Below are 57,671 nucleotides of genomic sequence, written 5' to 3'. Positions count from 1 at the left end.
CGTAGTGTCGAAGATGGCGTTGACGATAACTGCCGGAAATCGATGTGATGAACCTTCGGCTCACGCCTGTCTAGGGTGGAATACAGAAAGGGTTGAAACACATGGGAATTGCTGACGACGCAAAGAACACGGCGGATGACCTCAAGGGCCGTGCCAAGGAAGCTGTTGGAGCGGCGACCGGTGACGAAGATCTGAAGGCCGAAGGCCAGGTCGATCAGGGGATCGCCGCGGTCAAGCAGAAGGTGACCGATGCGGCGGACAAGCTCAAAGAAGGCGTGGACGCCCTCAAGGACAAGTTGACCGGGAACGCCTAGCGCTTCCGGCTGCTTGCCCGGGTGTCATCGCATCGAGATGAGTTGATCGATGTGATCCTCGGGTAATTCACCGTCAACCACGGCGGTAACGAACGTTTCGTTCAACACGATTTGTCCGCCGTGGTTGTCGAGGAATGCCGTGTCGGCGGCGTCCCGTCCGGTGGTAATCCGAACCATTGTTTCTCGGGGTGCCAGGCAGGTGGCGTCCACTACTCGCCATCGGTTGTCGACGACGGCCTCGGCGACTGCGTGAAAGTCCATGGGATCACAGCCCGGCGCGTACACCGCAACAAGCCGGGCCGGCACTTTGACGGCTCGCAACAGCGCCACCACCAGGTGTGCATAGTCGCGGCAGACTCCCGCCGCCGCCAAGAGGGTATCGACGGCACCGTCGATGGGGTCACTCGATCCTGGTGAATACGTCAAACGTGCACCGACCCAGGACGAGACCTTCTCCAAGAGAACTCGGGGTTCGGTGTGCTCACCGAATTCTGTTGCCGCGAAACCATAGAACTTGTCGGCCTCGGCGTAACGACTCGGGCGCAAGTACGTCGACAGGTCCGCGGCCTCGACAGGTACTTCGTCGGCCTGTCCGAGAATGGTTGCCGCATAAGAGACTTTGAGATTGCCCCCACCGACGTAGAGTCGGTGGATGCGGTTGCCGTGTTCGCCCGCGACCTCCTGGGCCTCCACCTGCTGTCCGTTCAGCTCCAGCGACAAGCTCTCCGTTACCTGGGCGCCAGGTAACGGCGCCACAGCGATCTGGAACTCCAGTGTCGATGCCGCCAGGACGTCCACGTTGAGCTGGGCTCGAACATCGCGCTTCATACCGTTCCTCCCCATAAAGTCAGTGGGCCCGCTTGTCGTGTCGAGCTACAAATGTGCTGGTTGGGACGACCGTACCGGCTGAGTGCCCTATTGGCACAAGTGGCGGCGACGGGCCCACTAGGACCGGTCGACCACGCAGCGGAAACCGATATGGGTGGTCGCGCTGTCTTGCGACTGTGGTGAGCGTGCTGCGGGCCGGTAGCGGTGGCAGTACTCGGGCGCGCACAGATGCGAACCGCCCTTGAGCGTCTGGTTCACCGAGGGATCCGGGTCGTTGGATGGGCTGCAGCACGATTTCGGCGCGGCCACCCCCGGCTCGAAACGGGTCGACGTCCATTCCCACACGTTGCCGATCATGTCGACAAGGCCAAACCGATTGGGTGGGAAGGTGCCTATAGGAGAGGTACCGCGCCAGCCCAGTGCCCCGTCGTTGCGATACGGGAACTTGCCTTGCCAGGTGTTGGCCATCAATTGCCCGTCCGGGGCCACCTCATCGCCCCAGGCATAGATCGTGGCACTGCCGCCGCGTGCGGCGTACTCCCATTCGGTTTCGGCAGGCAGCCGCCGGCCCGCCCAGCGGGCGTAGGCCACCGCGTCGGTGTAGGCCACCTGCACCACTGGATGATCTGTGGCGCAGTCGATATCGCTGTCCGGACCGAATGGGCGCCGCCAGCAGGCGCCCGGAACCCAGTCCCACCATTGCTGCCAGTCGCGGAGATTGACGGGGCCGCCCGTCGCGCGGAATGTCATGGCCCCGGGTACGAGATCGTCGGGCGCGGCACCGGGGTAGAGGGCTGGGTCCGGGGCCCTTTCGGCGACGGTCACGTACCCGGTCTGCGCGACGAACTCGCCGAACTGAGCGTTGGTGACGGGGTGGCGTTCGATCGCGAAGGCATCGACCGAAGCGATGCGCTCGGGCATCTCCTCGGGGTAGAAGGTGTTGCAGCCCATGGGAAATGACCCACCCGGTAATTCGATCAGTTCGGTCAGTGGCACTGCCGCCATGTATTGGTTCTATCAGATCACCGGTTGTAGGGCGCTTCCTGCACCCAATTGAAGCCGCGTTCCACGAGTGGGAACGAGTTTGGGTCCATCCTGGTGACGCGCAGATGGATCGTGTGCCCCGCGTAGTCGTCGCCGTCGACGATCATTTGGTTCGGTTGCCCCGGCCACCAGTACGTCAGCCTGATCCGCACCGGGTTCTCCTGGTAGGTGCCCAGCTCGATTTGGTGGGTGAGATCGATGAAGTGTTTCCGTGTGTCGATGGTGCCGCCGAAGACCTCGAACGAATCGTCCATACGCTGCACCGTCACCATCACCGGGGCGGACACATGGAATGGCTTATCGAATATCACTCTGCGCCAACGGATCTTGTCGGTTAGTAGCGGATCGCGGGAATAGCCCTCGGCGGAGAAGGTCTCCACCTGCCAGATGCCGTAAAGGTTGGGTGTGGGTCTGGTGAACTGTTGCCATCCCTGCCCGCCGAACGCGGCAAGCAGCGCCAGGCCCACGCACATCTGTGCGGCGAGCGCGATCCGGTTGGCCCGAGGGTGCGTGAACAGCTGCATTGTCGTGGCCGCTGGAACCGCGCGATCGGTGAAGAAGGCCGTCAACAGCCGCCGTGCGTAGGGAGCCAGTAGGAAAAGACTCAACAGCAGCAGCTGTGAGGACACCGTTTTGAGGCGGATGTCGTAGGTCATGTTGAGGATGAAGACCTGTGTCAGGTCGACGACACACACGAGGGCCCCGGCAGCGGCGGTTCGGGGCAGCAGCAGGAGCAGACCGCCGAGTACCTCGGCGAGACCGAGCAAGATTTGGTACGGCTGGGACACTCCTACCTGCGCCCACAGCACTCCGGCGGGGCTGAAGTTGCCGTACGGCTCGACGAGCCGGTTGAGCACGAAGGGCATCTGCGTCGGGATTACCTTCGCCATCCCGAAATAGAACATCGCGGTGGCGAGCACAAGCCGCAGGACCGTCCAGACCCATGCCTGTAGGCGGTCGTAGTGTTGCCGGTTTCGGTCGAGCACCGTCCAGATCGCCGTCGCGATGGCAGCCAAAGCGGCGATGCAGATCAGCGCCGTCCATTGGAATGCGCTGTCGCTGCCTACCTGGGTGCTCTGGACGCTCAGGCCGAGCAGATGTTCTCCGATCCACGCGATGGGCGCGCGGACCGCGTGGAACAGTCCGCGGATAGCCGACCATGGCCCGTCGATTCCAATGCCCGCCAGGATGATCGGGACGAGCCCCACCACCACCGCCAGGCCGAACGCGCCGAAGTAACAGGTCCCGAACCGGAAAGCGACCAGCGTCGCGGTGCCCCACCCCGGCCGCACGTGGCCCTCGCCCTCATCGCCGACTAGCGCGGCGCCCCCCTCGTTGCTCATCACCCCATAGTCCGGACGGAGAGGGAATTGCTCAAGTATTCGCCGGACAAGTGCTCTCGATCACGGCCTCAGCTGGCGCCCAGAAATCGCTGTAACCTGCCTAACGATCTGTAACCCGAACTGACATCACGAGGTGTTCCATGACCGTCCGTCAACTACTCGCCGCGTCCGCCGTGGCCTCAGCCTGGGCGCTCAGCTTCCCGGCATCGGCACACGCGGACGACAAGACGGTGACCTACGAGATCGTCTCGTCGACGGCGACCACCGCCAATGTCCAGTACTACGATGGCACCGAATTGCAGGCGACCGACAATGTCACTCTGCCGTGGAAGGTGGACGCGACCGTCGGCGATCTGTCCCGTGGCGCCAAGAAGCCCAACCACGCGGAGGTCAAGGCCGACTGGCGTTCCGGCCCGACACCGGATGCGGCCGTCACGGTCCGCATCTATCTGAACGACAAGGTGGTCTGCCAGAGCACGACCGGTACCGGTGAAGCCAGCTGCAATTACGCGACCTTCTCGTCCTACCTGGACACGGCCCCGCTGGCACCGCCTAAGTAGTCACCCGGTCGATGTGTTCGAAGAAGTGCGTCAGCACCGCCTCGGGCGCCTCGATCTGCGGCCAATGGCCGATGTTGTCGTCAAGTAGCACCACGTCGGGGTCGTGAATGACCTCGAGATAGCGCTCGGCCATATGCCGTCCGGAGTTCGGGTCGATGGGCCCGTCGATCAGCCGCATCGGTACGCCGGTTTCGCGCATGGCACGCACCCATCGGCTCCGGTTGGTGTACCGGTCGGTGATGAACCGGCCCACCTGATGCGTGACGCGCGCGCCGTCGTTGTACTCCAGCACCTGCTGAAAGAGAGATAGCAGCCGTGACGACGGTTTGGTGTCGGGGCCGAACATCTCGCTGACGGCGGCATCCAGAATGCGGCGCGACAGCGGCGTGCCCTGGAATCTGCTTGTCAAGTCGCCCAACGGTGTTCGTGACATCAACGTCTGTACGATCCGGGGGCGATAGGCCTCGATGAAAAGGCCGCCGTTGAGCCATGTCACCGAATCAATAGGCACCCGACCCCGCGACTGTTCCTCGAATTCGAAGCGCGCCAACAATTCCTGGCCCACCGAGTTCCCCAGGTCATGGGTGAGCAGGTGCACCCTTTCGATGCCCAGATAGGACAGCAGCGCCTCATGCATATCGGCGTGATCGAGAACCGAGTATCCGTACTGAACGGGCTTGTCGGAGAAGCCCATTCCGATCATGTCTGGGGCGATGACGGTGAACCGCTCCACCAGCTTCGGCCAGATGAGGGCCCAATCCCATGAGTTGAAGGGATAGCCGTGAACGAGTAGCAGGGGAGGTCCGCTGCCCTCGACGCGATAGAAGATGTCGAAACCCAAATAGTCGAAGTAATGCCCGGCGGCTTTCCATTCTTCGAGCTCAGCGTCCATCGCCGAAGTATACCGATCGGTCTGTGGCGTAACCGTGTCCCAACCTTGACGGGCTGGAGAACAACATCGGCCAGGATGGAGTCGTGTTCCGTCTTCTGACGCTGCCATGCGCCGCCCTCCTTGCTCTGGCCACCGTGCTTGTCGCACCCCCCGCCTCCGCGGAACCCTTCGTGCCCTGGTTCGCCCAGTCCGTCGGCAACGCGACGCAGGTGGTCGCGGTCAACGGCGCCGGCGGCTCCAAGGCCAAGATCGACGTGTTCCAGCGCAGCGGCAACGAATGGAAGGCCGTGTCCACGGGAATCCCTGCGCATGTGGGCTCGGCCGGATTCATCGACAAGGCACGCGAAGGGGCATCGGCGACCCCCAACGGCGTCTACTCGCTGGACTGGGCCTTTGGTACTGCACCGCCGCCCCCGAGCGGGCTGCGCTACGTCCAGGTCGGACCGAACGACTGGTGGGACGGGGATAGCAACAGCCCCACCTACAACACGCATCAGCAGTGCGCCAAGGCCGAGTGCCCGTTCAACACCTCGCAGAGCGAGAACCTCCCGATCCCGCAGTACAAGCACGCCATCGTCATGGGTGTGAACAAGGACAGAGTCCCCGGCGGCGGCTCGGCCTTCTTCGTCCACACCACCGACGGCGGCGCGACCGCGGGCTGCGTATCTCTCGACGACGCCACCCTGGTCCAGTTGATCGGCTGGCTGCGGCCGGGAGCGGTTATTGCCGTTAAAGGTTAGTTACTAACAGGCGTTTTCCAGGTTGAGCCATCACCATGGTTGGGTGTCCGCAATCCGCCTGCTGCCGTTGAGCGTTGTGCTGCTGGCCGCGGCATGCGGGACCGGCCCAGGGGTACAGCCAGCCGCGGTGGTTCCGGCCGCTGCGGCGCAGGCCACGCCACCGCCGTGGTTCGCACAGTCCGTCGGTACCGCAGCGCAAGTGGTGTCGGTCCAAGGGACAGGTGGCACCAAGGCGGTTATCGGCATCTGGCAGCGTGCGGGTGACACCTGGGAACCCGTCGAGCAGGAGATCCCCTCCGATATCGGGGCGGCCGGGTTCGCGGATACCGCGAGCGATGACAGCCCGGCGACCCCCACGGGTGTGTTCAGCCTTGACTACGCCTTTGGCACCGAACCGTCGGTGGCCCGCAGCCTGGACTACCTGCACGTCGACGCCGACGATTGGTGGGATGGCGATCCGGCCAGTGCCGGCTACAACACCCACCAGCGGTGTGCGGAATCCACCTGCACATTCGACACATCGCTGAGCGAGGAGCTCGACGGCTACTCGCGCGCGATCGTCATGGGCGTCAACAAGTCGCACAAACCCGGCGGCGGATCGGCGTTCTTTGTGCATGCATCTGACGGCGGACCTTCCGGCGGTTGCGTGACGCTCGATGACGCCGCACTTGTCCGACTGATCGGCTGGCTACGACCGGGCGCAGTCATCGCCATCAAGGGATAGTCGCGGCGGGCATCGGTCCCGCTCGACGCCACCCGGCCCGAGCCGCTTCGCACAAGCGGCTCATCGGTACGCTCGCCGGGTGCTGCTATCCGATCGCGATATCCGTGCCGAGCTTGACGCCGGACGCCTCGGCATCGACCCGTTCGACGCCACCCTCATCCAGCCGTCGAGCATCGACGTGCGACTCGACAGCCTGTTCCGGGTGTTCAACAACACCCGTTACACGCATATCGACCCCAAAGAACGCCAGGACGAGCTGACCAGTCTGGTCGAGCCGGGCGAGGGGGAGTCGTTCGTGCTGCATCCCGGCGAATTCGTGCTCGGATCCACGCTGGAGATCTGCTCGCTACCCGATGACCTCGCGGGAAGGCTGGAAGGAAAGTCCTCGCTGGGACGTCTGGGCCTGCTGACCCACTCCACCGCGGGATTCATCGACCCCGGTTTCTCCGGACACATCACCCTGGAGCTTTCGAACGTCGCCAACCTGCCGATCACGCTGTGGCCGGGCATGAAAATCGGGCAACTCTGTCTGCTGCGCCTGACGTCTCCGGCCGAACATCCGTACGGCAGTGCGGGGGTAGGGTCGAAGTACCAGGGGCAGCGCGGTCCGACCCCGTCGCGCTCCTACCAGAACTTCATCAACCCCTAGCCGGGGTAACGCGTCAGCCGGCATGGCCGATACACAATCGGCGGCAATTTGAACTTTTTGGTGGCCCTGACGCGTTGATCGTGTGACGGTCGATTGGTAGCGGAGGATCTGACGTGGACGTCGTACTTGGTGTCTCGATGACACCGACGACTGCCCGGCTGGTGCTCGTCGAGGGCGCGGGTGCAGACGGCAGAATCGTCGACACCGACACCATCATCGTCTCCGAGGGCGAAGGTAGCGCCAGCGACCAGGTGCTTTCCGCGATAGTGGGCACCCGCGACGGCATGATCGACGGGGGGCATCAGCTGATCTCCACCGGTGTGGTGTGGAGCGATCACGCCGAGGCCGCCGCGCTACGTGACTCCCTGGCCAGCCGCGGGATCGACGGTGTCGAGTTCTTCTCCGCACTGCATGCCGGAGGTGCACTCGCCAAGGCCGCCAGCAATGTCACCGGATACGAGAAGTCGGCGCTGCTGGTCATCGAACCGGAGAACGCGACCCTCGCCGTGGTCGACTCCGCCGATGGATCGATCGTCGGTCTGGCCAGCGAGCCGCTCATCGCCGGGGTCACCCCCGGGGTCCTGGCAAGCCTGGTGAATCCGCTCAAGGGCCACGAGAACGCACCCGACGGGGTGTTCTTGCTGGGCCTGGGCACCGACGTCTCCGATCTCACCGATCCGTTGGGAGAAGCGATCTCCCTTCCGGTGAACTCCCCGGACCAGCCCGAACTGGCCTTGGCCCGCGGCGCCGCGCTGGCGTCGGCACAGGAACCGGATTTCGAGGCCAGTACCGCGCTTTTGGGACAGGCCTACTCGCTGGAGGGGCCGACGGGGTCGGGCTTTGTGCACCCCGGAGCAAGCACAGTGGTCACCGAAAGTGCCGGTGGGTTCGGGGACGCGAAGACCGAGCTGCGCGAACTCGAGGACTTCGATGACCAACCGGCCGAGCGTAAACCGTTCCTGCTGGTCGGTGCGCCGCTGCTGCTGGTTTTCGGCATCTGCTCGATAGCGCTTGCCGTCTCGTTGACGGTGACGGTGCGCTCCACGGTGGACCAGGGACCGTCCTCGCCGGACCGAGCCGTCGTCCAGAACCCGGTGCAGAACGCCCTACCGCCCGAGGCGCCCAAGCAACCCCCACCGGCACCCGTCGAGGTGCCCGCACCCGCCCCCGTACAGCAGGTGGTGGCGCCGGCTCCGCAACACAACCCCGCGCCTGCGGCAGTCAAGCCCGCCGCCCCCGTCCAGCCCGCTCCGCAGGCACCCGCGCCCGCGCCGGAGGCGCCACCACCACCGCCGGCGGCACCAGCCCCGGAGGAGCCCGTGCCGGTCGCACCGCCGCCCGCCATCGTGCCGGTGCCGATTCCGTTGTTCCCGCCGGTCTGGGAACAGCCGAGGCGCCAGGAGAATCCGTGGTGGCCGCCGCCGCGCACCCGGCCGACCTACGCACCGCCCACCTACACCCCGACGTGGTCGCCTCCCACTCAGACGTGGACCCCGCCGACACAGACGCAGCAGCCACCCATCATTTCGATTCCTGGCCTGCCACCCATCGGGGGCGGCGATTCCGATAACGGTTCCTCGGGAGGCTCCCGCGGCGGCTCGCGCGGAGGCTCCGACAGCAGCTCCGGTCGTGGTGGCTGGGGTGACAACGACTCCGGCAGCAGCCGCGGGGGCTGGGGAGACAGCGGGTCCTCCCGCGGCGGCTCTGACAGCGGTTCTCGTGGTGGTTCCGACAGCGGTTCCTCGCGGGGCGGCCGGGGCGATAGCGGCGGGTCACGGGGCGGTTGGGGCGATAGTGGTGGCTCGCACGGGGGCGGTTCCGGCAGCGGATCCAGTGGTGGATCGAACTCGGGATTCCCCTGGCCGTTTGGCGGGCGTTAATATCCGCTAAATCCTGAATTCACTGTGCTTTTCGCCGTACATCCGGCGTTAGGACACCGATGGTGCGGCGTATCCAGGTTGCTAACCCTGTAGGCCTATATAGACAGTATGAGATGCACCGTTTTTGGAACCGGGTACCTCGGAGCCACCCATGCCGCCTGCATGGCCGAGCTTGGCCACGAGGTGCTTGGCATTGACATCGACCCGGGCAAGGTCGCCAAACTCTCGGGCGGCGACATCCCCTTCTACGAGCCGGGTCTGCGAAAGATACTGCAGAGCAACATCGCAGCCGGTCGGCTGCGCTTCACCACGAGCTACGCCGAGGCCGCCGAATTCGCCGATGTGCACTTCCTGGGTGTCGGTACGCCCCAGAAGAAGGGTGAATACGGGGCGGATCTGAGCCACGTCCACTCGGTGATCGACACCCTGGTCCCGCTGCTGACCCGGACGGCGGTCATCATCGGTAAGTCGACGGTCCCTGTCGGCACCGCGCGCGAATTAAGCCAGCGGGCAGACGGATTCGCGGCCGAAGGCGTGGACGTCGAGATCGCTTGGAACCCGGAGTTTCTCCGCGAGGGCTACGCCGTCAAGGACACCCTGCACCCGGACCGCATCGTGCTGGGCGTGCAGCGGGATTCCGATCGCGCCGAGAAGCTTGTCCGCGAGCTGTACGGGCCGATCCTCGACGAGGAAGTCCCGTTCATCGTCACAGACCTGGAAACCGCCGAACTGGTGAAGGTTTCGGCCAATGCCTTCCTGGCCACCAAGATCTCGTTCATCAACGCCATCTCCGAGGTATGCGAGGCGGTGGGCGCCGACGTGACCACGCTGGCCGACGCGCTCGGGCACGACCCGCGCATCGGTCGCCGATTTCTCAACGCAGGCTTGGGTTTCGGCGGGGGATGCCTGCCCAAGGACATTCGGGCATTCATGGCGCGCGCCGGCGAGCTGGGCGCCAGCCACGCCCTGACCTTCCTGCGCGAGGTCGACAGCATCAACATGCGGCGGCGCACCCGGATGGTGGAGCTCGCCACCAAGGCGTGCGGCGGATCGCTGCTCGGCGCCAATATCGCGGTGCTGGGTGCGGCGTTCAAGCCGGAGTCCGATGACGTCCGCGACTCTCCAGCGCTGAATGTTGCGGGCCTCCTGCAGCTCAACGGTGCGGCGGTCAACGTCTACGACCCGAAGGCGCTGGAGAACTCCCGGCGGCTCTTCCCGACGTTGAACTACGCCACCTCTGCGCTGGAGGCCGCTGACCGTGCCGATGCCGTCCTGCTGCTGACCGAATGGCAGGAGTTCGTCGATATCGATCCCGATGAGCTGGCCAAGGTGGTGCGCACCAAAGTGATTGTGGACGGCCGCAATTGCCTGGATAACGCCAAATGGGTAAATGCCAGATGGCGAGTGTTCTGCCTGGGTAAGCGTGTGGACGAGCTGACGCACGCCTGACGTAGTGCGCCGGGGACGCTACTGGCGATAGCTCACCAGGAAGTTGCCCAACCGCTCGATGGCGACCGCGAGGTCACGTGCCCACGGCAACGTGACGATCCGAAGATGATCGGGCTCAGGCCAATTGAAGCCCGTGCCCTGCGTCAGCAGGATCTTCTCGTTCAACAGCAGATCGAGCACCAGCTGGTCGTCATCGTGGATCTCGTGCACCTCGGGGTCGAGCCGCGGGAATGCATAGAGCGCACCCTTCGGCTTGACGCAGGAGACCCCGGGAATCTCATTGAGCTTCGTCCAGGCCACATCGCGCTGTTCCAGGAGACGGCCACCGGGCAGCACCAGGTCGTCGATGCTCTGATGCCCACCGAGGGCCACCTGAATCGCGTGCTGGGCAGGCACATTTGGACACAAGCGCATATTGGCCAGCAGGTTGACGCCCTCCAGCAGGCTGGCCGCGTGGTCCTTGGGACCGGTGATGGCCAGCCACGCGGACCGGTAGCCCGCCACCCGGTATGCCTTGGACAGGCCGTTGAAGGTGAAGCACAACAGATCCGGGGCCAGTGATGCGACGCTGAGGTGCTCGGCATCGTCGTAGAGGATCTTGTCGTAGATCTCGTCGGCCAAGAGCAGCAGCTGATGCTTGCGTGCCAGATCGACCATCCGGGTGAGGATTTCGCGGGTGTACACCGCGCCGGTTGGGTTGTTCGGGTTGATGATGACGAGAGCCTTGGTGCGTTCGGTGATCTTGGATTCCAGATCCTCGAGATCCGGCATCCAGCCGTTGGTCTCGTCGCACATGTAATGCACCGCGGTGCCGCCCGCGAGTGAGGTCGCGGCCGTCCACAGCGGGTAGTCGGGTGCCGGGATGAGCACCTGATCGCCGTTGTCCAGCAGCGCCTGGGTGGTCATGGTGATGAGCTCGGACACTCCATTGCCCAGGAAGACGTCGTCGACATCCAGATAGGGGAACCCGTCGACCAGCTCGTAGCGGGTGACCACTGCGCGCCGCGCGGGGAGGATGCCCTTGGAATCGGAGTACCCCTGTGCGTACGGGAGGGCCTGGATGATGTCGCGCATGATGACATCGGGCGCTTCGAAACCGAACGGTGCTGGGTTGCCGATGTTGAGCTTGAGGATGCGGTGCCCCTCGGCCTCCAGCCGGGCGGCGTGAGCGTGTACCGGACCCCTGATCTCGTACAGGACGTCTTGCAGCTTGGTGGACTGCGCAAAGACCCGCTGTTGCTGTCTCGGCGAGATGCCGGGTACGCGCGAAGGCACGCCCGTCGGCAGGTTATCGGTACTCACGGTCCCAATGGTCGCAGAGCTGTCCAGCCAATATCTAATTTCGACGGCCTGGGCGGCGTGCCCCTGGAGCCACACCAAGTCCCTTGACCGGCGGCTCCGGCTGGGGTTCGGGAGCAGGCGCCTCTTCCTTGGCTGCGGGCTCGGTGGTTTCCGATGCAGTAGCCGGCTGCTCAGGTTCGGGAGCAGGAGCGGCAGCCGGGGCGGGAGCGGCCGCGGCAGGAGCTGCCTTCTTGGCTCCGGGACGCCTGGCACCCGCGGCAATGCCGAGGCCTGTCACCGGTGGCTCCGGAGTCGCCGGTGGTTCGGGTGCCGCAGGAGCGGCCGGCGCCGCTGCCTCGGGTTCGGGCGCCGCGGCGGGAGCCGATTCAGCGGGCGCTGTCGGGGCTGCCTTCTTGGCTCCGGGGCGTTTGGCTCCGGTGGCCATGCCGAGTCCCTTGACGGGCGGCACGGGTGCGGCTGGAGCCTCGGACGTCGGCTCGGCTGCCGCGGTCGATTCGGCAGGTGCCGCCGGAGCTGCTTTCTTGGCTCCGGGGCGTTTGGCTCCGGTGGCCATGCCGAGTCCCTTGACAGGTGGCGCGGGTGCCGCGGGTGCGGCCTCTGTGGCGGGTGTCGCTGTAGTTGCCTCGGCAGCGGGTGCCGCCTTCTTGGCTCCGGGACGCTTGGCCCCGGTGGCCAATCCCAGGCCCTTGACCGGTGCGGCGGGGGCCTCGGCGGCTGGTGCTGTGCTGGCGGCAGGAGCCGAGGCTTTCTTGGCTCCGGGACGTTTGGCCCCGGTCGCCATCCCCAGGCCCGATACGGGTTTTGCGTCAGCTGTACCGGTTTCGGGTGCGGCTGCCTCGACGGTCTCTTCCGCCGGTGTTTCCACCTCGGCCGCAACGGGTTCGGGTTCTGCGACCTTGGTTGCCGCGGATGCGGCCGCGGCAGCTGCAGCAGTTCCCTTGGCGGGCAATGCCTTCCGAACTTCCTCGGTGCGGCCCACGGATTCGAGCAGCAGCTGTGCGACGTCCACGACCTCCACGGCACCGGAATCGTCGCGCGCGGTCACACCGTCGGTCAGCATCACTCGGCAGAACGGGCAGCCCGTCGCAATCTTGGAAGCCGGGGTGGCCAGGGCCTCGTCAACACGATCGATGTTGATGCGTTTACCGAGCTGCTCTTCCATCCACATGCGGGCGCCGCCGGCACCACAGCACATGGAACGCTCTCCATGCCTTGGCATTTCGGTCAAGGCGGCGCCGGAAGCGCCGATCAGCTCACGCGGTGCGCTGTACACCTTGTTGTGGCGGCCCAGGTAGCACGGGTCGTGGTAGGTGACATCTTGTGAGACTGGAGCAACGGGGACCAATTTCTTGTCGCGTACCAGCCGGTTCAACAGCTGCGTGTGGTGCACCACCTGGTAGTCGCCGCCGACCTGCGGGTACTCATTGCCGAGCGCGTTGAAGCAGTGCGCGCAGGTCACCACGATCTTGCGCTGCTTCTGCTCGACACCCTCGAACACCGAATTGAGCAGCTCGATGTTCTGCATGGCCAGCTGTTGGAACAGGAACTCGTTACCGGCGCGGCGGGCGGAATCACCCGTGCAGGTCTCATCGGCGCCGAGCACCAGGAACTTCGTCCCGGCGAGGGCCAGCAGCTCGGCGACGGCCTTGGTGGTCTTCTTGGCGCGGTCCTCGTAGGCACCCGCGCAGCCCACCCAGAACAGGTACTCGTAATCGGCGAAGCTATCGACGTCCTGGCCGAATACCGGGACGTCGAAGTCGATTTCGTCGATCCAGTTGAGGCGGTCCTTGGCGTTCTGACCCCAGGGGTTGCCCTTGTTCTCCAGGTTCTTGAACAGGCCCGCAAGCTCGCTGGGGAATTCCGATTCGATGAGCACCTGGTAGCGGCGCATATCGATGATGTGGTCGACGTGCTCGATATCGACGGGGCACTGCTCGACGCAGGCACCACAGGTGGTGCAGCTCCACAGCACCTCGTGGTCGATAACAGCACCTTCGCCGCCCACCAGCGGCCGCGTGCCCTCTGCGATCTCGGCCTCGGAAAGTTTCGCGAGCTTGGCTTCATCTCCACCGGCCAGCAGGTATGGCGCCTTGGCATACGTGTGGTCACGCAGCGAGGTGATCAGCAGCTTCGGGGACAGTGGCTTACCGGTGTTCCAGGCGGGGCACTGGCTCTGGCAGCGGCCGCACTCGGTACAGGTCGTGAGGTCCAGCAGGTCCTTCCAGCTGAAGTCCTCGACCTTGCCCGCGCCGAACGCGTCGACATCGGGATCGGCGTTCTCCATTTCCAGCACCTTGCCGCCGGACATCATCGGCTTGGCCGCGCCCAGCGCGACGCCACCATCGGCCTCACGCTTGAAATAGATGTTGAAGAACGCCGCGAAGCGGTGCCACGCCACGCCCCATACCAGGTTGCGCCCGACCAGCAGCAGGAACAGCCCGCCGAAGAACATCACGGATAGTGATAGCGCCGACACCAGCAGCGGGCTTTCCGGCAGCAGCTTGGCCACCTGCGAGCTGACCGGGTCCGAGTACGGGTTGCTGTGGTGGTAGGTCGCGATCTTGCTGGATTTCACCAGCAGCATGCCGAGGCCCTCGCTGAGCACGACCATCTCGATCGTGTACGCGGCGATGAAGTTGGAGCCGCCGAAGCGCGACAGCCGCTCGGGCTTGCGAGGGTGGTTGAGCTGCCGGATCACGATCATGGTGGTGATACCGACGATGGTGCCGACGCCGAGGAACTCGATCCAGAGCTCCCAGGCGAAGGAGGCGCCGAAGAAGGGCCAGTGAAACTCGGGATTGAACGTCTGTCCGTAGGACTCGAAGTAGTGCAGGAAGCCGCCGAGGAAGCCGACCATCACCAGCCAGTGGGCCCAGCCGACGGTGCGGAACTTGTTCATCCGCGTATGCGCGACGACTTCGACGATGACCGTCTTGACGCGCGGGAGGACCGGGCGCCACCTGGTGCCGTCGGGCTGCCCGGAGAGGATGACGCGGAGCATCTTGACGACGCCGCTACCGAACGAGCTCCATGCAGCCAGGCTGTAGATAACGCCGATAATTCCGAGAATGATCGTCGCGGTGCTCACGGTGGTGCTGACCTCCCGGTCCCGAGAAGTTACTCGTCAGTAACAAGTGTAATGTTACTCGTCGGTAACTTATGTCCGATGCCAGGTCATCGTCGCATTGAAGGAGTCGAAAGTCCTATTCAGGCTTACCTAACCCGCCCGACACGCTGAACTTTGATCAGTTCGAGTTCACGATCGTGCGCAGCATCGAGAACATGTCAGAGCGTGATTCGGCACCGAGGCGTCGCCTGATACGTGCCACGTGATGCTCGACCGTCTTAGCCGAAATGAACAGTTGCGCACCGATATCGCGATACGGAAGCCCTCGCAGGAGCAGCTCGGCGACCTCACGCTCGCGATCGGAAAGACGTATCGACGAGCCGCTTGCGCGAAGAGGATCAAGCCCGGACGCCGGGGAATCGGGGGCTGAGGACGGCTGGATTGTCCCGTCGCGGCTGTCGGTCGTAGCCGATGGCGCTCGTAGATCACGGGCCAGTGCAAGCATCGCGGCAGCGACCTTCGGGTCGTTCGCGTGCAGCGCGGCCTGGCTGGCCAGCCGGGTGGCATCCCAGCCCAGACCGGTATCTGCCAGCATCCGTGCGGCGCTGTCCACCTCCGCCCCATCCACCTGATTGGCGAGCACGCGCAGCCAGGTGCGCCCGGCCGTTGCCAGGGTGCGCGCATAGGTGCTGGACCCGGCGGCCGCAGCAAGCGCCTGCCCGTGTGGGGCGAGGTTCTCCGGTGAATTGGTCAGGATCGCGGCATGCACGCCAGCCCACCGCAGTGGCGCGGACCACGCGATCGGATCGCCGAGATGCGCCAAAACAGAGAAGGCGCGGTCGACGTGATGCGCCATGGCGTCCAGGGTGCGCAACCGCGCAGCTGCCACCCACAGTTCGCCGACCGGCAGCAGTGTGTAGAGGTCGATCGAATACGCAGACAAGGCATCCATGGAGGCTTGCCAGTGCTGACGAAGCGGACCGGTATCCCCGTGACGCCGCGCGATGCCGGTTCGCAACGACTCGGAGAACAGCCTGTCGCGGCGGGAGAGCTCCGCGTCAGTCCCGGGTAGCCACTGAGTGGCACCGGTCAGATCGCCGGACAGCATGGCGATCCAGGCCACGAGCAGCCGGTGCCGCACACCGAACGCGTCATGCGGCCGATCGGTGCGGACCGCGTCGGTGAGAATGCTGCGGGCCCGTGCCACCTCGCCACCGTGCAGCATGGTCAACGCCGCGAGAGCGACGGTGCTGTCGGGGGTGAAGGACGATGTGGATGGCTGTTGTGTGACCGCTTGCCCCAGCAGAGACAGTGCTTCCTGGCTACGGCCCTCAACGGACGCGATGACCCCCAGTGCGGCATTCCGTGTGGCCGTGGCGGATGTTGTCGGCGGAGCTCCTGTGTTGTCTTCCAAGGATTTTCGCGCACGTGCCAGCTGGCCGGTGCCGACGAAAATCGGCGCCGCGGACAGGGCTGTCAGGCCGTCCATATCGGAACCCAGCCAGTCGTACAACGCCGCCGCCTGGCCGGAGTCGCCGTTGTGGCATGCGATGGCGGCCGCGATGCGGACGGCTGCGGCGCGATGTCCCGGGTCGGTGGAGGTGAGCACCTCATCCAACTGCGCGGCGGCAGCGGCCAGGTCACCCGAACGAGCCAGGGATTCGGCCAGTGGCACTCTGAGCGGGCCCGGCTCGGCACCTGCGGACAGGGCGGCCTGGTACAGGTCGGACGCGCCGAGGGGATCGGATTCAGCTGCCGCCCATTCCGATAGCAGCCTGGCGATCTCCGGATCACGCAGTCCGTGCGCGACCAGGGCCAGGGCCAAATCGATGGACACCGAACCGATGTCGAGCTGTGTGCGCAGTAGCGATCGTTCAAGATCGAGGTGCCGCGCCGCTCCGAGCAGTCGTGCGGCGCAGCCGTGCACCCTTGCCGCGAAAGCGATCTGACCGGGGCTGGGAATCAGTCCACTCGCCAGCGCCTCGTCGAGCAGGTCTTCGGCATCGGAAAGGGCAAGCGCCACAGCAATATCGGAGGCACCGATGCCGGCGTCCAAGGACATCAGCAGCACAGCGGCCTGGGCGAGCGGGGAGAGGCGACGCAGCTGCTCGTCGATGCGGGAATCGATCGCGCGTAGCGCCGACCCAAGCGGATCCACCTCGCCGAGATGGTCGATGGCCGCCGCCGCAAGGGCCGGCACACCGCCGGTGGCGGAGGCGATTTCATCCGAAAGGACAGATGACCGAGGTGAAAGCCGGGCGATATCGCCCGCGTTGACAGGGTGAAGGGCGATTGACGGGGATTCGCGTTCCAAGGTCTGGAAGAGGGCGCGAAGGGCGGGATTGCGTCGAGGTGACGCCGCCACCACGACGATCGCGGCCGGATCGTTCTCCACGACTCCGCGCAGAGTATCGAGCTGGCGATCGGTCAAGGACTCCGCGTCGTCGATGACGAACGGACCGGCATTTCCGCTCGGCACGGTCTCGGGGACATGGTTTACCGGAGGTGTGCCGGCGGTGCTCAACGCGTCCCGAACCCGGGTCAACACGGACGTCTTGCCGCTACCTGCCGTCCCGGTGATAAGGACCTTCACGGCACCGCCCGCAGACAGCGCCATGGTGATAGTCGTTATCGCCGAGGCGATTCCATCGAATGTCCCGGAGAGCCCGTTGTCGCGAGGGGTGTTCAGTTGGCTGGACCGATCGGGATCGGCGGCAACCCCGGGATCGTGATCGCCGGACGCGATATGGATGTGGAGACGGGCTGCGTCGTCGTGGTCGGCGGCGTAGTTGTCGTCGGCGGGGTAGTGGTGGTGGTCGGGGGTGTCGTAGTCGTGGTGGTGGTCGTTGTCGTTGTGGTGGTCGTAGTTGTGGTGGTGGTCGGGGGTGTCGTTGTCGTTGTGGTGGTCGTCGGTGGCGGTGGCGGCGGCGGTGGTGGTGGCGCGACCGACTGCGAAACGGTATGTGTCTGTGGCGGCGGCGGGGGTTCCGGCGACGGAGGTGGCGGCGGCTCGGACGGAGCATCGCCCGTGCTCGGCACCACGCTGACACTAGGTGTCGTCGGGGCCGGGGCCGGCGATTCGCTGCTGGTCAGCGACACCATCATTCCGGTGAAGGCGATACCGGCCACGGCGGCCGCCGCGATGAACCACACCAGCGGTCGGCGATACCACGGCAGCGGTGGGTAGTCGTCGTAATCGTCATCGGCCTCATACGGTGCGTGGCCAAACTGAAGCTCGGGGCGCGCGGTGGTCGGCTCGGCGGGGCCATGGAACTCGTTGTCGAGGTCGACGGCGTATCCGGTGCTGTACGGGCTCTGGTAACCCGTTTCTTGTAGCGGTGACAGATCGGGAGCCGAATCATCTTGAGACCACGCTAATTCCGGCTCGTCACTCGCGGCCGCCGCCACCGGAGCGGCAAAGGTTCCGGTACCGGTTGGTGCCGGGCGCATCATGGTGGCATCGCTCTGCGGTTGCTCAACCGGCCGCATCGCTGTGGCGTCCTGAGGCGGCAGATCCGGCCGGGTGGCAAGCAGGGCCACTCCGCGCGCCGCCGCGAGCTGCGGCTGGGGGGCGGTGATGACGGGTACCCGCATCCGCTCGGAAAGCTGTTGGGTGACAAGCGGAATGCTGGCACCGCCGCCCACCGAGGCGACGGCGACGATGTTCGCCGGGTGAATTCCGTTGCGCTCCACGGTGTCCTGTATCGCGCTGATCAGGTTGGACAGCGGGCCACGTAGGTGGTCCTCAAGCTCGGCGCGAGTGAGCCGGACATCTGTGGTGATGCCGGGCAGTTCCACCGGCACCGAGGTCGCGGTCTCGCCGGAGAGCCGCTCCTTGGCCAAACGGCACTGATCACGCAGCCGCGTCAGTGCGCCCATCGACGTAGTGCCCTCGGGGTCCTGGTTCAGGTCGGTAAGCACCTGAGTCAGCAGCATCTGGTCGACCTGCTGGCCGGAGAACTCGACAGATCGGACGGTCTGCCCGATCTGCTGGAATCCGCGTGCCGCATCGGCGAGGGTGATGCTGCTGCCTGAACCGCCGAGATCGCACACCACCACAACGCCGCGGTCTGGCACTCCCGGCCCTGCCGCTAGTGACTCCAGGGCGGCGCGCGCATCCGGGATCAGCTTCAGCTGCCTGCCGCCCGGAGCGAGGGCTGGAACGCGGTCGATCGCGTCACGGAGCGTGCTGACGGTCTGAGGGCTCCAGTGAGCGGGGATAGAGGCGGACAGCACGGGAGGCGCGGTGAAGTCGGCACCGGCGGCGGCGTCGGCGATCAGCACACGCATAGCCTCGGTGAGTGCCCATTCGGCCCGGTGGACCGATCCGTCCGCCGCGACGATCCCCACGGGGTCGCCGACCCTGCCGACGAAACCGGTGAGCGTCAACCCCGGATGACTGGGGACACCCACCTCGGGCGGACCGTCCTCGTGGAGGGTGAGAATCGAACTCCGGACGACGGGTTGGCTCTGTGGGTCGTCGGGTGTCGCGACCAGTTGAGTGGCGCCGATCGACAGTCCCAGTGCGTTGGCCATACCTATCCGTTCGTTCTGCGGTGCTGTGATGTTTCACCCCGCGGCCCAACAGTAGGGGATGACGCCCGTCACACCCCCTAATGACGAGACATCCCCTAACGCGCGTCCCCCAATGGGGTACCGGCCAGCAACGGGTCGCTCCCCGTAGCCGGGGCTCGGGGCGACTCCTACCATCGCAGACATGGGCAATAACCTGCTGGATTTCGTCATGGCACTGGTCCGTGACCAGGATATGGCCGCGCAGTACGCGGCCAATCCCGCGCAAGTCATCGCCGACGCGCATCTGGACGGCGTCCAGCCCGCGGATGTCTCCGCGCTTATCCCGGTGGTCAGCGAGTCGATACCGGCCGCCCTGGGAACACAGGCCGCACAGCTCGCCGCCAACCCGGCGGCGGCCGATCTATCGCAGACGGTGCATACGGCACTGCCGGCCGACAACATCTGGGCAAGTGGTGCGGCGGTATCGGCGTTCGATTCACCGTTCACCGCGCCGAGGCACGACCCGAGCCTGGATGCAGGCCTACATGCCGTGACGAATGCGGTATCAGACCTGAGTACTCGGCAGGACGCGATCACCATCCCCGACGAGTACGGCCCGTCCGCGGGCAGCGCCGTTTCGGCGATCGACCAGTTCCAGGCCCCGCTGCACACTCCCGATAGCGGGTTCGAGAGCACGCATTCCGGTGTCATCGGCGACGAGTTCGGAGCCGGTGCCGCGTCCGGGCTGCATGATCCGTTCCTGGATCTGGGGCAGGACACCGCGATCGATCACGGGCACCACGACACCGGGATCGACCACTTCTGACGTTTCCTGACCAAAAACCGCCCGGCCAACCCCCTCTGGCCGGGCGGTTTTTGTTGATTTACCAGCCTCTTCACAGCACCCCCTAGCGTTCCCCTAATCCCCTAATGGAGATGGACTCAGACCCCCATGGGGGATCGGTCGAGAAGGGGATGTTCTCCCGTTTTCAGGGGTCTTCCAGGTCCATAGGTTTGTATTCAGTTCGACCGGACAGACCGGTTGACTCCGATCACCAAAGGGAGACCTCAATGTCCATCATCGACTTCATCCTCAACCTCTTCCGCGACCCGGTTCAGGCCGCAAGCTACGTCGCCGACCCGCAGACCTCCCTGGCCAACGCCGGGCTCTCTGCCGTCACCGCCGCTCAGGTCGGCGCCGTGATGCCGGTTGTCGCCGAGTCGGTCGCCTCCAACTACGGCTACCAGTCGCAGTGGGTCAGCACCGGTAGCCCGATGAACGATCTGTCGGGCAACCTGCAGAACTACTACGCCGCGCAGCCCGATGCCCCGAGCATCCTGTCGCCGTCGCTGCTGAGCCCCCGGGACAACTTCAGCCCCCGTAACAACGACTTCATGAGCCACAACGACACCGAGTTCGCGAGCCACAACCCAATCGCGAGCGGCAACCAGGTCATGAGCCCGAGCGGGAACGTCGACAGCTTCAACCGCGGTCCGCTGCTGGACCTGAGCTTCGGTGATCTGCAGTTCGGTAACCGCGACACCAACGCCATCGGCGACGGCGCGGTGGCCGTGGGCGGAAGCAACTCCGGTCCCATCGCCTCCGGCAAGGGATCCACCGCAGTCAACGGTGATGTGCGCGACAGCAACATCATCAACGCCGACCACGGCGGAAAGGTCAACGTGGACCAGAGTGACACTCGGGTCGGCGGCGACTACACCAACGTCAGCGGGCACGGGTCTGCAGGCATCGACAAGAGCGTGACCGTCGTCGACGATCACTCGCAGCGGAACACCACCAACATCAATGACTCGTTCAACACCGATCGCTCGACGAACATCGGCTCGGGTAACACCACCCACACCGATATCGCCTCGCACAACCAGGTGAAGACGCAGACCGATATCGGCTCGCACAACCAGACGAGCACCAGCACCGATATCGCCTCGCACAACAAGGTGAACACCGATATCGCGTCCAACAACCAGGCGCACACCGGCACCTCGTTGAGCAACTCGCACACCAACGCGATCAACGACTCGCTGAACACCTCGCACTCCGCATCCAGCAGCGCAGCGGTGAGCAACTCGCACTCCAGCGCCATCAACGATTCGTTGAGCAGCCCGCTCAACGCCTCGCACAGCTCGGCGGGCTCGATGAACCAATCCTTCGATTCATCGTTGGGTTCGCACGGCGCAGCCGGCACCGGGTTCGAGGCGCAGGCTCAGGCGCAGGGACACGGCGCGGTCGCAGACCACACCACCCTGCCGGGAACCGAGCACCACTGATTCAGGCCGGCGCGATGCCCCGCACCACAAGTTCTCCGGAACGGTGCGGGGCATCCGCACGGGCGCATCGACGGTGCTGGCCCCCAGAAATGGCACAGTAATGAGGAACTTCGAGCAAGAAGGGTTACGGGACGTTGTCTGACACCGCACAGGACGGCCAGCAGCAGCTTGCGCTCATCAACGAGCTGCTCGGGCACGTGCGCAAGATTGCGGGGGAGAACGATCGGGGCGATCTGATCGATCGGCTGGACCGCGCCGGCGAAATTCTCCTTGACCGACCACTGCGCGTGGTGGTGGCCGGGCAGCTCAAGCAGGGCAAGAGCCAGCTCGTCAACTCGCTGCTCAACATGCCGGTCGCGCGGGTCGGCGACGACGAAACCACCTCGGTGACAACCGTTATCAGTTACGGCGACCAGCCTTCTGCGGCGCTGGTGGTGGCTCCCGCCGAGCAGTACGACGGCGGCGGGCTCGCCGGAGAGCCCGAGATCATTCCGATTCCCGTGGCCGATATCGGCAAGGACCTCAAGCGGGCGCCGCAGGCCCAGGGCCGCGAGGTGCTGCGGGTGGAAATCAAGGTGGCCAGCCCGATGCTCAAAAGCGGTCTGTGTCTGGTGGATACACCGGGTGTCGGCGGTTTCGGACAGCCGCACCTGTCGAGCACGCTGGGGCTGCTGCCCGACGCCGACGTCATGCTCATGGTCAGCGACCTCAGCTCCGAATTCACCGAACCGGAGCTGGTTTTCATCCAGCAGGCACTCGATCTGTGCCCGATCGCGGCGATCGTCAACACCAAAACCGATCTGTACCCGCATTGGCGGGCAGTGATGGCCGCCAACTCCGCGCACCTGCAGCGCGCCAAGATCACCGTCCCTGCCATCACGGTGTCGTCGACGCTACGTTCACATGCATTGCAGCTCAACGACAAGGAGCTCAATGCGGAGTCGAATTTCCCGGCGCTGGTGACCTTCCTCAGCAATGCCATCGCGGACCAGCAGGCCAATTCGCGGTTGCAAGCCGCGGCCGAGATTGGTTCGGCTGCGGAGCATCTGACGCTGACCCTGGATGCGGAGTTCAGTGCCTTGCAGGATCCGCAGAGCCGCGATGAGCTCACCTCGGATCTGGAGCGACGCAAGCGTGAGGCCGAGGAGGCGCTCGCACATACCGCGCTGTGGCAGCAGGTTCTCGGCGATGGCATCGCCGACGTGTCCACCGATGTCGAGCACGACCTGCAATCGCGCTTCCGGCGCATCCTGCATCGCACCGAAGAGGTCATCGAGCGGACCGATCCCACCAAGAACTGGGCCGAGGTCGGTGCCAAACTCGAACAGGCAGTCGCCAACTCGGTCGGTAACAACTTCGTCTGGGCACACCAGCGGGCAATGCATCTGGCCGCGCAGGTGGCCGAGACCTTCGCCACGGCCGGGATGGACTCGGTGAAGATGCCCCGCCTGCGGGCTAGCGAGATGGGCGCCGACCTCAATGACCTGCAGTCACTGTCCAAGTTGGAAGCCAAACCGATCAAGTTGGGGCACAAGGCGATCACCGGTCTGCGTGGGTCCTACGGTGGCGTCATCATGTTCGGGATGCTGACCACTGTTGCAGGGCTTGGGATGTTCAACCTGATCTCACTTGGCGCCGGTGCGATGCTCGGAAAGAAGACCTACACCGAGGACATGGAGAACCGGATGCTTCGCATCCGCGGTGAGGCCAAGACAAATGTTCGCCGCTTTCTCGATGACGTGTCCTTCGTGGTGCTCAAGGAATCGCGTGATCGGCTGCGGCTGGTGCAGCGTCAGCTGCGTGATCACTTCCGCGACATCGCCAACCAGACCACCCGTTCGCTCAACGAATCGCTACAGGCCGCCATCGCATCGGCGCGGCTGGAAGCCGAGGAACGCGACTCACGCACCCGCGAGGTGGAGCGTCAGCTGCACATTCTTCGCCAGGTGAACACCCATATTGAAGGACTGGAAGGGCTTCGACCTGGCGATGAGCCGCTTGCGCGAAGAGCAATGGGGGAGGCATGAGCACACTCGACCAGGCGCGCGTCATCATCGGCGACGCGATCCGGACCTACCAGGACGATCCGCGGTATGCCCGGACTGCCGAGCCGCACGACGAACTGAGGCGCATCGCCGCCAGGCTCGACGAACCGATCCGGGTGGCCATCGCCGGCACACTCAACGCCGGTAAATCCACTCTGGTCAACGCGCTTGTCGGAGAAGACATTGCACCCACCGACGCCACCGAGGCCACCCGGATCGTGGCGTGGTTTCGCCACGGCGCCGCCCCGCAGGCCATCGCTAACCTGAGAGGTGGCGCACGTCAGGACATTCCGATTCGTCGCAACGGGGGACTTTCGTTCGAGCTTGACCGGCTTGATTCAGCGTCGGTCGTCGACCTCGACGTCCGCTGGCCTGCACCGGAATTGAATGACATCACCCTGATCGACACCCCGGGGACGTCGTCCTTGTCCACGGAGGTCTCCGAACGCAGCCTGGCGCTGCTGGTACCCGAGGACGGCATGCCCCGGGTCGACGCGGTGATATTTCTGCTTCGCAGCCTGAACGCCGCCGATATCGGGCTGCTCGCCCAGATCGGCAAGCTCGTCGGTGGGGAGCGCGGCGGCGCGGTCGGGGTAGTCGGTGTGGTGTCGCGCGCCGACGAGATCGGGGTGGGCAGGCTTGACGCGATGTTGTCGGCGCGCGAGGTGGCCGCCCGGTTCGCCGGGGAGATGGAACGCACGGGGATCTGTCAGGCCGTCGTGCCGGTTGCGGGCCTCCTCGCACTCACCGCCCGTACTCTGCGTCAGGCGGAGTTCGTCGCGCTGCAGAAGCTGGCCGAATTGGACCCACAGGTGCTGGCCAAATCCCTGCTGTCGGTGGACAGGTTTGTGCGCGAAGACGATTCGCTTCCGGTTGATGCCCAGACCCGGACTGCGCTGCTGCACCGATTCGGGATGTTCGGTATCCGGATCTCGGTGGCCGTTATCCGGGTCGGCGTCGCCGATGCCACCGGGCTGGCAGAGGAGCTACTTGAACGCAGCGGTCTGGTGGAGCTTTACAACGTCATCGCGAATCAGTTCGGTCAGCGCGCCGGCATCCTCAAATCGCATACCGCGCTGCTATCCGCTCGGCAGGTACTGACCACCTACCCGGTCCAGGGTGGCCGCCTGGTCATCGACGACATAGACCCGTTGTTGGCCGATACTCACGCCTTCGACGAGCTGCGGTTGTTGGCGGAGCTGTCCTCACGGACCACCACGCTCACCGAGCACGAGACGGTGCTTATCCGCAGATTGTTGGGATCCTCCGGCACGGACGCCGCGGCCCGGTTGGGTCTTGATGAGACGCGGCCGGATCCCCGTCGCGCAGCCCTCGACGCGGTGGGTCGCTGGCGTGCCCGGGCCGAATACCCGCTCAATGATCCCTTCACCAGCCGGCTGTGTCTGGCGGCGGTCCGGAGTGCCGAAGGCATACTCACCCAATTGCCTCAGCGCGACCGCCCGGCATACTGAGCACATGATGACGCGTCTGTTTGTCGCGATTTGCGCCCTCATGGCCGGGTTCGGCCTGGGTTTCGGCACCGGGATCGCGGCCGCCGAACCCACCCCCAACCCCGCAGCTCCGGCGCCCAAACCCGTACCCGCCGGTGCGTGGATCAGCCCCGGCGATATCCCGATGAGCAGTGAATACCACTGGTCAGCGGCCAGCCCGACCGCAACCGGGAGGGCATCGTTCCTCAGCATGCGGCTCTGCGGTAGCCCGTCGGCGGACCTGCTGCCGCCGGCATCGGCCATTGCGACGCAGACCGCCTCGGGCACCGCGGCGTCCGTCGTACAGGCGGCGGGGCAGTGGCCTGAAGGGACCTCGGATGGGGCCTCGGCCTTCCAGAGCGGTATTCGGTCCCAGCTCAACTACTGCCCGGGAATCGGGGACGTGATCAGCGTCGATCTGCGCCCGGCGCCCTCCTGGTACGGCTTCGCGGCGACGCTGCTGGTCGGCAAGGACCGTGACAACCCCACCAGCGAGGTGCACATCTACAACGTGGTTCCCCCGGAATCGGGCACCATCTCCGAGCTGGCGGTCACCGTGCCCCGCACCGGCCGCGAGCCCTCGCCGTGGAAGCCCGTCGATGACGTGACGGTGCTCCGCGCTCTCGCCCAGCCGTTATGCAAGGGCTCCTGCTAGGGAGGATGTCGGTGACAGTGCGCGGGTGGCTGCGGGCGGTTTCGTCGATGGTCGTGATTATCGGTCTGGGTACCGCGGCACCGGCCGCCGCGGATCCGAGGCCGTTGCCCGACACTGTATGGACCAACGCCCGGGACATCCCCATGGACCACGTGTCGCACTGGGCATCCTTGTCCCGCAACGCAAGCTCAGTGGATCGCCCCGCCTTCTGGTCGGCAAATCTCTGTTTCTCGCTTGGGGAGAATCTGCCGCAATCGCCCGAATCAGCCTCCTCGACAGTAAGTTCCGACGAGTCCGGGTGGACGGCGGTGCAGGTGATCTCGCACTGGCCGGGCGACACCTTGGTCACTGATCAATATGCGTCGACGGTGTATCGGTCGCTGCGCGCGAGGCTGGATCACTGCTTCAACGCCGTCGGCGCTCAGGTCAGTGTGACGGACCTCGCCGCCGGGCATGCGGCCACCGTGACGCTACCGTCTCAGGGCGGCAAGCAACCTCAGTACCGGCTGTACGTGGCGGCGCCCCCGGGCACCGGGACGGTGACCGAACTGACCGTGACGAACGCCGTCACCGGCGCCGCCGGCGCGCCCTGGTTGGACGTCGACGAGCAGCAGATTCTGCGAAACGTGGCAGCACCAATCTGCCGGACTGCCAAGAGCTCTGCCTGCTGAAGATTCGTGCGCAATTTGTACCGATGCAGATGCCGAATCACCATCAATGCGTGCCCTTGACGGCGTAGCGTCCGGGGTATGCGAGGGCGAGGTTGCCTATCAGTCGTCTGCGGTATCGCGACGATTGCGGCGATGGCTGTGTTGTTGACACCGGTGTCGATTCAAGTCGAAACGGGTGGCGCAACACAGTCGGTGACATGTGGCATGCCGGTCGGGCCGCGGCTGGCACGGTCCGCGGAGCTCGACAGGGCCTATTCCGCGGGCCAACAGTCGACCAACTATCACGATCAGTGCGCCGCGAAACTTGATACGCGGCGCGTGTGGGCCATTCCGATCGGTGTGCTGTGCTTCGTGGTCGCGATGTGCGCGGCGGGCCACCTATGGAATGAGGCCTCCCCCAGCAGTCCCGGCAAGACCCATCAGGGCATGCCGGGTCCGCCGGGAATGCGGATGGCTCACTGACCCCCAACGGGTACTTCGACGTTGCCGCCGCCGGGAATCGGGACGACTACCGAGCGCCCAGTGGTCGTTGTGGTCGTCGGCTGGGTGGTCGTAGTGGTCGGCTGAGTCGTAGTCGTAGTCGTAGTCGTAGTCGGCTCAGTCGTGGTGGTGGTAGTTGTCGGCTGGGTGGTGGTCGTCGTTTCGGTGCTCTGACTCGGCGACTCGGAAACGGTCGGCGTCACGGTCACCGTGGAGTTGCCACCGTCGTTGCCGGATCCGCCATGTCCCTCATGGCCGCCGCCGGAGGCCGGTGCCGAGCTGCTGGTCGTTGACGAGGTCACCGAGCTGGTACTCCCGGCGGGGGCCGGCTTGTCACTACGGGTGATCACGAACGCGATGATCACCGCGATGACCGCAACGGCGGCGCCTGCCAATGCAATGAGCACAGCCGGCTGCTTGTACCAAGGGTTGGGTTGCTCAGGTTCCTGGTCGTGGTACTGCTGGTTGTATATCGTCGGATCTTCTGGCGGCTCCGGGTATGACATGACCGGAGCGTAACCCAACCGTCTTAGAGCCCGGGGATTTGCGGGATCTGTGGAATTTGCGGGATTGGGGGTATCGGCGGGATCTGCGGAATGGCCGGCGGAGACGGAATCGGCGGTGCCTCGTACCGGTACGTCGGCGAGGTCGGGGTGTCGTAGTACGTGGGCTCGGATGTCTCCGCGGGTGTCACCGGTTCTGGCGACGATTCGGTCGTGGTGGGGGCGGTCGTCGAGGACCCCGAAGAGGCCCCGGTTGGTTCGGTTGTGGTGGTGCTGGGACTCGACGGCGTCGATGTCAGCGGTGTGTCGTCGTTGACGACGCGCTTATCCGTGGACAACACGATGGTCATGAGCACGGCAACGATGGCGATGATCGCGGCGATGGTGCCCACGATTGCCGGCCCGGTTCGGTACCACGGCTTAGGCTGCTCGTCGTCCTCGATCATCCCCGACAGGAAGTTCTCGTCCTCGGGTGCGTTGGGTGTCTGGCTCATCAAGTGCGGAGCCTAACTCAGAATGTCAGCCGAATTGTGGGATCACCGTCGAGGCGAAGAACTCCAGTTGATCCAGATCGCGGATATCGAGTAGCTGAACGTAGACCCGCTGAACGCCGGCCTCGACGTAGGCGCGCAGCTTGTCTGCCACTGCGTCGGGAGTGCCTGCGAGCGGACTGTTCTCGGTGATCTCGTCCACCGCGCGGCCCGCGTTCGCCGCGCGGCGCGCGATATCGGCATCCGTGTCACCGATGCATACCGCGAAGGCCGCTGAGTAGATCATCGAATCCGCGGGCCGTCCAGCAGCTTCCACCGCGTGCGCCACCCGCGCATACCGGTCGGTGATGATGTCGACGGGCTGGAAGGGCAGGTTGAACTCGGCGGCGAATCGGGCGGCGAGGGCCGGGGTGCGTTTGAGCCCGAGACCGCCCATGACGATGGGCGGATGAGGCTCCTGTACCGGTTTGGGCAGCCCGGGGGAGTCGGTCACCGTGTAGTGCTTGCCGGTATAGGAGAACGTGTCGCCGGTGGGTGTGGTCCAGAGGCCGGTGAGGATGTCGAGCTGTTCTTCAAGCCGGTCGAACCGTTCGCCCAGCGGTGGGAAAGGAATCGCGTACGCCTCATGCTCCTCGCTGAACCACCCCGCACCCAGGCCGAAATCAACTCTGCCGCTGCTCATCTCGTCGACCTGCGCGACGCTGATCGCCAGCGGACCCGGATGGCGGAAGGTCGCCGAGGTGACCAGGGTGCCGAGCCGAATGACGGTGGTCTCCCGCGCGATCGCGCCGAGCGTCACCCATGCGTCGGTGGGCCCGGGCAGCCCGTCGGCACCGCCCATCGCCAGATAGTGATCGGATCGGAAGAACGCCGAGAATCCCAGTTCTTCGGCCGCTTGTGCCACCCGCAGCTGGTCGGAGTAGGTGGCGCCTTGCTGCGGTTCAACGAATACCCGGAAGTCCATGACCGCCAGCGTACGTAAGGCCGCGTACCCGGGCGCGGGTGACTTGCCTAGGCGGTTACGGTGGGTGGACAGGATGTGTGTGAGTTGGTGAGTACGCAGCGAAACGAGGGAAAGTGTTATCACGCGTTGCCGTTTCGGCCATTGCGGCAGTGGCTCTGGCTTTAGCCGGTTGTTCCGGGGCGGACAGGAACGAGACGTCAGCCGGTAGTTCCTCGGTGCAGTCGTCACGACTGCTGAACTTCACCGCCAAGACCATCGACGGCGCCGACTTCGCTGGTAGCAGCCTGACCGGAAAGAAGGCAGTGCTGTGGTTCTGGGCGCCGTGGTGCCCGACCTGTCAGAAGGAAGCGCCGGATCTGCAGAAGGCGGTTATCGCGCATCCAGATGTCACCTTCGTCGGTGTCGCCGCGCAGGACCAGGTTTCCGCGATGCGCGATTTCGTGACCAAATACGGCCTCACCTTTATTCAGCTGGCCGACTCGGACGCCAAGGTGTGGGCTCTGTACGACGTCACCCATCAACCGGCTTTCGCGTTCCTGGGATCAAAAGGCAAGGCCGAGGTTGTCAAGAGTCCGCTCTCAGGGCCGGAGCTTGACAAGCGGATCAGGCAGCTGGGTTGACCCACAATCTAACATCGTGATTGATACCGCAGCAATCACTTTCGCATTGGGAGCCGGGCTAGTGGCCGCGCTCAATCCGTGTGGCTTCGCCTTTCTGCCCGGCTATCTCGGGCTGGTGATCGCCGGGAGCGATGGCACGACGTCGAGGCTGACTGCGGTCACGCGGGCGGCGACCGCGACTGTGGCGATGGCCGCAGGGTTCCTGACGGTGTTCGGGGTCTTCGGACTTGTCATCTCGCCGGTGGTCGCCTCGGCCGGCCGGTACATGCCCTTCGCGACTGTGGTCATCGGTATTGGGCTTGTGGCGCTGTCGATTTGGTTGCTGTCCGGGCGTGAGCTCACGGTGATGCTGCCGCGGGTCTCCGGTGGAGTGCCGACCTCTTCGCTGTTCTCGATGTACGGGTATGGGCTTACTTACGCGGTGGCATCGCTGTCCTGCACTGTCGGGCCGTTCCTCGCGGTTATCAGCACCACCTTCAAACAGGGCTCCATCGTGTCGGGGGTCCTGGCATTCATCGCGTATGGGGCTGGTATGGCGGTGACCGTCGGGGTCGCGGCATTGGCCGTTGCGCTGCTGGGAAATTCGGTGCAGACGACCATGCGCAAGGTCCTTCCGTACGTGGGTCGGATCGCCGGTGTGATCGTGCTGCTGACCGGCCTGTACATCACCTATTACGGCTACTACGAGATCCGGCTGAACTTCGGTGACGGGAGCGCCGACGATCCGGTGATCAACGCGGCGAGCACGGTGCAGACCTGGCTCGTGAGTGTGGTGGATGCCACCGGGGTGTGGCCGCTGGTGGCCGGTCTCGCGGTGATTGTCGTTGTTGCGGCGGTGAGTTCGTACGCCGTCCGGCGAAGCCGCTGAGCTACCCGCTCGTGGCGAGCTCGGTGTATCCGTCCCGCAGCGATCGCAGTTGCGCGGCTCCCTCACCCGCGTAGGACGATCCGTGCATGATGGCCAGGGTGGTCGGTTCCAGGTCGGCGAGCTGATCGAGCGTCGGCGCGAGCGTGGTGGTCAAGCCGGTCGCGTGGAAGAGCCCCTCCGCCGCTAAGGCCGGTGCCACGCAATCGGGTTCGGTGAGTGCCGGACACTGCCCGGTATGGGTAAACAGGTCGCCGGAGAACAGTGTTGCGGTGGTTTCATCGAACCAGAGCCCGGCCTCCCAGTTGTGGGGGATATGGGGGGTTTCAAGGAATCGAAGACGGTGCCCACCGATGTCATGCGGCTCATCGCCCACGGCAACGGGCGGTCGGTCGCACATGTCATTGAGCGAGAGCATGCATGCCAGCGGGCTGTGGATGACCTCGGCGTGCGGGGCGGCGGCAAGGAACTGGTTTACCGAGCCGCATTCGTCGGCCTCGACATGGCCGAAGGAGATCCAGCGCAGCGACTCCAGTGGGATAACGCGCGAAACAGCTTGGGAGACATTGGGGTACAGGAACTTTTGGCCGGTATGAAATAAGAACGGCTGATTACCGGTGAGGAGAAACTGGTTGAAGGTGAAGCCGTGTTCGGTGATATCCGGAATCCAGGTGGAGAACCGAAAGATGCCGTCCGCGATCTCATCGACGGTTGTTTCCATCGTTCCAGTCTCTACCCATGCGCGCTGCGGCGCTGGGGAATTCGCGTGGTGCAGCGATACCCGAGGCTGTCGACGTCGTGAACCGCAAGGCGCTCGCCAAGATCACCTCCATTGAGATATGCAGCGTCGACGACCTCGGGAGGATGTCCACGCATGACCCCAACGGACTGGGCGTCAAGATCTCCCCGATCTCCTTCCTGTTCGAGGATGGCCAGTGGAAGGTATGCACCCCCGCCGTCGTGAGCGTTTGCCGGCACTGTGCTGCCGGGACGCCGGCACCTGCTTGTGCGTTCGCGAGAGGCCAGTTAGTGGCCTCGGGAACAAACCTGGAAGGCCGCCCGTTGAGCTGTATGTCGAACTTGAGTCAAATGGACTCAACTCTGGCTTGACGAAGTGATCCGGGCGAGGCAAACTTGAGCGGATCTCACTGAAGGCAATGAGGTAACAAACAGGAGGAATGAACTATGGCTCGTGCGGTCGGAATCGACCTCGGGACCACTAACTCCGTTGTCGCCGTCCTCGAAGGCGGCGACCCGGTAGTTGTCGCGAACTCGGAAGGCTCTCGCACCACCCCGTCTGTCGTCGCGTTCGCGCGCAACGGCGAGGTGCTGGTCGGGCAGCCTGCCAAGAACCAGGCGGTGACCAACGTCGACCGGACCATCCGTTCGGTCAAGCGGCATATGGGCACCGATTGGTCCGTCGAGATTGACGGAAAGAACTACAACCCCCAGGAGATCAGCGCGCGCACGCTGCAGAAGCTGAAGCGCGACGCGGAGGCGTACCTGGGTGAGGACATCGTTGACGCGGTCATCACCGTGCCGGCGTACTTCAACGACGCCCAGCGTCAGGCCACCAAGGAAGCCGGCCAGATCGCCGGTTTGAATGTGCTGCGCATCGTCAACGAGCCGACCGCGGCCGCCTTGGCCTACGGCCTGGATAAGGGCGAGAAGGAACAGACCATCCTGGTCTTCGACCTCGGTGGTGGCACCTTCGACGTGTCGCTGCTGGAGATCGGCGACGGCGTCGTCGAGGTCCGTGCGACCTCCGGCGACAACCACCTCGGTGGTGACGACTGGGATGAGCGCATCGTGACCTGGCTCGTCGACAAGTTCAAGGCCAGTGCCGGTATCGACCTGACCAAGGACAAGATGGCTCTGCAGCGTCTGCGTGAGGCTGCCGAGAAGGCGAAGATCGAGCTGTCCAGTGGGCAGAGCACCTCGATCAACCTGCCGTACATCACAGTGGACGCGGACAAGAACCCGCTGTTCCTCGATGAGCAGCTGACTCGTGCCGAGTTCCAGAAGATCACGCAGGATCTGCTGGACCGCACCCGTAAGCCGTTCCAGTCGGTCATCAAGGACGCTGGTGTCTCGGTGGCCGATATCGACCACGTCGTGCTGGTGGGTGGTTCCACCCGTATGCCCGCGGTGACCGATCTGGTCAAGGAACTGACCGGTGGCAAGGAGCCCAACAAGGGCGTCAACCCGGATGAGGTTGTTGCCGTGGGTGCCGCGCTGCAGGCCGGTGTGCTCAAGGGTGAGGTGAAAGACGTTCTACTGCTTGACGTCACCCCGCTGTCCCTCGGTATTGAGACCAAGGGCGGCGTGATGACCAAGCTCATCGAACGCAACACCACGATCCCCACCAAGCGCTCGGAAACCTTCACCACGGCGGATGACAACCAGCCGTCGGTGCAGATCCAGGTGTACCAGGGTGAGCGCGAGATCGCTTCGCACAACAAGCTCCTGGGCTCCTTCGAGCTGACCGGCATTCCGCCGGCCCCGCGGGGTGTGCCGCAGATCGAGGTCACCTTCGATATCGATGCCAACGGCATCGTGCACGTGACCGCGAAGGACAAGGGCACCGGCAAGGAGAACACGATCAAGATCCAGGAAGGCTCCGGCCTGTCCAAGGAGGAGATCGACCGGATGATCAAGGATGCCGAGGCGCACGCCGACGAGGACAAGAAGCGTCGCGAAGAGGCGGATGTCCGCAATCAGGCCGAGTCGCTGGTCTACCAGACGGAGAAGTTCGTCAAGGAGCAGCGTGAGCCCGCCGAGGGCGCGGAGAAGGTCGTCTCCGACGAGACCCTCACCAAGGTCGACGACGCCATCGCCGATGCCAAGAAGGCGCTGGAAGGCACCGATATCGGTGCCATCAAGGAGGCCATGGAGAAGCTCGGCGAGCAGTCGCAGGCGCTGGGTCAGGCCATCTACGAGGCCGCGGCCGCCAAGGCCGAGGCCCAGGGAGGCGGAGCCGAGGGTTCCGCTGCCGGCGCTGATAGCGATGTCGTGGATGCCGAGGTCGTCGACGAGGAGAAGGACAACAAGTGACCCAGTCCGGTGGGCAAGATCGGGAAGAAGAGCGCGAGCCGGTGATTGTCACCGATAAGCGCCGGATCGACCCCAACACCGGTGCGGTCCGTGAAGAGGCAAAGGCGGCTGAAAAGACGGCTGCTGCAGCGGAACCGGGCGCTTCGGCGCCCGGGGCCGCGGCCTCAGACGGCGACTCGGATGTGGAAGCCAAGGTGGCCGAACTGACGGCCGACCTGCAGCGTGCGCATGCCGACTTCGCCAACTACCGCAAGCGGGTGGAACGGGACCGGCAGGCCGTCATCGATTCGGCCAAGGCATCCGTGGTGGCTCAGTTGCTGGGCGTGCTCGACGACCTTGACCGCGCACGGGAGCACGGCGACCTGGAATCGGGTCCGCTGCGCAGTGTTTCGGACAAGCTGACCGCGGCCTTCGAAGGGCTGGGGCTGGTGACATTCGGCGCCGAGGGTGACGACTTCGATCCCTCGCTGCACGAGGCAGTCCAGCACGACGGCCAGGACGGCCACCCCGTGCTCGCTGCGGTGCTGCGCAAGGGCTACCAGATGGGTGACCGGGTGTTACGTACTGCGATGGTCGTGGTCGGGGATGGTAGTCCCGATGACGCCGCAAAGCCCGAAGGTGGCGACACGGCGCCTGAGGACCCCGAAACTGCGGGCGCCGAAACGCAATCCAAGACAGAATCAGAGTAAGAACTGCACACTGTAAGGCCCGAAGGACGCGAAGGAGGTGATGTCGGGTGACGCAACGTGAATGGGTAGAGAAGGATTTCTACAAGGAGCTCGGCATCTCCTCCACCGCGACCCAGGACGAGATCAAGAAGGCCGCGCGCAAGCTGCTGGCCGAGAATCACCCGGATCGCAACCCGGGAAACCAGGCCGCTGAGGATCGATACAAAGTCATCAGCGAGGCCAAGGATGTGCTGTCGGATCCGGCCAAGCGCAAGGAGTACGACGAGACTCGTCGACTCTTCGCCGGCGGCGGATTCGGACGGCGCTTCGGCGACAATGGATTTGGTGGCGGCGGCGGCTTCGGAGACGGTAACAGCGCCGAGTTCAACCTGAACGACCTGTTCGGAAACGCCGACACCTCAGGTGGCGGCGGAATCGGCGACCTCTTCGGCGGCCTGTTCGGACAGCGTGCGCAACCGCGTGCCAGCCGGCCGCGTCGCGGCAACGATCTGGAAACCGAAACTCAGCTCGACTTCGTCGAAGCGTGCAAGGGCGTGTCGGTTCCGCTGCGGCTCACCAGCCCGGCGCCGTGCACCACGTGCCACGGCAGTGGAGCCCGCCCCGGTACCAGCCCCAAGGTCTGCGTCTCGTGTAACGGCAGTGGCGTCATCAATCGCAATCAGGGCGCGTTCGGGTTCTCCGAACCATGCGCCGATTGCCGTGGCACGGGCTCGATCATCGAAAATCCCTGCACAGACTGCCAGGGCACCGGAGTCACCACCCGAACCCGCACCATCACCGTGCGGATCCCGTCGGGAGTCGGCGACGGACAACGTATTCGTCTCGCCGGACAAGGTGAGGCCGGTCTGCGTGGCGCCCCCTCCGGCGACCTCTATGTCACCGTGCATGTGCGGCCAGACAAGGTGTTCAGCCGTGACGGTGACGATCTGACCCTCACCGTTCCGGTGGGTTTCACCGAGTTGGCTTTGGGCGCTACCGTTTCCGTGCCCACTTTGGAGGGTCGCGTCGGCGTGAAGGTGCCTGCGGGTACCTCCGACGGGCGCATCCTGCGGGTGCGTGGGCGGGGTATCCCGAAGCGGGCGGGCGGTAACGGCGATCTGCTGGTCACCGTCAAGGTTGCGGTGCCGTCGAAGCTGGAAGACAGTGCCCTGGAGGCATTGCAGCGCTATCAGGTTGCCGAGAAGGCGAGCGGATTCGATCCGCGGGCTGGGTGGGCGGGTGCACGATGAGCCGCTTGCGCGAAGTGCGGGGACTCCGATGACCCGGCGCCGTCACCCCGAGCGAGGCGCTCGCACCTTCCTGATCTCCGTGGCCGCCGAGCTGGCCGGAATGCACGCACAGACCCTGCGCACGTACGACCGACTAGGACTGGTCATCCCCGAACGCACCAGTGGCGGTGGTCGGCGCTATTCGCAGCGTGATGTGGACTTGCTGCGCGAGGTCCAGCGGTTGTCGCAGGACGAAGGCGTTAATCTTGCTGGTATCAAACGCGTTATCGAACTGGCCAATCAGGTCGAGGCGCTGCAGGCGAAGGTTTCCGAGCTAACGGCCGAGGTAACCCAGCTGCGTGTCGCGACATCAGGCCGTGAGGTCGCAATCATTCCCAAGAGCACCGCTGTCGTCGTGTGGCAGCCGCGTCAGCAACGCTGAACCGGTGATCTCAGCCGAGAAGGCCACCGGGCACTACCCGGCAGGGTTAGAGCGGGTCGTGCTGGATTCTGGAGGAATCGGCGCCCTTGGAGGTCAATGCCTCCTTGGTGGCCTTGATCATCGACGCCGACCCGCCGAGGAGAATCTGGCGGTCACCCCAACCACCGTAGGCTGTGACCACCTCGGATAGCAGTCCCGTCTGACGGACATGGAGGCCGCGAGGCGGTGTCGGATCGTGGTATTTGGTGGCCCAGTCCGGGTTTCGGGCGTACTCGGTGACCGGCGTCACCGACAGCCACGGATTCATCGAGGCGATATGCCACAGCGTCCACAGGTCATAGAGTTCCTGCGGATAGCGTGCCCCATAAAACAGGTGAACCCTTGGGTTTTCGGCCCATTGCGACAACTCCATGATGAGGCACCGCAGTGGTGCGATACCGGTGCTGCCCGCGACCATGAGGACATCCCCACCGTCGCGGTTCACAGACAGTGCGCCGAGCGGCGGCGATATCCGCCAGGTGTCGCCCACCTTGGTCCCGTTGACCATATCGCCACTGACCAACCCGCCGGGTACCGCCTTGACATGAAATTCGATGTGGCCCTCAGGGTCTGGTGGAATCGCCAGGCTGAGATAGCGCCAATTCCGGGGGCTCTGCGGCACCTGGACGTGAACGTACTGCCCGCAGTGATAGTCCATGGGTGCGTTGAGTTTTAGCCGGATTAACGCGAGATCCCGAGAGGTGCGGTGGTATTCGATGACTTTTCCGTCCCACCAGGGTTGGCCGCTGTCGGAGGCGGCGGCGCTGCGCATCACCTCGATGATCACGGAGTAGACCTCGGTGGCAGTTGACTCCATCCGGGCATCCCAAATTGGTTGCAGCACCTCACGCGTGGTGTCGAGGAGTGCCTGACGCATGGTGTCGTACTGGCTGTCGGTGGCGCCGAACTTCCGGTGGTCGCGTCCTAGCTGGGCGAGGAAGTTGACCAGACCTTCGGTGCGATAGGCCGCCATTTCCCAGAGCACGTACTGCAGTGCCTGCCGGAAATGTTCGCGCTGTGCCGCCATGTGTGGGGGGAAGAGGTCGCCGACTGAGGGGTCGATGACGAACCAACGGCTGTAGAAGCTCTTGACAAGTTTCTCCCCCGATAGCTCGACCCCGCCGACCAAGTCGTGCAGCGCTTCGACGTCATCAAGCCCCACGACTTTCGTTGCCTCACCTTTCCGGGGTCCTGCCTACCGAGACGCCAGTCTAGGAGGGAAGCCCCCGGCCCGTCTGGGACTGTCTGAGGTCAGATTGGGAAGTGTCGGCCCCGCGGCTAATCATCCGTGCGCTGAGATAGCTCCTGAAATCAGCCTTTCGCGACTACAGAGCTGGTGGGATGCATGTTTTCAGGGTTTGCCGGCGTTCGTGAACATCGGGACATGGGGAACGTTGACATCCGTGTCGACACGCGGGAACCGATGCAATCCCGGAGCTAGACGAGCTCCGGCACCCGCGGTTTCGTCTCCCCGCTAACCCGCACCGTGGCGCGCTGCCGCACCCCATCGAGTGCCAACATCGCGGCACCAAAACCCACCCAGCAGCACAGGATCAGGATCACCCCGGCCGAACCTGCTCCATCGAAGTAGGCCATGGACCGCAGCAGCGTGCCATTGGCCCCGGGTGGTAGGAATTGGCCAAGCAGGCCAAGGCCCTTGGGTAAAAACTCCGGCGCGGCGGTCAACCCGGACAGCGGGTTCCCGACCAAAACCGCCAATGCGGCGCCCAGCCCGATTCCGGGATAGCCCAGTAGTCCGCCGAGACCGGTGATGCTGAACGACATGGCCATCATTCCGAGTGTCAGGCCCGCCACCACACCCCAGAAATTCTGGGTTATCACGCCCAACCAGGAATCCAGGATGATGCAGATCGTAACCGCGGCGAGAAACGAAAACCCGGCAGCGGTAAGCGCTTTAAGCCAGGCCCGGCCCGGGAACAGCAGCGTCAGGGCGACCGCCGGAAGTATCCCGCCGAGGGTCATCGGCAGCGCGGCCGCGGCCAATCCGATGCCACGCGGATCCGAGGGCGGCAGCGGCGCGAGTTCCTTGATGGATACCGTCATTCCGGTTTGCTTGCCGAGCTGCTGTCCAATTCCCGTGAGCGTCTGTGCAACTGCCGGACTGCCACCTGTCGCGACCACCACCGTTGGCGTCGGCGGCGCGAGGACGAATCCGCCGTAGACGGCCCGGTTCTTGGTGGCCTCCTCCAGTTTGGTTTGACTGGGGTAGTGCGTGATGGCGAATGCGCCGGGTGACACGCCCTCGAGCCGTTCGGTGAGCGTGTCCACCTGGGCCGCGGGTCCCGTGACGCCGATCGGCACGTCCCGTGGCGCCGATCGGCACGTCCCGTGGCGCCGATCGCGCCGATGGCCAGGCGAAGGCGATGAAGATGACGCCGAGTACGACCGTCAGAAGTGCGATCGCCGCGGTGGCCCGGGCCCAATCCGGTACCTGATGGGCGGCGCCTGGTTGGAGTTCGTGTTGGCCGGTCATGACGACCTCCATTTCACTGAGTGTTGAATTAATTGGAATGAGCGTAGATCGTGGGGAGAAGTTTTTCAACACTTGTAGAAAATTGGTACTGTGAATCATGACAACCAGCACGAATGCTGCGCGGAGGGGCAGGCGTCGCGGCGAGGCGGTGTCGCGGGAACATGTGCTTGACATTGCGAAGCGGTCGTTTGCAGAGCGCGGCTATGAAAAGACGACCATGCGGGGCATCGCCCGTGACGCCGGTATTGACCCCTCGATGGTGGTGTACCTCTTCGGGTCAAAGGACGAGTTGTTCCGTCAGTCGATCCGGCTGATGATCGACCCCAACGAGCTGGTGCTCGCGATCCGCAATGGCGAGGGCACTATCGGTGAGCGGTTCGTCAACGCATACCTGTCGATGTGGGAACAGGCGGGCACCGTCGACACCATGCTCGCGATTCTGCAGTCGGCCACCACCAATGACGACGCGCATCACGCGTTCCGCGAGTTCATGCAGAACTACGTGCTGGCCGCGCTGAGCGAGGAATTGGGTGGAGGACCGGAGGTGCGGACGCGGTTCGCCTTGGCGGCCACCTCGATGGTCGGGACCGCGCTCCTGCGGTATGCACTCAAGATCGATCCGCTGGTCGCGCTCACCAGGGAACAAATGGTCGCCGTGTTGGCGCCAACGGTGGATCGGTACCTGACCGCTGACGCTTCCGAACTAGGTTTGCCTGGCTAACGATTTCGATCACGGCGGTCGCCGGTCTCGCAGAGTACAAAGGGGTGACACACCAACGATGGAGCGTGCCTCGTGGGCGATCTGAAAGACCCGACGGATGTCGTCGCCGATTTCTTCTATCCGCACCCTCCCGAGCGCGTGTGGGGTGTGCTGGTCAACCCCGAAGTCATGGGGGACTGGTTCGTCGAACAGGTGGGGTTCCGTCCTGTGGCGGGTACGCGGTTCCGGCTCGTCGACTTTCCCGTGCCGATTGCCAATTATTCCGGGGCAATCGCCTCTGAGGTATTGGTGGCTACGCGGAACGAAACGCTGGCCATCGCCTGGTGGGATACGAAGTCGCCCGAGCCGGTGACCTGGAGAACGATGTGGACATTATGCGCGGTGCCGAACGGCACCATGGTGACCTTGAGTCGGCCCGCCTTCGGCAGCGATGATCCTGCGCTGCGCAGGATGGCGGCGCTCTCCGATCGATTCTGGCCGACCGCGATGGCGAAACTCGGGCGTCTGATCGATCGTGCAGCGACTGCCCCAGCTGGTGAGGGCGGCGTTGAGCGCTCGTGCGGCCCGAGTTTGCCTGGCTAACATATGAGAACACAGCGGTGACCCAGATTCATGGGGTATGAAAGGTAACCCCATGAATCTGGAGAATGCCGTGCCCGACGACGAGAACGACATCGCCACCATCATGTTCGACCAGTTCTATCCGCATCCGCCCGAGCGCGTGTGGAAAGTGCTGGCGTGTCCAGATGCCATGGAGGAATGGCTGATGGACCCCATTGGATTTCGGCCGCAGGTAGGAACCCGTTTCCGCTTCAATGCCTTTCCCTTGCCGATGGCCGACTTTTCGGGGGCGCTGTCGTGTGAGGTGCTTGCGGCTACCCCAAACAGAGTGCTGTCGATCCGCTGGTGGGATATGAAATCGTCGAAACCAACGGTCTGGACGGTGACCTGGACGCTGCACGAGGTTCCGGGCGGCACCATGGTGGCGCTGCGTCACGACGGCTTCGATCGGGGCGATTCCGGCGCGCGTGTGTATCGGACGATCTCCGAGCGCGGTTGGCCAGGGACGATGGGCAGGCTCGGTCGATGTATCGACAGTGCATCGGCCGATGGTCACCGGCCGCCGCGCTGTTTGGTGACGGATGTATCCGCCTGATCGACCACATGCGTCACGCAACTGCGGTATCCCAGGGGTATGACCGAGCTACGGGATGACCCGACATCGGTGACGGTTGGGCAGTTCTACCCGTATCCGGCCGACCAGGTGTGGCGCGCCATCACGTCGGCCGCTTCGATCTCCGACTGGACGACTGATCTTCACGAGGACTCCGTGGAGATCGGTAAGTCGTTCTCATTCACCACCTTCCCGATGCCGGAGGTTAACTTCAGCGGTCGCGGCGAGTGCGAGTTCACCTCGGTCGTGCCCAACGAGCGCATGGCATACCGATTCACCACGCCCGAGAAGTCCTGGGATTTGCAGGTCACCTGGACGCTTCATTCCGAGCCAGGTGGGACGCGGTTACTAGTCGTGCACAACGGATTTGACGTTGCGTATCCAGCCCACGGGCGGCTTCGCGTGCTCGTTCGGGATATCTGGGTGTTGGTCATGTCGCGTATCGGGGAGCTGTTGGGCGTCCCGGAACTCGGTGAGGATCCTCCGCCCGACGATGCGACGTCATTCAGCCTGGGCGAGTTCTATGACTACTCGCCACAAACGGTATGGCAGGTCATCACCTCGAAGGAGTTTGTCAGCGACCTGGTGAACGAAAGCGATCTGGGGTCGGTGGAGAAAGGCAGCCGGCTGTCCGTGGCCACCTACCCGGTCCCGCTCATCGGGTTCAACGGGAAGGTCGATATGGAGTTTCTGGAGGTGCGCGAGCCCGAGCTCATCGCGTGCACCTTCGAGATCCCCATCATGGGGAGTATCACCACTCTCCAGATGACCTGGCGATTGCGGCCGAGGGACGGCGGAACCCAACTGTGGTTCACGCTGAGTGGATTCGACCCCGGGTCCCATCTCAACCGCCAGCTCCGTTCGGTTCTGCGGGGCGGAGCGCTTCCGGTGTTGTCGAGAGTCGGCGAGCTGCTTGAGGGGCGCGGCCACCGGGTGTGATCTCCGATTCGGTTCGGCGCACCCCTCATTGTGATGAGGTAGACACGGCCTCGGGAACTTTTCTAAAGTTGAGCGGAACAGACTCAAGGTTTGGGACGTTAGACGTACTGATAAGCATTTCTCTCAACTAACGGAGGTGTTGTGGACTCGTTCAATCCGACCACGAAAACCCAGGCCGCGCTGACAGCTGCCCTTCAGGCGGCGACGACGGCAGGCAACCCTGAAATCCGTCCCGCACACCTGCTGGTGGCGCTGCTGAGCCAGACCGATGGCATCGCCGCGCCGCTTCTGCAGGCTGTGGGCGTCGACCCCGCGACCGTACGTAACGAGGCGCAAGCCATCGCCGACCGGCTTCCTCAGGTCAGCAATGCCAGCGCCAACCCGCAGCTTTCGCGCGACTCCATTGCTGCGATCACCACGGCGCAGCAGCTCGCCACCGAGCTCAACGACGAGTACGTATCCACTGAGCACCTGCTCGTCGGATTGGCCACCGGTGATTCCGATATCGCCAAGCTGCTCAGCAACAACGGCGCCACCTCGCACGCGCTACGTGATGCCTTTGTACAGGTGCGCGGCAGCGGCCGGGTGACCAGCGCCGAGCCCGAGGCGACGTTCCAGGCGCTGGAGAAGTACTCCACCGACCTGACCGCACTTGCCCGCGAAGGCAAGCTTGACCCGGTGATCGGTCGCGATACCGAGATCCGCCGCGTCGTACAGGTTCTCAGCCGCCGTACCAAAAACAATCCGGTACTGATCGGTGAGCCCGGTGTCGGTAAGACCGCGATCGTCGAGGGCTTGGCGCAGCGCATCGTCGCCGGCGATGTACCAGAGAGCCTGCGCGGCAAGACTGTTGTCTCGCTGGACCTGGGCTCGATGGTCGCCGGGGCGAAGTACCGGGGTGAGTTTGAGGAACGGCTCAAGGCCGTCCTGGATGAGATCAAGAACTCTGCGGGACAACTGGTTACGTTCATCGACGAGCTGCACACGATCGTGGGTGCGGGCGCGACCGGTGAGTCGGCGATGGACGCCGGCAACATGATCAAGCCCATGCTGGCCCGCGGCGAGCTGCGCTTGGTCGGTGCCACCACCCTCGACGAGTACCGCAAGTACATCGAGAAGGACGCCGCATTGGAGCGTCGCTTTCAGCAGGTGTTGGTGGGCGAGCCCTCGGTGGAGGACACCGTAGGCATCCTGCGCGGGATCAAGGAGCGCTACGAGGTTCACCATGGCGTGCGGATCACCGACTCCGCTCTGGTGGCCGCCGCGACCCTGTCCGACCGGTACATCACCTCGCGCTTCCTGCCGGATAAGGCCATCGATCTGATCGATGAGGCCGGATCCCGCCTGCGCATGGAAATCGATTCGCGCCCTGTCGAAATCGACGAGGTCGAACGCGTCGTCCGCCGTCTCGAGATCGAGGAGATGGCGCTGACCAAGGAGGAGGACACCGCCTCCCAGCAGCGTCTGGAGAAGCTCCGCGAGGAGCTGGCCGATAAGAAAGAGCGGCTCGCCGAGCTGACCGCACGCTGGCAGAACGAGAAGAACGCCATCGATGCGGTCCGTGATCTCAAGGAGCAGTTGGAGACCCTGAAGGGTGAATCCGATCGCGCCGAGCGGGACGGCGATCTGGGGAAGGCCGCGGAGCTGCGCTACGGGCGCATCCCCGAGCTCGAGAAGCAACTGGAAGATGCTCTTCCCAGGGCAGAGGCGCGCGAAAGCGTCATGCTCAAGGAAGAGGTCGGTCCCGACGATGTTGCCGATGTCGTGTCGGCCTGGACCGGTATTCCGGCCGGCCGGCTCATGGAAGGCGAGACCGCCAAGCTGCTCCGCATGGAAGACGTGCTGGGCGCGCGAGTGGTGGGGCAAAAGGAAGCCGTCACTGCGGTTTCCGATGCGGTACGCCGCGCCCGGGCCGGTGTCGCCGACCCCAATCGGCCCACCGGTTCGTTCCTGTTCCTGGGGCCCACTGGTGTCGGCAAGACCGAGCTGGCCAAGGCACTTGCGGACTTCCTGTTCGACGACGAGCACGCCATGGTGCGTATCGACATGTCCGAGTACGGCGAAAAGCACTCGGTCGCAAGGCTTGTCGGTGCCCCACCCGGATACGTCGGATACGACGCCGGCGGCCAGCTGACCGAGGCGGTGCGGCGACGCCCGTACACAGTGGTGCTGTTCGACGAGGTCGAGAAGGCGCACCCGGACGTGTTCGACGTGCTGCTGCAGGTGCTCGACGAGGGACGTCTTACCGACGGCCAGGGCCGCACGGTGGACTTCCGGAACACCATCTTGATCCTCACCTCTAACCTGGGGTCCGGTGGTTCCGAGGAGCAGGTGATGGCGGCGGTGCGCGCAAAGTTCAAGCCGGAGTTCATTAACCGGCTCGACGATGTGCTCATCTTCGAGGGCCTCAACCCCGAGGAGCTGGTGCATATCGTCGACATCCAGCTGGGGCAGCTGCAGAAGCGGCTGGCGCAGCGCCAGCTCACCCTGGAGGTATCGGAGCCGGCCAAGAAATGGCTGGCCCATCGTGGGTTCGACCCGATCTATGGGGCGCGTCCGCTCCGGCGCCTGGTGCAACAGGCGATCGGCGACCAGCTGGCCAAGCTGCTGCTGGCAGGCGATGTGCACGATGGCGACGTCGTTCCGGTGAATGTCAGCGCCGACGGCGACTCGCTCATCTTGGGCTGACGCATTGGTTAGGTAGCCGCGAGTGTGCCGCTGCTGCGAGATTTCGGCTGATATCTCGCAGTGGGCGCACACTCGCGGCTCTGTCCTACCCATCACGGACCGGTAACTCTCGGTCACGATCCGAGCTCTCTGCGCGGCAGTTGGGCCAGTACCGGTTAGGCTGTCGCGGATGGCTCTGCTCTGGTTCACGCTGTCCGCACTTTGCTTCGTCTGTGCGGGCGTGCTGCTGTACGTGGATATCGGCCGCCGCCGCGGTCGCGGACATCGCCGGAAGGCGTGGGCGCGATCTCACGGGTTCGACTACATGGCGCAGGACAAAGAGGTAGTCAAGCGCTGGAACCGCGGCGTGATGTCGAGTGCGGGATCTGCAGCGGCCGCCAATGTGGTCCTCGGACAGATCCGTGGAGAAGCCGTCTACGTCTTCGACCTGGAGGATGTCGCGACCATCATCGCGCTGCACCGCAAGGTTGGCACGAACGTCATGGTGGACCTGCGGCTCAAGGTCATGCAGGAGCCCCGCGAATCCGATATCTGGCTGCTGGGGGCCATCGGGCCGCGCATGGTGTACTCCACCAACCTGGATGCCGCCCGTCGGGCCTGCGACCGGCGCATGGTCACTTTCGCCCACACCGCGCCCGAAGCGGCCGAGGTCTTGTGGAACGAACAGCACTGGACGCTGGCCGCGCTACCCGTCAACAGCTCACGCGAGCATTGGGACGAGGGGCTCAAGGCCGTCCGCCAGTTCAACGATCTGCTGCGGGTGTTGCCCCCGTCCGGTGAATCGGCTCCTTCGCCCATTCAGGCCGCGGAGCGGCCCAGCCGACCTATCGGGACCAACGCCCAGGCACAACGCGAGCAGCTCCAGCCGGCACCTGCGGTGCAAGGCGGCCAGCCCCAGGGTCGCTAGGCCCGTCGCCAGAGTTGGGTGATCGACAGCGGCCACCAGAACTTCTTGTCGAGGATGACTGCGAGCGTCGGCACCGTAAAGGTGCGCACCACAAAGGTGTCGATGATCAATCCCAGCCCGATGGTCGATCCCATCTGGGCGACATTGACCAGGCTGGATCCCATCATGGCGAACTGTGTCATCGCGAAGACCAGGCCCGCGGTGGTGACCACCCCGCCGGTGCCGGCGATGGAGCGGATGACACCCGTACGGACACCGACACCCATTTCTTCTTTGAAGCGCGAAGCGACCAGCAGGTTATAGTCGGCGCCCACGGAGATCAGGATCGCGAACACCGCGACCGGCACCGACCAATGCAGTTGGATGCCGAGCACGTGCTGCCAAATCACCAGGGCCAGACCGAGTGTGGAGCCAAAGGACACCAGTACCGAGCCGATGACGACGAGTGAGGCCACCAATCCGCGCAGCAGGAGCAGCACCACGGTGAAAATCACCGTGAGGCAGCCGACCATGATCAGCTTCTCATCGCGGTCGAGTATTGCGCGCATATCGCCGATTAGCGCTGCCGGGCCGGCGATTTCGATCACGCTACCTTCCAACCGAGTGCCTTTGAGCGCGTACTTCATCTCCGCGGCCAGGTCGCGGACGCGTTGGATGCCCTCGTCGCCGTAGCTGCTGCCGTTGCCGATGGCGATCATTCGGGTGGTGGTGCCGTCCTCGGAGAACATCATCTTCAGGTACGGCTTGAATCGCGGATCCGAGAGCATCTGTGCGGGGAAGTAGAAGTAATCTCCGGTTCCCGCGCTGCTACGGCCAAGGTCCTGCATGAGCGACGTCATGGTGTCCATCTGCGACATCATCTGCGACATTTGCTCATTGGTCTCGGTCATCAGGTCTTGCATCTCGGACATGGATGCGAGCATTTTGGGCATGGTTTGCGTCGCCTGGGCCAGACCCCCAGTCATCGACCCGGTGGTGTTGACGAGATCGCGCATCTGATCGGTGACATTGGACATGTTCTCGAAGTTGGACAACGCGGTCTGTGTGCCCGCGCACATCGGATCGGCGGCGCAGTTGGGCGTGGATTTCACCGCCTCCCGTGCAGGCCCCATCGTCGAATTAATTTGCGATTTCAGTTGATTCAGACTTGTCTGGATGGGCGCGGCGGCGGAGCTGAGCTGTTTGGCGCCCTGTTGCGCCTTACGCAATGTGCCCTGTAGGCCCTGTAGCGTCGACACCATTGAACCCATGTTCTCGTTCATTGTGCGCATCCGCTGCTGTCGCTGCTCCATCACAATCTTGTTCTGCGACATCATCGTTCCGGCCATCCCCACGCTGTACATGAGCGAGGTTTGATCCATAGGCGTTCCCCCAGGCCGGGTGATCCACTGCACCGAGGCCACACTGTCCAGCTTGGTGATCTGTTGTGCAGCCTTTTCCAACAGCCCGATGTTGGCAGAGGTGCGTAGATCCTCGGGGGAGCGGATCAAGATCATGTCTGGGTTCATCTGCCCGGCGGGGAAATGCTTTTGAATCGCGATCATACCGGCCGCGCTGGGCATGTCTTTCGGAATGAATTGCAGCTCATCGTAATTAAATGATGCGCTGGGTATCACCATCATGAGCATGATGAGAAATGAGAACGTGCCCACGAATATCGGTTTGGGCCAACGCGCCACCCGGATGCCGATGCGGCGCCACAGCCGGGTTGAGCGGATGGTCGACCTGGGCTCGAACCAGCCGAACCTACGCGCTCCGATCAGTAGCGCGCCAGGAGTCACCGTCACGGCGGACAGTGCGGTGAAGATCATCGTGAGGGCGCCGGGAACGCCCATCGATTTCATCATGTCGAGCTGCGCGAAACTCATACAAGACAAGGCGCCTGCGACCGTCAATCCGGACGCGATCACAACCGGCGCCACACCTCGATAACTGGCGCGGAACGCATCGTCGACGCTGAGGCCGCTGCGTCGGCCCTCTTGATAACGACCGATGAAGAAGATGGAGTAGTCGGTACCTGCGCCTAGCGCGAGGGCGCCCATTAACGCGTTGGTCATCATGGATGTGGGAATCAGCCCCGCCAGGGTGAGGAAACTGGCAATCGGGGTCGCGATTCCGACGGCGACGCCGACTGTTATCAGTGGCAAGAACGCGACCACGAGCGAGCGGTACACCAGCAGCAACAGACCGCCGACCAGAAGAAGCGACAGCCCGCCGATGACCACGGTGTCCCGCATTATCGTAGTGATCTGGTCGGCGGCGGCCTGGCTGGTTCCAGTGGCATAAATCGTTGTACCCGAAGGCTTCTCGATCTCGTCGATGATGCGCTGCACGGCCTGGGCAGACTCCATAGCCTTGGGGCCGCCAACCTCCCCGGCCAATGACAGCTGCGCGAGCGCAACCTTCTTGTCGGGGCTTTCGCTCGCGGCCGCGAACTGGGGATCAGACCACATGTCCATCCCGGGTTCCACATGAGCGGTGTCGGCCTTGAGCTTCTTCATCAGTTCGGCCCGAAACGCACGGTCTGCGTCGGTGAAGGGTTGATCCTTCTCGACGACGATGGCCGCGGTGTTATTGGATTCCGATTCACCGAACGCCTTGGCCATGTGCTTGAGACTCAACCCGGACTGGGTGTTGGTCGGCATCATGGGGCTGCCGTGCGTCCGGGCGAGTTCTTCGAGGTTGGGCGCCGATGCCATCAGCCCACCGGCCACCAGCATCAAGAGCCCGATGAGCAATCCGGCGTGCCTGCTGATGACGCCGGCGAAGCGGCCGAATATGGGACTGTCGTGCATTAGGGCTGCCTCACCGGTTCGAGTTTTTGGAAAGCCACGAGATTGCAGCTGACCGAGGGATCACGGCCGGTGTCGGTCTTCTCGTCGGCCACCTTGCCGTCGACGGTGATGCGACAGGTGACGGTATCCGCTGACAACGCGGTGATACCGGCTGCGAAACCAAAGTCATTGGTGGTCACGCTGGTTCGCCACGGCGCCACGCCGGTAAAGAGCTTGGATTGACCCTTCTCGTCCAGGTAGGACACCGTGATGGGCTTGCCGCCGCTAGACACCTCATAGGTGACCGTTTTCGGCTGGCTCAGCGACAGCATGCTCGCGGGGCGCGCGGTGGGGGTGGCGGCGGTATCGGGCAGCGCGACCTTTGGGGAAGTGATCATGTACGTCCCAGCGGCTATCCACAGCGCGATCAGCACCGGGTAGACCCAGCGCTGATGTTCGGTGAGCCATCGCACCATCCGATCGAACATGTCGGGATGCTAGCAACGCTTGTTTGGGCTAGCACCAGTTTCCGGACAAATTGTATTAGAAACTAATAGTACTAGTTACTTGAGATAGGCTCCTGGCCGTTATCGGTAGGCTGACCAACCATGGCCGGCCCCATTTCGACGCCCGCGCGTGCGACTGCGCTCATCACGGGTCCCACCTCAGGTTTGGGTGCTGGATTCGCCCGCAAGTACGCCTCACAGGGGTACGGCGTGGTGCTGGTCGCCCGCGATGAGCAGCGGCTCAGTGCTCTCGCCGACGAACTCACCTGCCGGTATCGCGTCAACGCCGAGGTGTTGCCGACCGACCTGACGCAAGCGGCCGATCGCGCAAAGGTGGCCGAGCGTCTTTCCCAGGGCGTATCTGTTTTGGTGAACAACGCCGGGTTCGCCACTGCCGGCGAATTCTGGAAGGCATCGCCCGAGTTGCTGCACTCGCAGCTGGACGTCAACGTCACCGCTGTCATGGAGCTGACTCATGCGGCGCTCCCGCCGATGATCGATGCGGGTACCGGCACAGTGATCAATGTGGCCAGCGTGGCCGGCCTGCTCTCCGGCCGCGGTTCCACCTACACGGCATCCAAGGCGTGGGTGGTGTCCTTCACCGAGGGTCTGGCCAACGGTTTGGAGGGCACCGGAGTCGGTATGCACGTGCTGTGCCCGGGATTCATCCACACCGAGTTCCATGAGCGCGCCGGGATCGAGATGGACACCATCCCGGAGTTCATGTGGCTCAACGTGGACGACGTCGTCAACACCTGCCTGCAGGACATCGCAGCCGGGAAGGTGCTCAGTGTGCCCGGCCTCCAATACAAGACGCTAACCTCTCTGGGGCGTTTGGTACCAAGGAATTTGGTGCGGAAGTTCAACAATGTAATGGGACGTGGCCGTGGGAGAACCTGATCTGACAGTGCAAGACCGCGACGAATTGGCGGCCTTGGTCCGCGATATCGCTGTGGTGCACGGCAAGGTGACGTTGTCGTCCGGCAAGGAGGCCGACTACTACGTCGACCTGCGTCGCGCGACGCTGCACCATCGGGCGTCGGCCCTCATCGGGCGGTTGGTGCGGGAGCTGACCATCGACTGGGAATACGCGGGCGTGGGTGGGCTGACCCTCGGCGCCGACCCGGTGGCCACCGCGGTCATGCACGCGCCAGGCCGGCCCATCGACGCGTTCGTCGTGCGCAAATCGGTGAAAACCCATGGGATGCAGCGCTTGATCGAAGGCTTTGATATCACCGGGCAACGGGTGCTGGTGGTCGAGGACACCAGCACCACCGGCGGTTCGGCTCTCACTGCCGTGCGCGCGGTCCGCGAGGCCGGTGGAGAGGTCATTGGGGTGGCCACCGTGGTCGACCGTGACACCGGTGCTGCCGAGGCCATTCGCGCCGAGGGTGTGCCGTACCGGTTTGTGCTGGGACTGGCGGATCTCGGCCTGGCCGGATCGTGAGACTTCGGCGGGTATGCGCCGCCCTGCTCGCCACCACGCTCGTCGTGGCCGGATGCTCGAAAGACCCTGAGAAGCAGCTGGTTTACGGAGCGCAGGCGGCGCGGCTCGGTGAGACGCAGAACCTGCTGGGCTGGAATATCGGCGTCGCCAACCTGCGCTTCCAGAATGGGTACGTGCTGGTGGATGTCACCGGGGCGGCCGCCAGGCCGGGGGAGAAGCCGGCTGCCGCCGCGGATCTGCGCTTCGGGCTGTATGGGTCCTTATCGCATCCTCTCGAGGTTTCGGCATTGAACAGCTGTCGGGAGGTGAGCGACCTCGCGATCCATCCGCTTGCCGCGCCGACTCCCGAACAGCTCACCGGCACAGTCTGTCTGGGCCCCATGCAGAACCAGAGCGCCGTGCGGGGCGTGTACGTCTACTCGGCGAAAGACCGAATCGCAGGTAGCACCGTTGCCTACCCGGTGGCATATCCGATGGGTCTGCTGCCTACGCCCCAAAATGATTCCGGCCTGGTCATTACCACCAAGAGCATGGAGGCGTGGCGCGAGAGCGGACAGCAGCTCAGTCAGGCGGACCTCGGTGATCCGAATGCATTTATCGGTAACGGGTTTTCGCTCTTGGGTCTGAACATCTCGGGCCTCGCCGAGCGTTACCGCGATGAGTCGGCAGAGCGTGGCGGCCCGCTGATGGTGACGGTGGCACCCACGCGTCCTGGGGACGGTATCGCCCGCAGTTGCTCCATCTACGGGGCGTCGGTGCTGGTCCTGCCTGACGCGAAACTCAATGCGGTGCAGCTACAACCGTCGCTGTGTATGCAGGGTGAGATCAACGCCGCGGTGCTCGCCGGGACGCTCTCGGTGATCGGCACCCACGCCGCGGTCTGGACCAACCGTGAGTGAGGACTCTAAGGGCGCTAAGGACCATAAGGACAGGCCCACTGACCCTTCCCTGTGGGGTGCCACCGGAAACGGGGTAGGCCCCTGGGCCGTCGAACAGGGTCTACCGCTACCCGAGGATTCGCGTTACGACCCGGAGCTGCTACGCGACGGCGATGCGCGCAATGTTGTTGATGCCTATCGATATTGGCGACGCGAGGCGATCGTTGCCGATATCGATACCCGGCGACACCGGCTGCAGATCGCCATCGAGAATTTCGAGAACGACGCCAATATCGGGACGGTGGTGCGTACCGCTAATGCCTTCGCGGTGCAGACCGTGCACATCGTGGGTAAGCGCCGCTGGAACAGGCGCGGCGCCATGGTCACGGACCGCTACCAGCATTTGATGCACCACGACAGCACCGCGGAACTCATGCAGTACGCACAGCTCGCCGGCCTTACGGTGGTGGCTGTCGATAACGTGCCCGGGTCCGTGCCGCTGGAGACTGCTCCGCTGCCCGCAGACTGCCTGATGGTGTTCGGGCAGGAGGGGCCCGGTGTCACCGAGGCGACGAAAAATGGTGCAGTGATGACGGTTTCGATAGCGCAGTTTGGATCGACCCGCAGCATCAACGCCGGAGTGGCCGCGGGTATCGCCATGCACGCCTGGGTTCGTCAGCACGCCGACCTGAAGAAGGCGTGGTAGGTCCCGTCTCGACCGCGGATAGACTCTCCGCATGGATGTGCTGTGGGCCAACCGCGCCAGTAGCGCCGAAGCCGCAATCACCGCCAGACACTTCTCGTCGCTGTGGCATCTGCCGCGTATGCGTCTGGGCGTCGTCACCTGGCCGCCTGCGCCGGGCGCCAATTGGTTCAAGAACTGGCATTACTGGTGGCAGGCGCACCTGCAGGACTGCCTGATCGATGCTCAGCTGCGCGATCCGCGACCGGAGCGGCTCAAGCACATCGCGGATATGCAACGCGCACACCGGTTCCGCAATGTCGGCATGTGGACCAATCAGTACTACGACGATATGGCCTGGCTAGCCTTGGCAATGCAGCGTGCTTCCGAGCTCCTGGGCCTGGAGCGTCCCCGCGCGCTGAATCGCTTGCGGCAGCAGTTCCTCGATGCGTGGATGCCGCAGTACGGCGGTGGCATACCGTGGCGTAAACAGGACAAGTTCTTCAACACTCCTGCCAACGGACCGGCGGCAATCGTGTTGGCGCGCACCGGAAGGGTGTGGCGCGCCGAGGTGATGTCCGACTGGATCGACAAGACTCTCGTCGACCCCGAATCGCATCTGGTGATCGATGGCATACAGGAGGACGGCACGCTCGAGCGGGCCACCTACACCTACTGCCAAGGCGTGGTGCTCGGGCTGGAGACCGAGCTTGCCGTGCGGACCGGCGAACCGCGGCATGCCGAGCGCGTGCATCGGCTCGTCAACGCCGTCAGCGATCGGATGACGGAGGATGGCGTCATCAGCGGCAGCGGTGGCGGAGACGGTGGGCTGTTCAACGGCATTCTTGCCCGCTACCTGGCGCTGGTGGTCACGACGCTGCCCGAGAACAGCGCGCTGGATACGAGTGCCCGCGCTACTGCCCGCGACATCCTGCTGGCCTCCGCCGAGGCTGCCTGGGCCAATCGGTTGATCGTAGAGGACCTTCCGTTGTTCGGTGCGGATTGGACACGCACGGCGGATCTGCCGACCGCACATTCGCACGCATCCCGATTCGTCGCCGGCGCGGTCAATCCGTCGAAGGTGCCCGAGCGTGACCTGTCGGTGCAACTGTCCGGCTGGATGCTGCTCGAAGCCGCCCACTCTGTCGCATAACCGCTCACACAGAAGGAAGGCCTGACGTGGCGCGCGAGGATTTCAGTTTCTTTCATCCGCTGCGCGTGCGGTGGGCCGAGGTCGATATGCAGGGCGTGGTCTTCAACGCGCACTATCTGGCGTTCTTCGATGCCGCGCTCACCGAGTACTGGGCCGTTCTGACCGGTGCGCGCAATGCCACCGGCGACGGGGTTTTTGAGCATGTGTATGTGGTGAAGTCGGTCATCGACTATCACTCGCCCGCTCGCTTCGATGACGTTATCGATATCGGGGTCCGCATCGCCCGGATGGGTCGCGCGAGCATGACCTGTCATTTCGAAATTCACCGCGGTAGTGAACATCTCATCACCGGCGAGACCGTGTACGTACACGCGATCGACGGAGGATCTTCGCCGTTCCCAGGTGGCTTCCGGGACAAGGTGGCCGAATTCGAGAAGACCTCGGTGGACCAGAGCTAGGCCTCGGTCGGTGTCTCCGACTGTTTCGCGGCCTTGCGGCGCCGCATCCATTCGAAGAACATCGGGGCCACCGAGGCCAGCACGATCAGGATGAAGATCGGTTCGAGCAGCTTCTGAATGATCGCGAACTGACCTAGCCAATACCCGAGAAGGGTGAGGCCGGCACCCCACACCAGGGCTCCGAGGATGTTGTAGAGCGCGAAGATCGGGTAGCTCATTTTGGCCGCACCCGCGGTGATCGGTGCCAGGGTCCGCACGATCGGCACGAACCGGGCGATCACGATGGCGAATGGGCCGCGCTTCTCGAAGAAGGCGTGGGCCTCATCGAGGTAGATCTGCTTGAGGAACCGGGCGTCGGGTTTGAACATGGAGGTACCGATGCCGCGGCCGATCCAATAGCCAACCTGTCCGCCCAGGATGGCGGCGATGGGAACGAAGACCAACAGCTGCCAGAGCTGGAAGTTGGCCTGAGATGCGCCGTCGACCGCGGCGGCGGCCGTGCCCGCGGCCAGCATGCCGGCAACGAATAACAACGAGTCACCGGGCAGCACCGGGAACAGCACACCCGATTCCACGAAGATCACCACCAACAACCCCACTAGCGCCCAGGTGCCGAAGTGGCCGAGGAGCTTGATGGGGTCCAGGAAATCCGGCATCAGGGCGACGTTTGTGGTCGTGGCAAGCATTGTCACGCGGCCAACCCTACCGGCGGTATCTGTCCGCAACCTGGCTGGCTTATGGTGAGGGGCGATTTCAGTTGAACAAGCCTGCACAAGCCTGAACAAGCACTGACATGGAGGTCACCCGTGCCCATCGCGACGCCCGAGGTCTACGCGGAAATGCTGAACCGGGCCAAGGAGCATTCCTTTGCCTTCCCGGCAATCAACTGCACCTCGTCGGAAACCATCAACGCCGCGATCAAGGGTTTCGCCGACGCGGGTAGCGACGGCATCATCCAGTTCTCCACCGGTGGTGCTGAGTTCGGCTCGGGTCTGGGCATCAAGGACATGGTGACCGGTGCGGTCGCGCTGGCCGAGTTCGCGCATGTGGTGGCTGCCAAGTACGGCATCACCGTTGCGCTGCACACCGACCATTGCCCCAAGGACAAGCTGGATACGTATGTCCGTCCGCTGCTGGCCATCTCCCAGGAACGCGTCAACGCCGGCCAGGCCCCGCTGTTCCAGTCGCATATGTGGGACGGCTCGGCGGTGCCGATCGCCGAGAACCTGACCATCGCCCAGGAGCTGCTGGCCGCCGCCGTTAAGGCGCACATCATCCTTGAGGTCGAGATCGGCGTTGTCGGCGGCGAGGAGGATGGCGTCGAGGCCGAGATCAACGAGAAGCTGTACACCACCCCCGAGGACTTCGAGAAGACCGTCGACGCACTCGGCGCCGGGGACAAGGGCCGGTACCTTTTGGCCGCTACCTTCGGCAACGTGCACGGCGTGTACAAGCCCGGCAACGTCAAGCTCAAGCCCGAGGTGCTGGCCGAGGGCCAGCAGGTCGCCGCGGCCAAGCTCGGTCTGGCGGCGGGTTCCAAGCCGTTCGACTTCGTGTTCCACGGCGGCTCGGGCTCGCTGAAATCGGAGATCGAGGACTCGCTGCGCTACGGCGTGGTGAAGATGAACGTCGACACCGACACCCAGTACGCCTTCACCCGTCCGATCGCCGGGCATATGTTCGCCAACTACGACGGTGTACTCAAGGTCGACGGCGAGGTGGGCGACAAGAAGTCTTACGACCCGCGTGGCTACCTCAAGAAGGCCGAGGCCAACATGACCGAGCGTGTCATCGAGGCCTGCAACGACCTGAAGTCGGCGGGGCGGTCAGTCTCCGCAGGATTGGCGTAGTCGCTTTCGTTCTCCCGCCACCGGCCCACCACAAGTGGGACACTTCTGGCCGCAGATCTTGTTCGCGGAGAAGAGGGAATCGTGGCGACGCTGTGGCGGAAACTTGTGGCTGCCGGCCAACGGGTGGCCGGTGTCGTGGCCCTGCTCGCGCTAGCGGTCGCGGTGGCGGCGTTGGTGCTTACCCTCTGGTGGGGGCGAGGATCAGCCCAGGAGGACTACACCGAGGTACAGCGGACCAATGCGAAGGCGCAGGCGTGTGCCAACGCCGAACTTGTCCGGAATGCCGTTATGCAGAACACCAACCGCGCGCTCCCCGAGAACGCGGGCACGGTGGGGACGTTGGCCACCGCAGCCAACGCGCGGATCGCGCTTTTCAACGGCGGCCAGTACCTGTTGGCGCGACTGGATCCCGCGACGCCGCCCGATCTTGCGAACAATGTTCGGGAGTTCGGCAACGCGTTGATGGACGTAGGTGCCGCGGCCATTGCTGAGACACCGAACACCGACCCGAACCAGGCGCAGCGATTGAGCAAGGCCGACGAGCTGAGCAAGCACATCGTTGAACTCTGCAAGTAGTGCTATCTGACACGTGTGCAGTGATCTCGCTGTTTGTTCCCTTGATGTTTCGCTGCAGTCGTCGAATTCCTGGGACTCCCGATCCCAGTTGAGTGCCGCGTGGCAACGGCACTACATCCTTAGTAGACACGGTTCTCAATTGCTGCGTAGCTGACCCCTGAGTAAGGTTACTGGCAAACTAGTTAAAACTTCACTAAATTGAGTATTTATGCGTTTTCACATGGGCCTTTACTGTTTTCTCAGGTAACTTTCTTGCTTTCCAGCGCATGCTTGTGCGGCGAGGTCTAATCTCCGGTTACCGACCCACATTGGCGTGTGCCGGATGGTCAGGCAAGTGAGGCAGCCCATGCAGTTCTCGCGATCTAAGAGGGCCCTCGCAATATTTGCGACAACCGTCGTTGTCGCGGGCGGCAGTAGTTCGGTTTCCCGGGCGGTCATCGAGCAGCAGCGCTCACTATTCAGCGGCGACGCCAGCCTGGCGGCGCTCTCGGGTGCCTGGTCTGAGGGCGCAGTCGTGCCAAGCTCGGGGCCCGCGTCCGAGGCGCAGGGTTATGCGGACACCGCAGCTGGGGCGGCTGCGGTCGCCGATCTGATGGCGAAGGCCGCCGCAGACGCGGCTGCTCGTGCGGCGCTGCGCAAGGCTGAAGCAGACAAGGCCGCGGCGGATGCCGCGGCCAACCCGGCGGTCGCAGAGTTACAAGCGAAGGCCGAGGCCGCTGCCGCGGCCGCTGAACAAGCCCGTCATGACGCCGACAATGCCGCACAGGCAGCGCACGTGGCGCAGGCCGCTCTCGATGCGGCCGCGGCCAGCCAGATCAGCGCATCGGCCACTGCGGCGGCCAATGAGAAGGCCTACCAGGACGCGCAGGTCGCCGCCGCTGCGGCACTTGCTCAGCAGCAGGCAGCAGATGCCGCCAAGGCTGCCGCCGAGAAGGCCTTCGCCGATGCGCAGAGCCATGCGGCGGTGGGGGATAAGGCCTATCAAGACGCCAAGGCTGCACTGGATGCCGCCACGGCCCAGCAGCAGGCTGCGAATGCGGCGAAGGCTGCCGCCGACATTGCGTTGGCCGATGCGCAGGGCAAGGCGTCTGCCGCTTCCTTGGCCTTGGCCGACGCCGCTGCCGCCAAGACGGCGGCAGATAACGCTGCAGCAGATGCGTTGGCGGCCAAGACCACTGCGGATATCGAGCGCGCGAACGCCGCCAAGATCGCGCAGGATGCCGCTACGGCAAAGGATGCCGCCGCGCAAAGGGTCACCGATGCGGCGAAAGCCGCGGCTGATGCTGCGGTGGTCAAGGCTGCCGCCGAGAAGGCTTTTGTCGATGCGCAGAGCCATGCGGCGGTCGGGGATAGGGCCTATCAAGATGCCAAGGCTGCGCTGGATGCGGCCAGTGCGGACAAGGCCGCCAAGGATGCCGCCAAAGTTGCCGCTGACAAGGCACGCGCCGATGCCGACAAGATCGCGCAGGATGCCGCCGCAGCGGCGGCAACGGCTGCGGCTAACGACACAGCGGCGGCGGCAGCCTCGGATGCTGCAGCGGCGGCGAAGTCGGCTGCTGATGTGGCGTTGGCGGATGCGGGCAGGGTTGCTTCGGATGCTGCGGCGGCTAAGGATGCTGCTGCGCTGAAGGCTGTTGATGCGGCGAAGGCTTCTGTTGATGCGTTGGCGGCCAAGAACATTGCTGATGCCGCCTTGACGGATTCGCAGGCCAACGCATCGGCCGCCGCCTCGGCGTTGGCTGGTGCCACCGCAGCCAAGGCTGCCGCGGATGCCGATAAGTCGGTGAAGGATGCGGCGAAGTCGGCTGCTGATGTGGCGTTGGCGGATGCGGGGAGGGCTGCTTCGGATGCTGCGGCGGCCAAGGATGCTGCTGCGCTGAAGGCTGTTGATGCGGCGAAGGCTTCTGTTGATGCGTTGGCGGCCAAGAACATTGCTGATGTCGCATCGACGGACGCGCAGGCCAAGGCGGCGGCGAGCGAATCTGCATCGGCCGCCGCGACCGCCGCGAAAGTGGCTGCCGATCAGGCTGCTTCGGATGCGATGGCCGCCAAGACTGTTGCGGATCAGGTGGCGGGTCAGGCGAAGACTGTTGCGGATGCGGCCACCGCGGATAAGGCCGGAAAGGACGCGGCGAAGGTCGCCGCGGATGCCGATAAGTCGGTGAAGGATGCGGCGAAGTCGGCTGCTGATGTGGCGTTGGCGGATGCGGGGAGGGCTGCTTCGGATGCTGCGGCGGCCAAGGATGCTGCTGCGCTGAAGGCTGTTGATGCGACCAAGGCCGCTGCCGATGCTGCCGCGGTGAAGACGGCTGCTGCGACGGCTTTTGTCGAAGCGCAGAGTCATGCTGCGGTCGGCGATAGGACCTATCAGGATGCCAAGGCCGCGCTGGATGCGGCCAACGCTGATAAGACCACCAAGGATGTCGCCAAGACTGCCGCGGATGCGGCGTTGACGGATGCGCAGGGCAAGGTGGCGGCCAGTGATCGGGTGTTGGCGGATGCCACAGCGGCCAAGGTGGCTGCGGATCAGGCTGCGGCGGATGCGTTGGCTGCTAAGACTGTTGCGGATCAGGTGGCTGGTCAGGCGAAGTCGGTTGCGGATGCGGCGAATG

General features: G+C 64.3%; 52 protein-coding genes and 1 pseudogene. 36 read left to right on the top strand and 17 right to left on the bottom strand.

Features of this window, described 5'->3' with window-relative positions; all coding sequences use genetic code 11:
* Window positions 1-101: 101 nt before the first annotated feature.
* Complete coding sequence (locus tag AB0H22_RS06380; protein WP_180749167.1) at window positions 102-314, top strand: CsbD family protein; 213 nt, start codon at window positions 102-104, stop codon at window positions 312-314.
* A 24-nt stretch (window positions 315-338) separates the two neighbouring features.
* On the opposite strand, the gene AB0H22_RS06375 is transcribed toward AB0H22_RS06380, so the two are convergent.
* The 3 genes from AB0H22_RS06375 to AB0H22_RS06365 form a co-directional block, all read right to left on the bottom strand.
* On the bottom strand, window positions 339-1,142 hold the full coding sequence (locus tag AB0H22_RS06375) for a transglutaminase family protein (RefSeq protein ID WP_180749166.1): 804 nt from the start codon (window positions 1,140-1,142) through the stop codon (window positions 339-341).
* Window positions 1,143-1,259: 117 nt separating this feature from the next.
* Window positions 1,260-2,147, bottom strand: a complete 888-nt coding sequence (locus tag AB0H22_RS06370) for a formylglycine-generating enzyme family protein (RefSeq protein WP_358145534.1) — start codon at window positions 2,145-2,147, stop codon at window positions 1,260-1,262.
* 17 nt (window positions 2,148-2,164) lie between these two features.
* On the bottom strand, window positions 2,165-3,529 hold the full coding sequence (locus tag AB0H22_RS06365; protein ID WP_358145532.1) for a DoxX family protein: 1,365 nt from the start codon (window positions 3,527-3,529) through the stop codon (window positions 2,165-2,167).
* Window positions 3,530-3,669: 140 nt separating this feature from the next.
* On the opposite strand from AB0H22_RS06365, the gene AB0H22_RS06360 reads away from it, so the two are divergent.
* Window positions 3,670-4,089, top strand: a complete 420-nt coding sequence (locus tag AB0H22_RS06360) for an MmpS family transport accessory protein (protein WP_358145530.1) — start codon at window positions 3,670-3,672, stop codon at window positions 4,087-4,089.
* Here AB0H22_RS06360 and AB0H22_RS06355 read toward each other — a convergent pair.
* The gene (locus AB0H22_RS06355; protein WP_180749163.1) at window positions 4,082-4,981 is read right to left on the bottom strand and encodes an alpha/beta hydrolase; all 900 of its coding nucleotides are present in this window, start codon (window positions 4,979-4,981) and stop codon (window positions 4,082-4,084) included. The genes AB0H22_RS06360 and AB0H22_RS06355 overlap by 8 nt on opposite strands.
* Window positions 4,982-5,106: 125 nt before the next feature.
* Here AB0H22_RS06355 and AB0H22_RS06350 point away from each other — a divergent pair, with 125 nt between their 5' ends.
* The 5 genes from AB0H22_RS06350 (at window position 5,107) to AB0H22_RS06330 (ending at window position 10,423) form a co-directional block, all read left to right on the top strand.
* Window positions 5,107-5,721, top strand: coding sequence for a L,D-transpeptidase family protein (locus tag AB0H22_RS06350; RefSeq protein ID WP_358146107.1), 615 nt, complete (start codon window positions 5,107-5,109; stop codon window positions 5,719-5,721).
* A gap of 43 nt (window positions 5,722-5,764) precedes the next feature.
* Window positions 5,765-6,445, top strand: a complete 681-nt coding sequence (locus AB0H22_RS06345) for a L,D-transpeptidase family protein (protein ID WP_180749161.1) — start codon at window positions 5,765-5,767, stop codon at window positions 6,443-6,445.
* A gap of 79 nt (window positions 6,446-6,524) precedes the next feature.
* Entirely contained in the window at window positions 6,525-7,094 is a 570-nt protein-coding gene (dcd, locus tag AB0H22_RS06340) for a dCTP deaminase (protein WP_180749160.1), read from the top strand.
* A gap of 113 nt (window positions 7,095-7,207) precedes the next feature.
* Complete coding sequence (locus AB0H22_RS06335) at window positions 7,208-8,974, top strand: hypothetical protein (protein ID WP_358145527.1); 1,767 nt, start codon at window positions 7,208-7,210, stop codon at window positions 8,972-8,974.
* A 108-nt stretch (window positions 8,975-9,082) separates the two neighbouring features.
* Window positions 9,083-10,423, top strand: a complete 1,341-nt coding sequence (locus AB0H22_RS06330) for a UDP-glucose/GDP-mannose dehydrogenase family protein (protein ID WP_358145525.1) — start codon at window positions 9,083-9,085, stop codon at window positions 10,421-10,423.
* 18 nt (window positions 10,424-10,441) lie between these two features.
* Here AB0H22_RS06330 and AB0H22_RS06325 read toward each other — a convergent pair whose 3' ends face one another.
* The 4 genes from AB0H22_RS06325 to AB0H22_RS06310 all read right to left on the bottom strand — a co-directional run bounded on the left by AB0H22_RS06325 (window position 10,442) and on the right by AB0H22_RS06310 (window position 19,328).
* On the bottom strand, window positions 10,442-11,752 hold the full coding sequence (locus AB0H22_RS06325) for a pyridoxal phosphate-dependent aminotransferase (protein WP_358146105.1): 1,311 nt from the start codon (window positions 11,750-11,752) through the stop codon (window positions 10,442-10,444).
* A 7-nt stretch (window positions 11,753-11,759) separates the two neighbouring features.
* On the bottom strand, window positions 11,760-14,813 hold the full coding sequence (locus AB0H22_RS06320) for a (Fe-S)-binding protein (protein WP_358145523.1): 3,054 nt from the start codon (window positions 14,811-14,813) through the stop codon (window positions 11,760-11,762).
* 157 nt (window positions 14,814-14,970) lie between these two features.
* A complete protein-coding gene (gene iniR / locus AB0H22_RS06315; protein ID WP_358145521.1) occupies window positions 14,971-17,409 on the bottom strand; it encodes an isoniazid response ATPase/transcriptional regulator IniR in 2,439 nt (812 codons plus the stop codon).
* Between the two features lie 68 nt (window positions 17,410-17,477).
* Window positions 17,478-19,328, bottom strand: a complete 1,851-nt coding sequence (locus tag AB0H22_RS06310) for an Hsp70 family protein (RefSeq protein ID WP_358145519.1) — start codon at window positions 19,326-19,328, stop codon at window positions 17,478-17,480.
* 181 nt (window positions 19,329-19,509) lie between these two features.
* Here AB0H22_RS06310 and AB0H22_RS06305 point away from each other — a divergent pair, with 181 nt between their 5' ends.
* The 7 genes from AB0H22_RS06305 (at window position 19,510) to AB0H22_RS06275 (ending at window position 26,919) form a co-directional block, all read left to right on the top strand.
* Entirely contained in the window at window positions 19,510-20,133 is a 624-nt protein-coding gene (locus AB0H22_RS06305; RefSeq protein ID WP_358145517.1) for an Rv0340 family IniB-related protein, read from the top strand.
* Window positions 20,134-20,378: 245 nt separating this feature from the next.
* Window positions 20,379-21,596, top strand: a complete 1,218-nt coding sequence (locus AB0H22_RS06300) for an IniB N-terminal domain-containing protein (protein WP_180749154.1) — start codon at window positions 20,379-20,381, stop codon at window positions 21,594-21,596.
* Window positions 21,597-21,730: 134 nt separating this feature from the next.
* Complete coding sequence (locus tag AB0H22_RS06295; RefSeq protein WP_180749153.1) at window positions 21,731-23,623, top strand: dynamin-like GTPase family protein; 1,893 nt, start codon at window positions 21,731-21,733, stop codon at window positions 23,621-23,623.
* The gene (locus AB0H22_RS06290) at window positions 23,620-25,113 is read left to right on the top strand and encodes a dynamin family protein (RefSeq protein ID WP_358145514.1); all 1,494 of its coding nucleotides are present in this window, start codon (window positions 23,620-23,622) and stop codon (window positions 25,111-25,113) included. Before AB0H22_RS06295 ends, AB0H22_RS06290 begins: the two co-directional genes overlap by 4 nt.
* Before the next feature lie 4 nt (window positions 25,114-25,117).
* Entirely contained in the window at window positions 25,118-25,786 is a 669-nt protein-coding gene (locus tag AB0H22_RS06285) for a hypothetical protein (protein ID WP_358145512.1), read from the top strand.
* 11 nt (window positions 25,787-25,797) lie between these two features.
* Window positions 25,798-26,457, top strand: a complete 660-nt coding sequence (locus AB0H22_RS06280; protein WP_180749150.1) for a hypothetical protein — start codon at window positions 25,798-25,800, stop codon at window positions 26,455-26,457.
* 78 nt (window positions 26,458-26,535) lie between these two features.
* On the top strand, window positions 26,536-26,919 hold the full coding sequence (locus AB0H22_RS06275) for a hypothetical protein (protein WP_180749149.1): 384 nt from the start codon (window positions 26,536-26,538) through the stop codon (window positions 26,917-26,919).
* Here AB0H22_RS06275 and AB0H22_RS06270 read toward each other — a convergent pair.
* From AB0H22_RS06270 to AB0H22_RS06260, 3 genes are read right to left on the bottom strand one after another with little or no spacing between them, the layout of a single operon-like run.
* On the bottom strand, window positions 26,913-27,410 hold the full coding sequence (locus tag AB0H22_RS06270) for a hypothetical protein (protein WP_358146103.1): 498 nt from the start codon (window positions 27,408-27,410) through the stop codon (window positions 26,913-26,915). The two genes, AB0H22_RS06275 and AB0H22_RS06270, sit on opposite strands and share 7 nt — an antisense overlap.
* Window positions 27,411-27,466: 56 nt before the next feature.
* Complete coding sequence (locus tag AB0H22_RS06265; protein WP_358145510.1) at window positions 27,467-27,934, bottom strand: hypothetical protein; 468 nt, start codon at window positions 27,932-27,934, stop codon at window positions 27,467-27,469.
* Window positions 27,935-27,959: 25 nt separating this feature from the next.
* The gene (locus tag AB0H22_RS06260; protein WP_358145508.1) at window positions 27,960-28,895 is read right to left on the bottom strand and encodes an LLM class F420-dependent oxidoreductase; all 936 of its coding nucleotides are present in this window, start codon (window positions 28,893-28,895) and stop codon (window positions 27,960-27,962) included.
* Window positions 28,896-29,008: 113 nt separating this feature from the next.
* On the opposite strand from AB0H22_RS06260, the gene AB0H22_RS06255 reads away from it, so the two are divergent.
* Both AB0H22_RS06255 and AB0H22_RS06250 read left to right on the top strand, forming a co-directional pair.
* Window positions 29,009-29,515 carry a redoxin domain-containing protein gene (locus AB0H22_RS06255; RefSeq protein ID WP_180749146.1) on the top strand — a complete coding sequence of 169 codons (507 nt, stop codon included), beginning with the start codon at window positions 29,009-29,011 and terminating at the stop codon, window positions 29,513-29,515.
* Between the two features lie 16 nt (window positions 29,516-29,531).
* The gene (locus tag AB0H22_RS06250) at window positions 29,532-30,383 is read left to right on the top strand and encodes a cytochrome c biogenesis CcdA family protein (RefSeq protein WP_180749145.1); all 852 of its coding nucleotides are present in this window, start codon (window positions 29,532-29,534) and stop codon (window positions 30,381-30,383) included.
* Window position 30,384: 1 nt separating this feature from the next.
* Here the strand turns inward: AB0H22_RS06250 and AB0H22_RS06245 are convergent, their stop codons facing one another.
* Window positions 30,385-31,101 carry an MBL fold metallo-hydrolase gene (locus tag AB0H22_RS06245; protein ID WP_358145505.1) on the bottom strand — a complete coding sequence of 239 codons (717 nt, stop codon included), beginning with the start codon at window positions 31,099-31,101 and terminating at the stop codon, window positions 30,385-30,387.
* A 17-nt stretch (window positions 31,102-31,118) separates the two neighbouring features.
* Between AB0H22_RS06245 and AB0H22_RS06240 the strand changes: the two genes are divergently transcribed.
* The 5 genes from AB0H22_RS06240 to AB0H22_RS06220 all read left to right on the top strand — a co-directional run bounded on the left by AB0H22_RS06240 (window position 31,119) and on the right by AB0H22_RS06220 (window position 35,773).
* A complete protein-coding gene (locus AB0H22_RS06240) occupies window positions 31,119-31,490 on the top strand; it encodes a hypothetical protein (RefSeq protein WP_358145503.1) in 372 nt (123 codons plus the stop codon).
* Window positions 31,491-31,565: 75 nt separating this feature from the next.
* Window positions 31,566-33,434, top strand: coding sequence for a molecular chaperone DnaK (gene dnaK, locus AB0H22_RS06235; RefSeq protein WP_180749143.1), 1,869 nt, complete (start codon window positions 31,566-31,568; stop codon window positions 33,432-33,434).
* On the top strand, window positions 33,431-34,123 hold the full coding sequence (gene grpE, locus AB0H22_RS06230; protein ID WP_358145501.1) for a nucleotide exchange factor GrpE: 693 nt from the start codon (window positions 33,431-33,433) through the stop codon (window positions 34,121-34,123). Before dnaK ends, grpE begins: the two co-directional genes overlap by 4 nt.
* A 47-nt stretch (window positions 34,124-34,170) precedes the next feature.
* Window positions 34,171-35,352, top strand: coding sequence for a molecular chaperone DnaJ (dnaJ, locus tag AB0H22_RS06225; RefSeq protein WP_358145499.1), 1,182 nt, complete (start codon window positions 34,171-34,173; stop codon window positions 35,350-35,352).
* 28 nt (window positions 35,353-35,380) lie between these two features.
* Entirely contained in the window at window positions 35,381-35,773 is a 393-nt protein-coding gene (locus AB0H22_RS06220) for a helix-turn-helix transcriptional regulator (protein ID WP_180749140.1), read from the top strand.
* A gap of 46 nt (window positions 35,774-35,819) precedes the next feature.
* Here AB0H22_RS06220 and AB0H22_RS06215 read toward each other — a convergent pair whose 3' ends face one another.
* Both AB0H22_RS06215 and AB0H22_RS06210 read right to left on the bottom strand, forming a co-directional pair.
* Window positions 35,820-36,974 (bottom strand): FAD-binding oxidoreductase, encoded by a 1,155-nt coding sequence (locus tag AB0H22_RS06215; protein ID WP_358145497.1) that lies wholly within the window; start codon window positions 36,972-36,974, stop codon window positions 35,820-35,822.
* Between the two features lie 275 nt (window positions 36,975-37,249).
* Complete coding sequence (locus tag AB0H22_RS06210) at window positions 37,250-38,134, bottom strand: ABC transporter permease (protein ID WP_358145495.1); 885 nt, start codon at window positions 38,132-38,134, stop codon at window positions 37,250-37,252.
* Between the two features lie 269 nt (window positions 38,135-38,403).
* Here AB0H22_RS06210 and AB0H22_RS06205 point away from each other — a divergent pair, with 269 nt between their 5' ends.
* The 6 genes from AB0H22_RS06205 to ttfA all read left to right on the top strand — a co-directional run bounded on the left by AB0H22_RS06205 (window position 38,404) and on the right by ttfA (window position 44,735).
* Window positions 38,404-39,027, top strand: a complete 624-nt coding sequence (locus AB0H22_RS06205; RefSeq protein WP_180749138.1) for a TetR family transcriptional regulator — start codon at window positions 38,404-38,406, stop codon at window positions 39,025-39,027.
* Between the two features lie 72 nt (window positions 39,028-39,099).
* Window positions 39,100-39,609, top strand: a complete 510-nt coding sequence (locus tag AB0H22_RS06200) for an SRPBCC domain-containing protein (protein ID WP_358145493.1) — start codon at window positions 39,100-39,102, stop codon at window positions 39,607-39,609.
* A gap of 37 nt (window positions 39,610-39,646) precedes the next feature.
* Window positions 39,647-40,183 carry an SRPBCC domain-containing protein gene (locus AB0H22_RS06195; protein WP_358145491.1) on the top strand — a complete coding sequence of 179 codons (537 nt, stop codon included), beginning with the start codon at window positions 39,647-39,649 and terminating at the stop codon, window positions 40,181-40,183.
* Between the two features lie 39 nt (window positions 40,184-40,222).
* Entirely contained in the window at window positions 40,223-41,140 is a 918-nt protein-coding gene (locus AB0H22_RS06190; RefSeq protein WP_358145489.1) for an SRPBCC domain-containing protein, read from the top strand.
* A gap of 141 nt (window positions 41,141-41,281) precedes the next feature.
* A complete protein-coding gene (gene clpB, locus AB0H22_RS06185; protein ID WP_358145487.1) occupies window positions 41,282-43,828 on the top strand; it encodes an ATP-dependent chaperone ClpB in 2,547 nt (848 codons plus the stop codon).
* Between the two features lie 169 nt (window positions 43,829-43,997).
* Window positions 43,998-44,735 (top strand): trehalose monomycolate transport factor TtfA, encoded by a 738-nt coding sequence (ttfA, locus tag AB0H22_RS06180; RefSeq protein ID WP_180749134.1) that lies wholly within the window; start codon window positions 43,998-44,000, stop codon window positions 44,733-44,735.
* Here ttfA and AB0H22_RS06175 read toward each other — a convergent pair.
* The gene (locus AB0H22_RS06175; RefSeq protein ID WP_358145485.1) at window positions 44,732-47,530 is read right to left on the bottom strand and encodes an RND family transporter; all 2,799 of its coding nucleotides are present in this window, start codon (window positions 47,528-47,530) and stop codon (window positions 44,732-44,734) included. The genes ttfA and AB0H22_RS06175 overlap by 4 nt on opposite strands.
* The gene (locus AB0H22_RS06170) at window positions 47,530-47,997 is read right to left on the bottom strand and encodes an MmpS family transport accessory protein (protein ID WP_180749131.1); all 468 of its coding nucleotides are present in this window, start codon (window positions 47,995-47,997) and stop codon (window positions 47,530-47,532) included. The genes AB0H22_RS06175 and AB0H22_RS06170 overlap by 1 nt, the downstream gene beginning before the upstream one ends.
* 120 nt (window positions 47,998-48,117) lie before the next feature.
* Here AB0H22_RS06170 and AB0H22_RS06165 point away from each other — a divergent pair, with 120 nt between their 5' ends.
* Genes AB0H22_RS06165 through AB0H22_RS06140 form a run of 6 tightly spaced genes read left to right on the top strand, consistent with a single transcriptional unit; the run spans window position 48,118 to window position 52,633 of the window.
* Entirely contained in the window at window positions 48,118-48,915 is a 798-nt protein-coding gene (locus AB0H22_RS06165) for an SDR family oxidoreductase (RefSeq protein ID WP_180749129.1), read from the top strand.
* A 1-nt stretch (window position 48,916) separates the two neighbouring features.
* Window positions 48,917-49,462 (top strand): orotate phosphoribosyltransferase, encoded by a 546-nt coding sequence (gene pyrE, locus AB0H22_RS06160; protein WP_219602886.1) that lies wholly within the window; start codon window positions 48,917-48,919, stop codon window positions 49,460-49,462.
* Window positions 49,459-50,361, top strand: coding sequence for a hypothetical protein (locus AB0H22_RS06155; RefSeq protein WP_358145482.1), 903 nt, complete (start codon window positions 49,459-49,461; stop codon window positions 50,359-50,361). The genes pyrE and AB0H22_RS06155 overlap by 4 nt, the downstream gene beginning before the upstream one ends.
* Entirely contained in the window at window positions 50,354-51,046 is a 693-nt protein-coding gene (locus AB0H22_RS06150; protein ID WP_358145480.1) for an RNA methyltransferase, read from the top strand. The genes AB0H22_RS06155 and AB0H22_RS06150 overlap by 8 nt, the downstream gene beginning before the upstream one ends.
* Window positions 51,047-51,077: 31 nt before the next feature.
* Window positions 51,078-52,175 carry a glycoside hydrolase family 76 protein gene (locus tag AB0H22_RS06145; RefSeq protein ID WP_180749121.1) on the top strand — a complete coding sequence of 366 codons (1,098 nt, stop codon included), beginning with the start codon at window positions 51,078-51,080 and terminating at the stop codon, window positions 52,173-52,175.
* Between the two features lie 26 nt (window positions 52,176-52,201).
* Window positions 52,202-52,633 (top strand): thioesterase family protein, encoded by a 432-nt coding sequence (locus AB0H22_RS06140; RefSeq protein ID WP_358145478.1) that lies wholly within the window; start codon window positions 52,202-52,204, stop codon window positions 52,631-52,633.
* Here AB0H22_RS06140 and AB0H22_RS06135 read toward each other — a convergent pair.
* Entirely contained in the window at window positions 52,630-53,325 is a 696-nt protein-coding gene (locus tag AB0H22_RS06135; protein ID WP_180749118.1) for a VTT domain-containing protein, read from the bottom strand. The two genes, AB0H22_RS06140 and AB0H22_RS06135, sit on opposite strands and share 4 nt — an antisense overlap.
* Window positions 53,326-53,439: 114 nt before the next feature.
* Between AB0H22_RS06135 and fbaA the strand changes: the two genes are divergently transcribed.
* The 3 genes and pseudogenes from fbaA to AB0H22_RS06120 all read left to right on the top strand — a co-directional run.
* Entirely contained in the window at window positions 53,440-54,483 is a 1,044-nt protein-coding gene (gene fbaA / locus AB0H22_RS06130; RefSeq protein WP_358145476.1) for a class II fructose-bisphosphate aldolase, read from the top strand.
* Between the two features lie 81 nt (window positions 54,484-54,564).
* Entirely contained in the window at window positions 54,565-55,059 is a 495-nt protein-coding gene (locus AB0H22_RS06125; protein ID WP_358145474.1) for a hypothetical protein, read from the top strand.
* A gap of 346 nt (window positions 55,060-55,405) precedes the next feature.
* Window positions 55,406-57,671 (top strand): annotated as a pseudogene (locus AB0H22_RS06120) (hypothetical protein); the annotation flags it as partial.

This window comes from Mycobacterium sp. NPDC050853 (assembly GCF_040653875.1).
Classification (GTDB): domain Bacteria; phylum Actinomycetota; class Actinomycetes; order Mycobacteriales; family Mycobacteriaceae; genus Mycobacterium.
Note: the sequence above shows the minus strand (reverse complement) of the source record. Positions and strands in the feature narration are given on the sequence as shown.

What these genes read in the sequence shown, in the direction of transcription:
- AB0H22_RS06380 (WP_180749167.1), top strand. Translation starts at nt 102, where the DNA reads ATGGGAATTGCTGACGACGCAAAGAACACGGCGGATGACCTCAAGGGC.
- AB0H22_RS06375 (WP_180749166.1), bottom strand. Translation starts at nt 1,142, where the DNA reads ATGAAGCGCGATGTTCGAGCCCAGCTCAACGTGGACGTCCTGGCGGCA.
- AB0H22_RS06370 (WP_358145534.1), bottom strand. Translation starts at nt 2,147, where the DNA reads ATGGCGGCAGTGCCACTGACCGAACTGATCGAATTACCGGGTGGGTCA.
- AB0H22_RS06365 (WP_358145532.1), bottom strand. Translation starts at nt 3,529, where the DNA reads ATGAGCAACGAGGGGGGCGCCGCGCTAGTCGGCGATGAGGGCGAGGGC.
- AB0H22_RS06360 (WP_358145530.1), top strand. Translation starts at nt 3,670, where the DNA reads ATGACCGTCCGTCAACTACTCGCCGCGTCCGCCGTGGCCTCAGCCTGG.
- AB0H22_RS06355 (WP_180749163.1), bottom strand. Translation starts at nt 4,981, where the DNA reads ATGGACGCTGAGCTCGAAGAATGGAAAGCCGCCGGGCATTACTTCGAC.
- AB0H22_RS06330 (WP_358145525.1), top strand. Translation starts at nt 9,083, where the DNA reads ATGAGATGCACCGTTTTTGGAACCGGGTACCTCGGAGCCACCCATGCC.
- iniR (WP_358145521.1), bottom strand. Translation starts at nt 17,409, where the DNA reads ATGGCGCTGTCTGCGGGCGGTGCCGTGAAGGTCCTTATCACCGGGACG.
- AB0H22_RS06310 (WP_358145519.1), bottom strand. Translation starts at nt 19,328, where the DNA reads ATGGCCAACGCACTGGGACTGTCGATCGGCGCCACTCAACTGGTCGCG.
- AB0H22_RS06305 (WP_358145517.1), top strand. Translation starts at nt 19,510, where the DNA reads ATGGGCAATAACCTGCTGGATTTCGTCATGGCACTGGTCCGTGACCAG.
- AB0H22_RS06300 (WP_180749154.1), top strand. Translation starts at nt 20,379, where the DNA reads ATGTCCATCATCGACTTCATCCTCAACCTCTTCCGCGACCCGGTTCAG.
- AB0H22_RS06290 (WP_358145514.1), top strand. Translation starts at nt 23,620, where the DNA reads ATGAGCACACTCGACCAGGCGCGCGTCATCATCGGCGACGCGATCCGG.
- AB0H22_RS06285 (WP_358145512.1), top strand. Translation starts at nt 25,118, where the DNA reads ATGATGACGCGTCTGTTTGTCGCGATTTGCGCCCTCATGGCCGGGTTC.
- AB0H22_RS06275 (WP_180749149.1), top strand. Translation starts at nt 26,536, where the DNA reads ATGCGAGGGCGAGGTTGCCTATCAGTCGTCTGCGGTATCGCGACGATT.
- AB0H22_RS06265 (WP_358145510.1), bottom strand. Translation starts at nt 27,934, where the DNA reads ATGAGCCAGACACCCAACGCACCCGAGGACGAGAACTTCCTGTCGGGG.
- AB0H22_RS06260 (WP_358145508.1), bottom strand. Translation starts at nt 28,895, where the DNA reads ATGGACTTCCGGGTATTCGTTGAACCGCAGCAAGGCGCCACCTACTCC.
- AB0H22_RS06245 (WP_358145505.1), bottom strand. Translation starts at nt 31,101, where the DNA reads ATGGAAACAACCGTCGATGAGATCGCGGACGGCATCTTTCGGTTCTCC.
- AB0H22_RS06240 (WP_358145503.1), top strand. Translation starts at nt 31,119, where the DNA reads ATGCGCGCTGCGGCGCTGGGGAATTCGCGTGGTGCAGCGATACCCGAG.
- dnaK (WP_180749143.1), top strand. Translation starts at nt 31,566, where the DNA reads ATGGCTCGTGCGGTCGGAATCGACCTCGGGACCACTAACTCCGTTGTC.
- AB0H22_RS06220 (WP_180749140.1), top strand. Translation starts at nt 35,381, where the DNA reads ATGACCCGGCGCCGTCACCCCGAGCGAGGCGCTCGCACCTTCCTGATC.
- AB0H22_RS06205 (WP_180749138.1), top strand. Translation starts at nt 38,404, where the DNA reads ATGACAACCAGCACGAATGCTGCGCGGAGGGGCAGGCGTCGCGGCGAG.
- AB0H22_RS06195 (WP_358145491.1), top strand. Translation starts at nt 39,647, where the DNA reads ATGAAAGGTAACCCCATGAATCTGGAGAATGCCGTGCCCGACGACGAG.
- AB0H22_RS06190 (WP_358145489.1), top strand. Translation starts at nt 40,223, where the DNA reads ATGACCGAGCTACGGGATGACCCGACATCGGTGACGGTTGGGCAGTTC.
- ttfA (WP_180749134.1), top strand. Translation starts at nt 43,998, where the DNA reads ATGGCTCTGCTCTGGTTCACGCTGTCCGCACTTTGCTTCGTCTGTGCG.
- AB0H22_RS06175 (WP_358145485.1), bottom strand. Translation starts at nt 47,530, where the DNA reads ATGCACGACAGTCCCATATTCGGCCGCTTCGCCGGCGTCATCAGCAGG.
- AB0H22_RS06170 (WP_180749131.1), bottom strand. Translation starts at nt 47,997, where the DNA reads ATGTTCGATCGGATGGTGCGATGGCTCACCGAACATCAGCGCTGGGTC.
- AB0H22_RS06165 (WP_180749129.1), top strand. Translation starts at nt 48,118, where the DNA reads ATGGCCGGCCCCATTTCGACGCCCGCGCGTGCGACTGCGCTCATCACG.
- AB0H22_RS06145 (WP_180749121.1), top strand. Translation starts at nt 51,078, where the DNA reads ATGGATGTGCTGTGGGCCAACCGCGCCAGTAGCGCCGAAGCCGCAATC.